The 56,917-nt window shown below is 49.7% G+C and carries 58 protein-coding genes and 2 riboswitches (2 of these 60 only partly in view); of the genes, 20 read left to right on the top strand and 38 right to left on the bottom strand.

All coding sequences use genetic code 11. The features are described from left to right. From DFP97_RS00485 to DFP97_RS00470, 4 genes are all read right to left on the bottom strand, one after another. Window positions 1-1,694: the 5' portion of an alpha-galactosidase gene (locus DFP97_RS00485; RefSeq protein ID WP_114378027.1), read on the bottom strand. It extends 364 nt beyond the left edge of the window; 1,694 of the gene's 2,058 nt are visible here — the first part of the coding sequence; its start codon is at window positions 1,692-1,694; its stop codon lies off the left edge, out of view. Between the two features lie 79 nt (window positions 1,695-1,773). Continuing rightward, window positions 1,774-3,396 carry an ABC transporter substrate-binding protein gene (locus DFP97_RS00480; RefSeq protein WP_114378026.1) on the bottom strand — a complete coding sequence of 541 codons (1,623 nt, stop codon included), beginning with the start codon at window positions 3,394-3,396 and terminating at the stop codon, window positions 1,774-1,776. Window positions 3,397-3,503: 107 nt separating this feature from the next. Next, a complete protein-coding gene (locus DFP97_RS00475; protein ID WP_114378025.1) occupies window positions 3,504-4,391 on the bottom strand; it encodes a carbohydrate ABC transporter permease in 888 nt (295 codons plus the stop codon). A gap of 24 nt (window positions 4,392-4,415) precedes the next feature. Then, on the bottom strand, window positions 4,416-5,402 hold the full coding sequence (locus tag DFP97_RS00470; RefSeq protein WP_114378024.1) for an ABC transporter permease: 987 nt from the start codon (window positions 5,400-5,402) through the stop codon (window positions 4,416-4,418). 209 nt (window positions 5,403-5,611) lie between these two features. Here DFP97_RS00470 and DFP97_RS00465 point away from each other — a divergent pair, with 209 nt between their 5' ends. Both DFP97_RS00465 and DFP97_RS00460 read left to right on the top strand, forming a co-directional pair. Continuing rightward, complete coding sequence (locus tag DFP97_RS00465; protein ID WP_114378023.1) at window positions 5,612-7,240, top strand: response regulator transcription factor; 1,629 nt, start codon at window positions 5,612-5,614, stop codon at window positions 7,238-7,240. A 21-nt stretch (window positions 7,241-7,261) separates the two neighbouring features. Continuing rightward, entirely contained in the window at window positions 7,262-9,007 is a 1,746-nt protein-coding gene (locus DFP97_RS00460; RefSeq protein ID WP_114378022.1) for a sensor histidine kinase, read from the top strand. Window positions 9,008-9,144: 137 nt separating this feature from the next. Here DFP97_RS00460 and DFP97_RS00455 read toward each other — a convergent pair whose 3' ends face one another. From DFP97_RS00455 to DFP97_RS00425, 7 genes are all read right to left on the bottom strand, one after another. Then, window positions 9,145-12,207 (bottom strand): CBM35 domain-containing protein, encoded by a 3,063-nt coding sequence (locus DFP97_RS00455; protein WP_114378021.1) that lies wholly within the window; start codon window positions 12,205-12,207, stop codon window positions 9,145-9,147. A gap of 336 nt (window positions 12,208-12,543) precedes the next feature. Beyond that, window positions 12,544-13,365, bottom strand: a complete 822-nt coding sequence (locus DFP97_RS00450) for an AraC family transcriptional regulator (RefSeq protein ID WP_114378020.1) — start codon at window positions 13,363-13,365, stop codon at window positions 12,544-12,546. A 90-nt stretch (window positions 13,366-13,455) separates the two neighbouring features. Then, a complete protein-coding gene (locus DFP97_RS00445; protein WP_114378019.1) occupies window positions 13,456-13,935 on the bottom strand; it encodes a heme-degrading domain-containing protein in 480 nt (159 codons plus the stop codon). 31 nt (window positions 13,936-13,966) lie between these two features. Further along, window positions 13,967-14,620, bottom strand: a complete 654-nt coding sequence (locus DFP97_RS00440; protein WP_114378018.1) for an SGNH/GDSL hydrolase family protein — start codon at window positions 14,618-14,620, stop codon at window positions 13,967-13,969. A gap of 92 nt (window positions 14,621-14,712) precedes the next feature. Beyond that, the gene (locus DFP97_RS00435) at window positions 14,713-15,129 is read right to left on the bottom strand and encodes a VOC family protein (RefSeq protein WP_114378017.1); all 417 of its coding nucleotides are present in this window, start codon (window positions 15,127-15,129) and stop codon (window positions 14,713-14,715) included. 21 nt (window positions 15,130-15,150) lie between these two features. Beyond that, a complete protein-coding gene (locus DFP97_RS00430) occupies window positions 15,151-15,657 on the bottom strand; it encodes a GyrI-like domain-containing protein (protein WP_114378016.1) in 507 nt (168 codons plus the stop codon). A gap of 150 nt (window positions 15,658-15,807) precedes the next feature. Beyond that, the gene (locus tag DFP97_RS00425) at window positions 15,808-17,694 is read right to left on the bottom strand and encodes an LTA synthase family protein (protein WP_342773235.1); all 1,887 of its coding nucleotides are present in this window, start codon (window positions 17,692-17,694) and stop codon (window positions 15,808-15,810) included. Between the two features lie 187 nt (window positions 17,695-17,881). On the opposite strand from DFP97_RS00425, the gene DFP97_RS00420 reads away from it, so the two are divergent. Then, window positions 17,882-18,646 (top strand): exodeoxyribonuclease III, encoded by a 765-nt coding sequence (locus tag DFP97_RS00420; protein WP_114378015.1) that lies wholly within the window; start codon window positions 17,882-17,884, stop codon window positions 18,644-18,646. A 62-nt stretch (window positions 18,647-18,708) separates the two neighbouring features. Here DFP97_RS00420 and murI read toward each other — a convergent pair whose 3' ends face one another. From murI to DFP97_RS00405, 3 genes are all read right to left on the bottom strand, one after another. After that, a complete protein-coding gene (murI, locus tag DFP97_RS00415; protein WP_114378014.1) occupies window positions 18,709-19,509 on the bottom strand; it encodes a glutamate racemase in 801 nt (266 codons plus the stop codon). 325 nt (window positions 19,510-19,834) lie between these two features. Then, window positions 19,835-21,421 carry a phytoene desaturase family protein gene (locus tag DFP97_RS00410; protein ID WP_220271111.1) on the bottom strand — a complete coding sequence of 529 codons (1,587 nt, stop codon included), beginning with the start codon at window positions 21,419-21,421 and terminating at the stop codon, window positions 19,835-19,837. 94 nt (window positions 21,422-21,515) lie between these two features. Beyond that, the gene (locus DFP97_RS00405) at window positions 21,516-22,853 is read right to left on the bottom strand and encodes an ATP-binding protein (RefSeq protein ID WP_114378012.1); all 1,338 of its coding nucleotides are present in this window, start codon (window positions 22,851-22,853) and stop codon (window positions 21,516-21,518) included. A 172-nt stretch (window positions 22,854-23,025) separates the two neighbouring features. On the opposite strand from DFP97_RS00405, the gene DFP97_RS00400 reads away from it, so the two are divergent. The 4 genes from DFP97_RS00400 to DFP97_RS00385 all read left to right on the top strand — a co-directional run bounded on the left by DFP97_RS00400 (window position 23,026) and on the right by DFP97_RS00385 (window position 25,918). Further along, complete coding sequence (locus tag DFP97_RS00400; RefSeq protein ID WP_114378011.1) at window positions 23,026-23,823, top strand: ABC transporter permease; 798 nt, start codon at window positions 23,026-23,028, stop codon at window positions 23,821-23,823. A gap of 10 nt (window positions 23,824-23,833) precedes the next feature. Next, a complete protein-coding gene (locus DFP97_RS00395) occupies window positions 23,834-24,652 on the top strand; it encodes an ABC transporter permease (protein ID WP_245975837.1) in 819 nt (272 codons plus the stop codon). A gap of 21 nt (window positions 24,653-24,673) precedes the next feature. After that, entirely contained in the window at window positions 24,674-25,654 is a 981-nt protein-coding gene (locus DFP97_RS00390; protein ID WP_114378009.1) for an ABC transporter ATP-binding protein, read from the top strand. 72 nt (window positions 25,655-25,726) lie between these two features. Next, window positions 25,727-25,918: a hypothetical protein gene (locus tag DFP97_RS00385; protein WP_114378008.1), complete on the top strand. Its 192-nt coding sequence runs from the start codon at window positions 25,727-25,729 to the stop codon at window positions 25,916-25,918. A gap of 154 nt (window positions 25,919-26,072) precedes the next feature. Here DFP97_RS00385 and gcvH read toward each other — a convergent pair whose 3' ends face one another. Then, complete coding sequence (gene gcvH, locus DFP97_RS00380) at window positions 26,073-26,462, bottom strand: glycine cleavage system protein GcvH (RefSeq protein WP_114378007.1); 390 nt, start codon at window positions 26,460-26,462, stop codon at window positions 26,073-26,075. Window positions 26,463-26,755: 293 nt separating this feature from the next. Further along, window positions 26,756-26,852, top strand: a riboswitch (glycine riboswitch). A 3-nt stretch (window positions 26,853-26,855) separates the two neighbouring features. Then, window positions 26,856-26,967: riboswitch (glycine riboswitch) on the top strand. 105 nt (window positions 26,968-27,072) lie between these two features. On the opposite strand from gcvH, the gene gcvT reads away from it, so the two are divergent. The 3 genes from gcvT to gcvPB are packed head-to-tail and all read left to right on the top strand — an operon-like array spanning window position 27,073 to window position 30,982. Further along, window positions 27,073-28,182, top strand: a complete 1,110-nt coding sequence (gene gcvT / locus DFP97_RS00375; RefSeq protein ID WP_114378006.1) for a glycine cleavage system aminomethyltransferase GcvT — start codon at window positions 27,073-27,075, stop codon at window positions 28,180-28,182. Next, the gene (gene gcvPA, locus DFP97_RS00370; protein WP_114378005.1) at window positions 28,179-29,528 is read left to right on the top strand and encodes an aminomethyl-transferring glycine dehydrogenase subunit GcvPA; all 1,350 of its coding nucleotides are present in this window, start codon (window positions 28,179-28,181) and stop codon (window positions 29,526-29,528) included. The genes gcvT and gcvPA overlap by 4 nt, the downstream gene beginning before the upstream one ends. Continuing rightward, window positions 29,525-30,982, top strand: a complete 1,458-nt coding sequence (gene gcvPB, locus DFP97_RS00365; protein ID WP_114378004.1) for an aminomethyl-transferring glycine dehydrogenase subunit GcvPB — start codon at window positions 29,525-29,527, stop codon at window positions 30,980-30,982. The genes gcvPA and gcvPB overlap by 4 nt, the downstream gene beginning before the upstream one ends. Window positions 30,983-31,138: 156 nt before the next feature. On the opposite strand, the gene DFP97_RS00360 is transcribed toward gcvPB, so the two are convergent. Beyond that, window positions 31,139-31,738 (bottom strand): TetR/AcrR family transcriptional regulator, encoded by a 600-nt coding sequence (locus tag DFP97_RS00360; protein ID WP_114378003.1) that lies wholly within the window; start codon window positions 31,736-31,738, stop codon window positions 31,139-31,141. A gap of 179 nt (window positions 31,739-31,917) precedes the next feature. On the opposite strand from DFP97_RS00360, the gene DFP97_RS00355 reads away from it, so the two are divergent. From DFP97_RS00355 to DFP97_RS31290, 3 genes are all read left to right on the top strand, one after another. After that, entirely contained in the window at window positions 31,918-32,676 is a 759-nt protein-coding gene (locus DFP97_RS00355) for an MBL fold metallo-hydrolase (protein ID WP_114378002.1), read from the top strand. Between the two features lie 251 nt (window positions 32,677-32,927). Next, a complete protein-coding gene (locus tag DFP97_RS31295) occupies window positions 32,928-33,440 on the top strand; it encodes a hypothetical protein (RefSeq protein ID WP_245975774.1) in 513 nt (170 codons plus the stop codon). A 215-nt stretch (window positions 33,441-33,655) separates the two neighbouring features. Next, complete coding sequence (locus tag DFP97_RS31290) at window positions 33,656-34,111, top strand: hypothetical protein (RefSeq protein ID WP_245975773.1); 456 nt, start codon at window positions 33,656-33,658, stop codon at window positions 34,109-34,111. A gap of 80 nt (window positions 34,112-34,191) precedes the next feature. Here the strand turns inward: DFP97_RS31290 and DFP97_RS00345 are convergent, their stop codons facing one another. The 15 genes from DFP97_RS00345 to DFP97_RS00275 all read right to left on the bottom strand — a co-directional run bounded on the left by DFP97_RS00345 (window position 34,192) and on the right by DFP97_RS00275 (window position 47,158). Next, window positions 34,192-35,076 (bottom strand): PHP domain-containing protein, encoded by an 885-nt coding sequence (locus tag DFP97_RS00345; RefSeq protein WP_245975771.1) that lies wholly within the window; start codon window positions 35,074-35,076, stop codon window positions 34,192-34,194. 29 nt (window positions 35,077-35,105) lie between these two features. Next, a complete protein-coding gene (locus DFP97_RS00340; RefSeq protein ID WP_114378000.1) occupies window positions 35,106-36,041 on the bottom strand; it encodes a sugar phosphate isomerase/epimerase family protein in 936 nt (311 codons plus the stop codon). Between the two features lie 19 nt (window positions 36,042-36,060). Then, the gene (gene phnM, locus DFP97_RS00335; RefSeq protein WP_114377999.1) at window positions 36,061-37,275 is read right to left on the bottom strand and encodes a phosphonate metabolism protein PhnM; all 1,215 of its coding nucleotides are present in this window, start codon (window positions 37,273-37,275) and stop codon (window positions 36,061-36,063) included. 153 nt (window positions 37,276-37,428) lie between these two features. After that, window positions 37,429-38,154 carry a phosphonate C-P lyase system protein PhnL gene (locus DFP97_RS00330; protein ID WP_245975769.1) on the bottom strand — a complete coding sequence of 242 codons (726 nt, stop codon included), beginning with the start codon at window positions 38,152-38,154 and terminating at the stop codon, window positions 37,429-37,431. 27 nt (window positions 38,155-38,181) lie between these two features. Further along, window positions 38,182-39,066, bottom strand: coding sequence for an ATP-binding cassette domain-containing protein (locus DFP97_RS00325; protein WP_114378306.1), 885 nt, complete (start codon window positions 39,064-39,066; stop codon window positions 38,182-38,184). A 9-nt stretch (window positions 39,067-39,075) separates the two neighbouring features. Continuing rightward, entirely contained in the window at window positions 39,076-39,960 is an 885-nt protein-coding gene (locus DFP97_RS00320; RefSeq protein ID WP_114377997.1) for an alpha-D-ribose 1-methylphosphonate 5-phosphate C-P-lyase PhnJ, read from the bottom strand. Beyond that, window positions 39,899-41,080: a carbon-phosphorus lyase complex subunit PhnI gene (locus tag DFP97_RS00315; RefSeq protein ID WP_114377996.1), complete on the bottom strand. Its 1,182-nt coding sequence runs from the start codon at window positions 41,078-41,080 to the stop codon at window positions 39,899-39,901. Before DFP97_RS00315 ends, DFP97_RS00320 begins: the two co-directional genes overlap by 62 nt. Before the next feature lies 1 nt (window position 41,081). Next, window positions 41,082-41,708: a phosphonate C-P lyase system protein PhnH gene (gene phnH / locus DFP97_RS00310; RefSeq protein WP_114377995.1), complete on the bottom strand. Its 627-nt coding sequence runs from the start codon at window positions 41,706-41,708 to the stop codon at window positions 41,082-41,084. After that, on the bottom strand, window positions 41,695-42,132 hold the full coding sequence (gene phnG / locus DFP97_RS00305) for a phosphonate C-P lyase system protein PhnG (protein ID WP_114377994.1): 438 nt from the start codon (window positions 42,130-42,132) through the stop codon (window positions 41,695-41,697). The genes phnH and phnG overlap by 14 nt, the downstream gene beginning before the upstream one ends. A gap of 5 nt (window positions 42,133-42,137) precedes the next feature. After that, entirely contained in the window at window positions 42,138-42,980 is an 843-nt protein-coding gene (gene phnE, locus DFP97_RS00300) for a phosphonate ABC transporter, permease protein PhnE (RefSeq protein WP_114377993.1), read from the bottom strand. Then, a complete protein-coding gene (phnE, locus tag DFP97_RS00295) occupies window positions 42,977-43,765 on the bottom strand; it encodes a phosphonate ABC transporter, permease protein PhnE (RefSeq protein WP_114377992.1) in 789 nt (262 codons plus the stop codon). The genes phnE (DFP97_RS00300) and phnE (DFP97_RS00295) overlap by 4 nt, the downstream gene beginning before the upstream one ends. Window positions 43,766-43,789: 24 nt before the next feature. Further along, window positions 43,790-44,533 carry a phosphonate ABC transporter ATP-binding protein gene (phnC, locus tag DFP97_RS00290; RefSeq protein WP_114377991.1) on the bottom strand — a complete coding sequence of 248 codons (744 nt, stop codon included), beginning with the start codon at window positions 44,531-44,533 and terminating at the stop codon, window positions 43,790-43,792. A 19-nt stretch (window positions 44,534-44,552) separates the two neighbouring features. After that, entirely contained in the window at window positions 44,553-45,545 is a 993-nt protein-coding gene (locus DFP97_RS00285; protein ID WP_114377990.1) for a phosphate/phosphite/phosphonate ABC transporter substrate-binding protein, read from the bottom strand. 100 nt (window positions 45,546-45,645) lie between these two features. Then, window positions 45,646-46,386, bottom strand: a complete 741-nt coding sequence (locus DFP97_RS00280; protein WP_114377989.1) for a GntR family transcriptional regulator — start codon at window positions 46,384-46,386, stop codon at window positions 45,646-45,648. Window positions 46,387-46,543: 157 nt separating this feature from the next. Next, complete coding sequence (locus tag DFP97_RS00275) at window positions 46,544-47,158, bottom strand: DapH/DapD/GlmU-related protein (RefSeq protein ID WP_342773243.1); 615 nt, start codon at window positions 47,156-47,158, stop codon at window positions 46,544-46,546. A 274-nt stretch (window positions 47,159-47,432) separates the two neighbouring features. Between DFP97_RS00275 and DFP97_RS00270 the strand changes: the two genes are divergently transcribed. From DFP97_RS00270 to DFP97_RS00255, 4 genes are read left to right on the top strand one after another with little or no spacing between them, the layout of a single operon-like run. After that, on the top strand, window positions 47,433-47,879 hold the full coding sequence (locus tag DFP97_RS00270; protein ID WP_114377987.1) for a hypothetical protein: 447 nt from the start codon (window positions 47,433-47,435) through the stop codon (window positions 47,877-47,879). 1 nt (window position 47,880) lies between these two features. Next, window positions 47,881-48,114 (top strand): helix-turn-helix transcriptional regulator, encoded by a 234-nt coding sequence (locus DFP97_RS00265; protein WP_114377986.1) that lies wholly within the window; start codon window positions 47,881-47,883, stop codon window positions 48,112-48,114. Window positions 48,115-48,137: 23 nt separating this feature from the next. Then, complete coding sequence (locus tag DFP97_RS00260) at window positions 48,138-49,100, top strand: NAD(P)-dependent alcohol dehydrogenase (RefSeq protein WP_114377985.1); 963 nt, start codon at window positions 48,138-48,140, stop codon at window positions 49,098-49,100. A gap of 59 nt (window positions 49,101-49,159) precedes the next feature. Further along, the gene (locus tag DFP97_RS00255) at window positions 49,160-49,903 is read left to right on the top strand and encodes a DUF975 family protein (RefSeq protein WP_114377984.1); all 744 of its coding nucleotides are present in this window, start codon (window positions 49,160-49,162) and stop codon (window positions 49,901-49,903) included. 121 nt (window positions 49,904-50,024) lie between these two features. On the opposite strand, the gene DFP97_RS00250 is transcribed toward DFP97_RS00255, so the two are convergent. The 3 genes from DFP97_RS00250 to DFP97_RS00240 are packed head-to-tail and all read right to left on the bottom strand — an operon-like array spanning window position 50,025 to window position 51,186. After that, the gene (locus tag DFP97_RS00250) at window positions 50,025-50,396 is read right to left on the bottom strand and encodes a VOC family protein (protein WP_245975768.1); all 372 of its coding nucleotides are present in this window, start codon (window positions 50,394-50,396) and stop codon (window positions 50,025-50,027) included. Then, entirely contained in the window at window positions 50,393-50,719 is a 327-nt protein-coding gene (locus DFP97_RS00245; protein WP_114377983.1) for a luciferase domain-containing protein, read from the bottom strand. The genes DFP97_RS00250 and DFP97_RS00245 overlap by 4 nt, the downstream gene beginning before the upstream one ends. Then, window positions 50,716-51,186 carry a MarR family winged helix-turn-helix transcriptional regulator gene (locus DFP97_RS00240; protein ID WP_245975767.1) on the bottom strand — a complete coding sequence of 157 codons (471 nt, stop codon included), beginning with the start codon at window positions 51,184-51,186 and terminating at the stop codon, window positions 50,716-50,718. The genes DFP97_RS00245 and DFP97_RS00240 overlap by 4 nt, the downstream gene beginning before the upstream one ends. A gap of 312 nt (window positions 51,187-51,498) precedes the next feature. On the opposite strand from DFP97_RS00240, the gene DFP97_RS00235 reads away from it, so the two are divergent. From DFP97_RS00235 to DFP97_RS00225, 3 genes are read left to right on the top strand one after another with little or no spacing between them, the layout of a single operon-like run. After that, entirely contained in the window at window positions 51,499-52,260 is a 762-nt protein-coding gene (locus DFP97_RS00235; protein ID WP_114377982.1) for a prolipoprotein diacylglyceryl transferase, read from the top strand. Between the two features lie 2 nt (window positions 52,261-52,262). Continuing rightward, entirely contained in the window at window positions 52,263-53,702 is a 1,440-nt protein-coding gene (locus DFP97_RS00230) for a radical SAM protein (RefSeq protein WP_114377981.1), read from the top strand. Then, window positions 53,686-53,991 (top strand): hypothetical protein, encoded by a 306-nt coding sequence (locus DFP97_RS00225; protein ID WP_114377980.1) that lies wholly within the window; start codon window positions 53,686-53,688, stop codon window positions 53,989-53,991. The genes DFP97_RS00230 and DFP97_RS00225 overlap by 17 nt, the downstream gene beginning before the upstream one ends. A 196-nt stretch (window positions 53,992-54,187) precedes the next feature. Here DFP97_RS00225 and DFP97_RS00220 read toward each other — a convergent pair whose 3' ends face one another. The 4 genes from DFP97_RS00220 to DFP97_RS00205 form a co-directional block, all read right to left on the bottom strand. Then, window positions 54,188-54,853 carry a PspA/IM30 family protein gene (locus tag DFP97_RS00220; protein WP_114377979.1) on the bottom strand — a complete coding sequence of 222 codons (666 nt, stop codon included), beginning with the start codon at window positions 54,851-54,853 and terminating at the stop codon, window positions 54,188-54,190. Between the two features lie 36 nt (window positions 54,854-54,889). Beyond that, window positions 54,890-55,093 (bottom strand): PspC domain-containing protein, encoded by a 204-nt coding sequence (locus DFP97_RS00215; protein WP_114377978.1) that lies wholly within the window; start codon window positions 55,091-55,093, stop codon window positions 54,890-54,892. A gap of 317 nt (window positions 55,094-55,410) precedes the next feature. After that, window positions 55,411-55,863 carry a HEAT repeat domain-containing protein gene (locus DFP97_RS00210; protein WP_114377977.1) on the bottom strand — a complete coding sequence of 151 codons (453 nt, stop codon included), beginning with the start codon at window positions 55,861-55,863 and terminating at the stop codon, window positions 55,411-55,413. Between the two features lie 119 nt (window positions 55,864-55,982). Then, window positions 55,983-56,917: the 3' portion of an ATP-binding protein gene (locus DFP97_RS00205; protein WP_114377976.1), read on the bottom strand. The gene runs 814 nt beyond the window's last position; only the last 935 of its 1,749 coding nucleotides appear in the window; its start codon lies off the right edge, out of view; its stop codon occupies window positions 55,983-55,985.

Genomic DNA, 56,917 nt, shown 5'->3' with positions numbered 1-56,917 from the left:
AGCAGCAGCGACGTCCCGGCGATGACTCCCGCGTTCAAGCGGCTGCGTCCCTCATGCTCCGAAGTCGCGCGCTGGTTATCGCTCTTATACAGCACGATATGGTCTGGATCGTTGAAGCGGTACAGGTTGTCGCTAATCCACCAGCCATAAGTTATAGCGTTCAGCATATATTCCGTATCATCGATCGTGCCGAACGCGTCACAGGAGACGCGTCTGCTATGCGCATAACCGTGCGGGAACAGCGGAGCGATCGACAGGTTAATAAGAAACTCGCGCCCGATCCGCTCCGGGCTCACCGCCTCCGCGATAGCGGCCATGCCGAAGTTGTACGCTTGGATGCCGGTCCGCACGGATGGATCGTGATGCACGCCTTCCATCGCGCCATGCGCGAGGAAGTCCATTTTCAAATATTCGAAGCCCGCGGCGACAACCTCATCCAGCTTGCGCATAATACGAGCAATCGCTTCGGGATGCGACGGGTCGATCGGGAATGCGCCGTCCAGCTTCGGCAGCGGATTACCCCCCGCATCCTTCAGCAGGATTTCCCGGTACAACACGGCGCGGTCCGTTCCTTCAACAGGCGTATCGGGGTTGCTCCCCCAAAACGCGAACGGTGTGTAATACGTTCCCGGCTTCTGGCCGTTACCTTTCACCCGGCGCACGGCGTCGGCAAGCTGCTCAGCCGTCAAGTTATCCGAGAATGCGTCGAAGTTGACATACAGACTGCCGTTATCGTCGGCAAAGCCCTCGCCTTGAAGAGCCGAAGCGAAGAAATCCGACGTATGCGTATAGACGTCGTAATCAAGCTTCGCCATCACAGCCGACCAGCTGTTCCAGCCGATCGGCACGCCGCCGGACCATTCAAGTGCAGGCTTCACGGTCGCGTTCGCCCTGCCGTAAGCTTCCATGCCGTCGCGGTAATCGAGATACGCGCCGACGAATATCGTCGGTGACACGATGCTCGCTCCGCGCAAAGAACCATGAGGTACGGTATCCCGCGTCTGCAAGTCCGCGGCGCCGGCTTGCACCCGCACCCTCGCAACCGTCGAAGTGAACGTACCTTCGACGTCGATCGCCGTCTTCCACGTGTCATGCGTGACGGAACCGAGCACGAAGCCGCGGCGCGAGCCGGAACGGTAGACGGCCGTTACCTCGTAGCTGCGGACGCTGTTCTGATTGGCATGCGAAGCGAAGCGCACCCACTTGTCGTTGTCGTACGGGATGAACAGCGCCCGTACTTCGGCTTCCCCAGCCTCGTCGCCGAAGTCGAGCACGCCGCCGTCATTCAAATAAGCGGCAAGCGGCGTCAGCTCGTTCGTCTCCCACTCCTGCTCGCCCACTGCCTCCAGCTCGACAAGCGCGTACGGCAGCCCTTCGTACAGCCGAACATGCTGGCGGAGCAGCGGCTTACCCGGCTCGCTATGCTCGAAGCTGAAGCGAACACCTTCGCCAAAGCCGTCTGCAATCGGCTTCACCGATTCCACAGGCACCTTATGGTTGCCATACTGTGACGACCGCAAGTTCTCCCAGCCTACTCGCGCCTCGGCATAAAAGCCGTTCATAGACTGCCCGTTCTTCCAAGCTAGCGATACGGTACCGTCCGCCACATTCGTCGTCACTTTCACGAGACCGTTATCCGCTGCGTAAACGTTTCCATCCTGTTCCAGCTTGATTTGCCCTATTACCGTTGTCATCCGATATCCTCTCCCCGAAACCGAATTAGCGTGATGAAAGGAAAAGGCCAGCAACGCTGGCCCCCTCCCCTCTAACCTCTTACTGCCACAATTCCGAGCGAGCCGCGAAGTTCGCCGTGTACACCTCTTCTACTTTCTCGTCGCCGGCCGCTTTCATGTCGGACAGCATTTTGTCGAAGATCGCACCTGCTTCCTCGGCCGAAGAAGCCATGATCGCTTTCGTAAGCGCCTGCTTCGTAATGTCGTTGATCTTCTGCTCGCTCAGCGCTTCCGGCGTGCCGCCTTGCGGGCTTAAGCCGTCGTAAACCGCCGTGTCGAATACCGAATCCGACAAGTTTTTGATCGCCATCTGGTCGATCGGGGAACGCTCGTAACGGCCAGGGAGATCATATGGCGTGCCGTCCGCACCAGGGCCGTTTTTAATGAACCAAGTCCACTTGCGGATGCCCGTTTTCTTCGTGTAAGCCCCCCAGTCGTCCTTGAAGCTTTGGAGCACTTCCGGACGCGGCGTATGCTTGCCGTCCTTCATATCCCAGTGCGTGCCCTCAATGCCCCACATGAGCAAGTATTGCCCTTCTTCGCTGGCCAGGAAGTTGATGAACTGCATCGTGCGTTCCGGATTTTTGTTCTTCTTCGTAATAGCGATCGCATCCCAGCCCAGGGAGCTGCGTCCGCCGTACGTCGTCTTCGACGGATCGAGGCCGTCTGCGACGACTTTGTAAGAGAACAGCTGCGATTCCTCGCCGATGTCCTTTTTGATAATCGTGTTGGAATTTCCGAGATCCCAGTACGCGCCCGTCGAGGAGAAAATCGTGCCTGTCGCAATCTTCTGCTCCCACACTTGACGTTTGTTGATCGCCCACTCCTTATCCATCAAGCCCGAGCGGTACAGATCGTTCATATATAGAATCATGTCGCGGTATTTCGGGTTTTTCACATCGTATTGCAGCTTGCCGTCGGTCTCGTAATAGTTAGTCAAGCCGAACATGCCCTTGAATGTGCCCATCGTACCGCCGAAGTTCTCGCCGTCCATCGTGAGGGCGATCGTTTCTTTGCCGTCGATTTGCGGGTATTTCGCTTTAAAGTCGCTCAGCAGCTTTTTGTACTCGGTCGCCGTGAACGGCACGCCGCCTTCCGCTTTGTCCGGAGCAAGCTCCTTCAAGATATCCTTGCGCATATTGAAGCCGAACACCGGCTCGTGCTCAAGGCCGTACCAGTTCGACAGGTAGTAGTTGTTGCCGTCCTTGTAACGCGTCTTGTTCAGCACGTCGCCGTACATCATCGTCACGTCATGCCCGTAATCCTCAATGAGTTTATTAAGAGGAATGATAGCGCCAGCCTCGATATACTTCGCCACCAGATCGCTGGAGCGGTCGAACATGATCATGTCCGGAAGGTCCTCGCTCGCCAGCATCAGGTTCAGCTTCTCCGTCGGATTGCCGGTCGGCTGCTGAATCTCGATCGTGACGCCGGTCCGCTTCGTAATCTCCTTCGCGATCTCATTGTCGAATTTGTCGCCCGTGTTTTTATCGAAAAACGTAATCGTAATCGGCTCCGTGCCCGGCTCGGTGGTGCCTTCCGCACCGTTGTCCGGCTGATTGCCATTGCTCGGTTTATTGGATGAGTTCGAAGCGCAAGCGGACAATAAGGATACCAACATTACAGCCGTCAGCATCGAGAGCAGCCATTTTTTTGCGTTCATGCAAAATCCCCCTTATTCGTTGTCGTCATTTTATCAGAAAAACGTTCCGTACTCCTAATACAATCGGCGCAACACCTCCCAAACGGAATTCGCGAGCGGGCAAGTCATCAGCTCTTAACCGCGCCCAGCGTCATGCCTTTCACAAAATATTTTTGCAGGAACGGATACACCATAATGATAGGCAGCGTAGCGACCATCGTGGCCGCCATCCGGATCGTATCCGGTGACACGGCCAGCCGCTTGGCGGAGTTGGCGATTTGCTGCGCGTCCCCGACCATCGACCCCGTCTGGTATTGGTTCAGGATTTTAACGAGTACGGCCTGCAGCGTCTTCAGCTCCGGATTGTAAGTGAAAACGTACGAATCGAACCACGAATTCCAATGGCTGATCGCGGTGAACAGGCCGATCGTGGCCAGCACCGGCGTCGTAAGCGGAAGAATAATGTGGAAAAAAATTTGCAAATAGTTCGCGCCGTCGATTTTCGCCGATTCGTCCAGCTCCTGCGGCAGTCCCTGCATGAACGTCCGAACGATGATCATATAGAAGACGTTCATCAGTCCCGGCACGATGAACACCATGAAGTTGTCGATTAGGCCGTAGTTTTTGAGCACCATATAATAAGGAATCAAGCCTCCGCCAAAATACATCGTGAACACGAAGTACAGCGTCCAGAACCGGTTCGCGACTAGTTCCTTCTTGCTCAGGGCGAACGACAGCATGCTGATCGTCAGCACGGCCAGCGGCGTACCCACTGCCGTCCGCAGCACCGTCACCTTGATCGCCATCCAAATCTCACTGTCGGTCAGAATCTGGGAGTAGCTCGCTAGACTGAATTCCCGCGGCCACAGGTACAAGTTGCCCCGCAGCGTATCCTCCGCGCTGTTCAGCGAAATAATGAAAATATTCCAGAATGGATAGAAGGTCACGACGAACACCGCAATGATAAACGCATAAACGGCGCTCATAAAGAGAAAATCTTTTTTGTCATTCACCATGGCGCGTTCTCCTCTTCGTTTTTGCTAGAACAGAGACTGTTCATTCATTTTTTTGGCCATCTGATTCACGCTGACGACCAGTATGAAAGCGACGACGGATTTGAACAGCCCGACGGCCGCCCCGTAGGAGAACATGCCGTTCTGCAGGCCATACTTGTACGTGTACGTATCGATGACTTCGGAATATTGCAGCACCGTGTTGTTTTGGAGCAAATATTGCTGATCGAAGCCGGCATTCAGAATGCCGCCAACCGCGAGGATGGCCAAAATAATAATCGTCGGCCGAATCGACGGCAGCGTAATATGCAGCATCTGCTTCAGACGGCTCGCTCCGTCCACCTTGGCGACCTCATATAGTTCAGGGTTGATCGCCGAGATCGCGGCCAAGTACATAATCGCGTTGAAACCCATGTCCTTCCACGTATTCGAGATGGCGATGATCCACCAGAACAGCGGTCCCTTCTGCATGAACTGGATCGGCTCGTCGACGATTCCGAGTCCCGTCAGCAGGTTGTTGATGACGCCGCCGGAGGACAGCATCGTGACGATGATGTTCGCCGCGATGACCCACGAGATGAAGTGCGGCATGTAGGAGACGGTCTGGAACGTCCGTTTGAACCATCCGTTGCGCAATTCGTTGATCATGAGCGCCAGGATGATCGGCATCGGGAATCCGAACAGCAGCGACAGGAAGCTCTGGGCGAGCGTATTGCGCATAATCCGGACGAAGTCGCCGTTCGTGAAGAAATATTCGAACCATTGCAGCCCGACGAAGTCTGTCGTGAAGAACTGGCTGAAGAACGAGCCGCCGCCCGGCTGGTAATTAATGAACGCCATATACAGCCCGAACATCGGCACATAAGAGAACATCAACGTTAAAATGATCGCCGGCAGCATGAGCACGTACAGCAATCGCTGCTCCTTCAATCTGCCCAGCAGTCCACCCCCTCGGGGCGTTCGGACGGCAGGCGCGCTGCGCGGATTAGGTTGCGCTTTCGATAGCATGTTCATCGTGTTGCCTCCCGTTAATTGTTTGCGCTTTCTTAGCTTCGTGTCCTCATTATAGGTCCGGCTCTATGGGGGTTCTATATAAGGATTTAACAATTCGTGCTCCAAAAGCACACACTTCGCCTCTCTCCGTTGTTGAATAACGGCATTGCCGTTAAACTGGAGATAGACTCTTACTTAGGAAACTATTTTCACGAAAAGGCGGTGGCAACATGTACAGCGTGCTGCTGGTCGACGACGAAGCGATCGAGCTCGAAACGATGGTGCAATACGTGCCTTGGGAGCAAGCCGGCATCCGGGTAGCCGGAACGGCGCGCAACGGGAAGGAAGCGGTCGGTAAGCTGACCGAGCTCAAGCCCGACATCATCATAACCGATGTGCGCATGCCGATAATGGACGGCCTCGAATTCGGCCGCCGGGCGAAGCAGATCGACAAGAGCGTCAAGCTTATTTATTTAAGCGGCCATAACGAGTTTCAATATATTAAGTCGGCGCTGAATATCGAAGCAGCCGGCTACGTGCTCAAGCCGATCGACATGGAGGAGCTGCTCGCGCTGCTGGAGAAGGTAAAGCGGAAGTGCGACGAGGAGCAGCTTGCCGGCCAAGGCGGCGGCTGGCTGCTGGAGAAGCTGCTGCTGCGCATCGTACGGGAGCCGCTGGCCGAGCGGCGGTTGGAATGGATTCGCCAATGGGAGAGCCGCGCGGACGGCTTCACCGCGCATCAGCCGTTCGGCGCCGCTTACATCACGTTCGAGCAACCGGCTTTCCCGCACGGCATGAAAGCGGCGGTCGAAGCGCTGCGAGAGGCCGGTGACGGCGTTGCCGGCACGGAATTCGAAGGGTATACGGGAGCCGAGCTCGCTTACGACGCGGCGGAGACGGCGCGCGCCGTACTGAAGCCGCGGCTGGATGCCTCGATCGTTTTGGAGACAGGTGTGAATACGCTATTCGTCATGTTTCAAGGCAAGCCCCAGCAATGGGAAACGGCGTACTGGGAGCTGCTTCGCGAAGAGCTATCACAGGCAACTGGCGGCCATGCGGAATTAACGATCGGCTTGTCCGGCCCTTACAAAGGGTTCCAACTGCTGAAGGAAGCGTATGAAGCCTCGAGACGGTGCAACGACGAGAAGCTCTACCGGCAGGCAGGTACCGTAATCAGCCCCGGTACGGCGGCATCAGCCACGCAGTCCGATATGAATGCGGAGCTGGCATTCGCCTCTCTCATCGCCGCGATCCAGTCGGCCAACGCGGAGCGAACGGGTCAGGCACTTGACGACTGGTTCACCGGGATGCGGCAGGAGCGGACGGAGCGCAATTATGCGGTCCGCGCCAGCATCCAGCTGCTGACCGCATTGGAGCAGCATTTTACCGCGCTTATGGCCGGTTCCGCGCGCGATCATTTGCTTGCGGATCACTGGAAAGAGCTGTCGTCGCTGCCGACGATCGCCCACTTCCATGCGTATACGCTCCGCTTCTGCGGGGAACTGCTGAAGGCGGCAAGCGAGCGCGATCTCGACCGCAATCAGTCGGTGGCCGATCAGATTACGAAGCTTATCGCCGACCGCTATCATTTGCCGATTACGGTGGAGGACATTGCGAAGGAGGTTTATTTGTCGCCGAACTATGTTCGTTCTATTTTCAAGGAAAAGACTGGCGAGACGATTCTCGACTACCTGACCCGCATCCGCATGGGGCATGCCTCCAAGCTGCTCAAGGACCGATCGCTGAAGGTGCGTGAGATCGCCCATAAGGTCGGCTACGAGAACGTGTCCTACTTCTGCTCCGTGTTCCAGAGACACAAGGGCAGCACCCCCAACGAATATCGCAAAATGCATCTATAGGCTGGAGTGGAGTGAATACGTATGAGAAAACTGTCCGGCTGGCTGTTGAAGCCTTTGTATAATTGGCGGCTGCGCGAGAAGCTGTTCGTCATGTTCCTGCTCGGAGGCATTTTGCCGCTGCTTTTCTTCGTTCTGTATTCCTATATGACCATACGCAGCGAGCTGTCCGAACAGATGGTGGCGAATACCGCTTCCACCGTCGCGCAGATCAATACGAACCTCGAGAACAAGCTCGACACCTATACGAAGCTGTCCGCGACGGTATATCTGGACAGTACGCTGCGCGCGTATTTGACGAACGATTATTCGAAGGACCCGTCTTTATTCGTCGATGCCTACAAATACATCAACAACTCGTTCGTGAACATGCTGACGACGAACCCGGACATCGATTCGATGACGGTCTATATCAGCAACGAAACGCTGCCCGCGGACGATCTTTTTATCAAAAGAATGGATGAAAGGTTTCGCGAATCGCTTGCCTACAAGTCGCTTAGTGGCAGCTTCGGCAACGTCCGCTTCGTGACGTCGCCCTCCGAGCCGGACGCGCCACCGATATTCACGCTCTCGCGTATGCTAAATATCAACAGCATGAACAACGCTTACGGCGTGTTGACGATCAATATTTTGGAATCGGATATTTTCCGGCTCATGGAGAAGGAGTCGTCGGACAAGACGGTGCTGATCATTAACGAGCAAGGAATCGTCATGTCCGCCAAGGATAAGAGCTTACTGAATCAGCCGATCGGCTTGCCGGATGTGTTCCCCGCGGATAGCGAAGGGAGATTCGACAGCATGTACAACGGGGAGAAAATGCTCGTCGTTTACAACACGACCAAATACGGGTGGAAAAGCGTATCGCTCGTCCCTTACAGCAGCTTCCTGTCCAAAGCGAACTTGGCCACCAAACGGATCTTCATCTACGCCATGGGCAGTCTAGCCGTCATGGCGCTGCTTATCTACGTGACAGCACGTTTGTTCACGAAACGGGTGGAGACGCTCGTCGGCATGATGAGGCGCATCGAGAAGGAGGAGTTCGAGCTCGCCGACGTCAGACCGCTCGGCCGCGACGAGATAGGACAGATCGGCAACGCCCTGCGCAAGATGGGCCAGCGGCTCAGCTCGCTCATCTCCGACGTGTACAAGAAGGAGATCGACAAGAGGGAAGCGGAGCTGAACGTGCTGCAGGCGCAGATCAACCCGCATTTCTTGTACAATTCGCTCGCCTCCATCTCGTCGCTGGCGATCCGCAACGCGGACCCGCGCATGAACAAGATGGTGACCGATCTGGCGAAGTTTTACCGCATCTCGCTGAATAAGGGCAAGAACACGCTGTCCATTCACGAAGAGCTGCAGTTAACCCGTTACTACGTATCGATTCAGCAAGTGCGGTTCGGCAATCTGCTGCGCGTTCAGTTCGACATTGACGACGCGGTGCTGCCATGTCCGATCATTAAGCTCACCCTTCAGCCCTTCGTCGAAAATTGTATCAACCACGCGATCTGGGATCACGAGCTTGGCGTCAACATCGTGATCCGCGCCTGCCGCGACGGCAGCGACATCGTGCTTAAGGTGATCGACGACGGCATGGGCATGCGCCTCCGTGGCGACAGCGAGCTGCCGCAGAGCGGCGACAAGCTGTCGGGCTACGGCATCCGCAACGTCGACAACCGGATCAAGCTGCTGTACGGCGACACCTACGGCGTCTCCATCTTCAGCCGGCTCGGCATCGGCACGACCGTGTCGATCCGTATTCCAGGGAGATGAACTTTCAGTTTTCATCGGGAGGCTCGGCGCTTTAGCGAGCGATAAGATGCATTATGCGACTTATTGCAACTCGTTCCATTTACCAGACAAAAAGGACCTCAACCCTACAGCTTCGGCGGGATGGGGTCCTTATTCTTTTAACGCTCAACCGTTACTTTATACAGCTTCGACTGCGCGCCTTCCAGGCTCACTTCGAGGGTGCCCTTCGCTTCCAGCTTCGCTCCCGTCCAAGCATCGGTTAACTGCACCTTGGTAGTCGGGTTGACGCCAAGCGCTCGCGCCAAATCTATCGACTTCACCGTAGCCTCGTTATCATAGTTGAAGATCGCGACGTAGTAATCGTCCTTATCTTTCAACATGAATACGTCGGCGGCCGCCGTCCCGGTATTTCCTTCGACCGGCTGGAACGCCTTGCCGATCGTCGCGATCTCGTTCACGCTCTTATTCGTAAGCAGCGACTTCATGAGCTGCTGAGCAGCAGCATCATTGACGTCGTCCGAGCTCATGAACACCGTGCCCGAGATGGCGGCCGCGTTCACTCTCGTCTGCGACGCGTTATAGGATCCGCCCTTCGCAAGCGTCATGTAATCCGGGTCGGTGTAACGATAAATCGTGCCGTTCTGCCACCAGCCGTAAGTCAGGTTGTTAAGCTGGTATTCGGTGCGACCGAGCGAGCCGTCGATATCGCAGGAGATTCGTCTCGCATGGGCGTATTGGCTCGGGAACAGCGGCGCGATCGACGCGCTGATGAACATGCGGCCTCCCAGTACATTGTTAATATGCGCCATGCCTTGGTTGTACGCCTGAATGCCCGTCTGCGCCTTCGGATCGTAATGCTGGCCTTCGAACGAGCCGTGGCTCAGGAAGTCGATCTTGATGTATTCGAAGCCGTAATCGATGAATTTCTTGAAAATATATTCAACCCGCTGCTTCGACCCCAGATGCGTCGGATCGATCGCATAGGCGCCGTCCACCTTCGGCAGCGGATTGCCGTCGGCGCCCCGCAGGATGATGTCGCCATACGTATACTTGCCGTCCGTCCCTTCTACCGGCTGCGACATGTTTTCGCCCCAATAGACGAACGGCCCGTAGTAGATGCCGGCTTTCTGTCCGTTATTGCGGATGATCTTGACCGCGTCGCGAAGCTGCTGATCCGTTAAGTTGTCCCAATACGAATCCATGTTGATGTACACCGTTCCCTTGTTCGAGAACGTCTTCTGCAGATTTTCCTTAAAAAAGTTCGATACGCTGACGACCTTGTCGTAGCTAAGCGAGCTTTCGTACGCGCCCCAGCTGTTCCAGCCGACTGGCACGCCGGAAGGTACGCCCCGCTTGAACTTCAGCGGCGGAGCGACGGCGGCATTCGCCTCGCCGTAGCTTGTAAGCCCGCTGCGGTAATCGTCGTAATAACCGACCGCGATCTGCGGCGACGCAATCGTCGTGCCCGACACCTTGCCATGCGGCAGCGTGTCATGGGTGGACGTCTGCGACGTGAAGCCGCCGTACACCTTCAGCTTGTTGAGGCGGTCGTTCGAGCCGCTCCAATAAATGCCCGTCTTCCACGTATCATGCGTCACCGATCCGATGACGAGTCCGCCTCGGCTGACGTTGTCGTAGATCGCGGTCATCTCCGAGCTGACGTAGTTGTTATTGTTCAACGCCGTATTGATCGTCCGCGCTTGGTAACGCGACCACATATCGTTGTCGAACGGTGTGATCAGCACGCGATTGTCTCCGTAGCTGCCGATGTCCACGCCGCCGGCGGCGTTCACGACGAGCGGAGCGATATCGCTTGCGCTGACCGACGTACCGCTTACAACCTGCTGCGACACGAGGAAATACGGCTGATCCTCGTACAGCTGATAAATTTGTTTCATCGTCGGAAGCCCTTCGCTGCGGTTCTCGATCGTGACCCGGATACCCTGGCCGTGTCCGTCCTTGACCTTCGCCACTTCGCTCAGTTTGAAGAGATGCTCGCCATACTTGCGGCTATCGAGCAATTGTTCGTCAAGCTGGGCCGTCGCGTAAGCGCCCATGACCATCGTCTTGCCGTCCCATGCGTATACGGCCAGCCCCGACTCCGTATTGTACGTAATGCTGTACGACTTCGTCGAGAACACGGCTCCCTTCTCATGAGCGCTCACATTAATCGAGCCGTGCTTCGCAGAGCCGATTACGCCGCCGATGAGACCGATATCGTCGATCGGACCTGGGTCCTCGCCGGGACCGCCCTCCTTCGCGAGCTCGATCTTGTCGATGTCCGGCGACCAGCCTCCGTCATCGTCGAAGGTGATCGTGTTCATGCCGGCCTGAAGCTCCACTTCGACGGAAAATACGCCAAGCGTGTCCCAGTCAGCCGTCTTCGGGAATGCATAGTTTTCAGACGGTCCGTCATTAACCGCGATCGAGACGGGACGCGGATCTCCCGAAATATACGAGACGCTAAGCGTATAGACGCCCGCTTCCTCGGCCGCAACGTCTCTGAAATGAAGCGTCGAGCCGCCCCACAGATTGCCGACCTTCAGTCCGCCCGAGCAGCCAGTCTCCGGCTGGCAGCCGGATACGGAAGCATTGCCCGTCCGCACGTTAACAGAGGCTTCCGCTTCGTAGCCCGACGGTTCTCCCGGCTCGCCCGCTCCTTGGACGAGAACGATCCGGTCGATGTCCGGTGAATAACCGCTTTCGTCATCGAACGAAATCGTGTTCGCTCCCGCCTGCAGCTCAATCTCAATGGCATACGTTCCTAACGTCTCCCAATTTGCCGTTCGCGGCAGATCGTAATGATCACCTGCACTACCGTTCACGCTAACGGCGAACGATCTCGGATCGCCCGAAATGTAGTGCACCGTCATCGTGTAAACGCCGGATTCCTCCACGTCGATCCCGTTCATCGTCAACGACGAGCCGGCCCATAGCCCTCCGACAATCGAGCCTCCCGAGCATTGCGTTGCCTCCGCGCATGTTTTGCGCTCGGCATTCCCGGACAATGCATTGCCCTCCGCCTCGGCCTCGAACGAATAACCTTCGGCTGCAACTGCCGCTGACTCCGCTTCCACCGTCTCCTCCGAGACCGTGCCGGCGGCTTCCACCTGGCCGTCGCCGCCTCTCCATGGAGACAGATAGATGCTCTGCGTCACCAAAAAGGCTGCCAGCAATACAAGCCAGCCTCGAGCGAAACGCAACTTACTCCTCTTTGCCATACGTAATTTCCTCCTGTTCGCCGCACGAATTTATTAAGCGCTTTCAATTGCACTTTCAATGTAAACCAGCGGACAAGCCCGAACAATCCCAATATTTAACGATCGATATTCCAAACCGCCGTATTTGAAGATATTGCTTATATTTTCCAAAACGCAGGTGACCAGCCAGCCTCAAAGAAGAGGAGCAAGATCTGCCTCGAAGCAATGCGGTAATTGCACTTTTACCGGAACGGAACAGCACCAGCTTCTTTCAAAATAAAAAGCACCTTAAGGTGCTTTATCATTCATAAGGACTAAGTCCAACTTTATTTCATTCGTTAAAGTGAAAAGCTTTCATTAAGAATTACCATTAGAAATATCCCTGTATTCGCTCGGCGATAAAGCTGTGTACTCCTTAAACAAGCGTGAAAAGTAAGTTGCATCCATCCCCAGAGATTCCGCGACAGCTGATACGCTTAGAGATGTGAACGACAGAAGCTGTCTCGCTTTGTCCATACGCTTGCGGTTCACGTATTGAATGGGCGAAAGTCCTGTCGCATTTTTGAACATGCGTATAAAGTAATTAGGATGAAAGTGAACCAGCTGAGCCAGCGTATTCACCGTAATATTTTCAGCTAGATGTTCCTCGATATAAGTAAACAAGACATTCATCTTCTCAAACGAGCTTGTTGCAGGAGTGTTTATTTGAACCTGTCCGGCTTGCTCCAAGTACATCGCCAAAATTTCTAGAAAGGTAGCCTGTACATGCAGCTCAGCGGTCCATTCATCGCTCTCGTGATAATGAATAAGCTGATCGAATTTATCCTTTAACGCAGGATGATCAGATACCGTTGTAATAGTAGGCGTTTCAAGCACATGAAAAAGGTTGAAATTATCCAGCTTCGCCGTGAAGTGGCACCAGTATTTGCCGAATGTATTCGAATTAAGCGTACCATACGACTGGACAACGTCAGCAGGCAGCAAGCATAGGTCGCCGGGCTTCGGATAATACTTGCGATTCCCGACCTTAATGTACCCTTCACCCTCCTGGATATAATAAAGCTTATTTACGTCTGGCGTATAATCATCGTCAATCCAAGTAATAGGCACCTTCGTATATTTTGCTATTGTGACGTGCAATTGCAAACCGGTCAGATATGATTTCCAAAATGATTTCATGCTAGCGTCCACCGATACTCACGCCCTCCACGTTAGAGCAAAAGCCGAGACACCAATGCGGTTGGCTCCCGGCCTTTGCTTTACATTGTACTATTTTGTTTCGGGTGACAAAAAGCGCCGAAGCACCTTAATAAGCAGATCATGATCTTCCTGATCCGGCAATCCGGATACCGTGACCGTTCCAACCTGCCCTTCCCCTTGGACAAAAAGCGGGAAGGCCCCTCCAGCTCCTACATAGTCCGCGATAGGAAGACCATATTTCTCCTCCATCGTTTGTCCTTCGCTGCGAAGACGGCATGCAACATGCCAGGAGCTGGAGCCAAAATAGTTCGTTACGTTATTTTTACGCCGGATCCAATTCTCGTTTTCGACCGAAGTTCCTTCCATGGCATGGAGAAACAACCGTTGACCCGCTCTCGTAATATCTACCGTAATACTCTTCCCGTTTTTCCGAGCCTCTTCCACGATCAGGAGACCCAATTTCAACGCTGTCTCGTTTGAAAAAGAAGTAAATTTAAGCTCTTGCTCTTCCTGTTCCATTTGCAGCAGCTGCTGCTCCATACTTGTCATTGGGTTGAATCCATCCCCTCTTACGATTAAATTACGAAATTGCTAACTTACTGTTTAATACGACCGATAGCCATTGTCTAGCGATTAGTTCATGACCGGCTGCGGTTGGATGAACGCCATCCCACAGCCAATAAGAGGCATCCGCACGCTGACATGCTTCGTCGAACACCTTTTGAAGAGGAACGAATACGGCACCGAACTGCTCCGCAAGCTCGCGAACCGTTTGCTGGTATGCTGTCATAAGCTCCGACCAAGCATCCCAATTCCGCGAAGGCGCACCGGTGTTAAGAATAAAAGGCTCACATAACACGAGTCCCGCATTCGGCAGCACTTCTTTCGTTTCCTCCAAAACATGGCGGTAAGCGCGCTCGAATCGGTCCGTTACGCCGCTGGGCTCTCCGCTCATCGTTCTCCATGCGTCATTCACACCGATTAAAATACTAATAAGATTCGGATTCAGGCTGATGGCATCCTCATTCCATCGTGCATACAAATCAGAAACCCGGTTCCCGCTAATACCGCGGTTATAGAATACCGGCTGCTGCTCAGCCCATTCGCATCCCAGCCTTGCTCCGACAATATAAGCATAACTATGTCCTAGTATATGGTTTGGATCATCATTTCTCCCTCTTGCTCCATCGGTAATAGAATCGCCTTGAAACAGAATAACCCGTTTGCCCGTCATATGTATCTCCTTTTCTTCACACGATTTTTCACGCTATATTCCATTACCCTATTATAAAGGCTGTATGGTCAAAGCTGTAGAAAAGAATGACATTATTCAAAATGTTCTTCCGCCAGAGTTTGTTCAATTAACGGGGTGACCTCAATGAGCGTGATCGGATGACCGTCCGGGTCGTAGACGTCGAACATGTAATGATGGTTCCATGGCGAGATCCACTCCTCCAATTCTGTCACCTTAAACCCCTTTAACCCAAGTTGCTTATGCATTTCTTTGACGTCTGTCGCATTGAGGCTAAAGGCGGGATGCTCGAGAACCTGCACTTCATCAGATTCAATTAACGTCATTAACGGCCAGCCGTCATGCTCCGGGCTAGGAAAAAATGTCGCTCCGCGCCCTGGGTCCCACTCTTCGATTCCACGTAATCTTAAGCCAAGAGCTGAATAAAACGAAATGGATTGTTCTAAATGGGTTACACGAATAAAAATGCCTCCAAGCAATTTGACCGGCATCTTCTTTCCTCCTCGAGTTTATTATTTTATAAAAATCGGTCCCAGAACACCCAGTGCAATATGGTCTCCCGGTTTACAATCGTTATCAAAGCGGTACTTTTCAAGCACCATGCCGTTCTCTTTGGCCGCAATTTGATTCGCTTCCCGGAATTGGGCAAGCATGGCATAAGGGTCCGGATCCCATGGATGAGGGCCTTCGTAGTAAACGGCAGCATACGTGGATTCGGGGATCGTGAAGCCCATCATGCCTTCCGGGATATCCGACAGCTCGCTGACCTCCAGACAATAGAAGTAGGTAAACATAACTTCGCAGTTGTACCAAGGCACCCAGTACGTATCCGGATCGACAGCATGCTGAATTTCGCCTTTCCGCTCTATGAATAGCTGTTTGGTTCTCCCGATTTTGCTGAAATCCTCATCTTTAAAAGAGACATTGACGGGAAACCCGACCATTTTCATTTCACTCAATTTGATAATCTCAACTTCCCCTGCCTTACCGGATGTCATTACGGATTCGCTCACGATCATCCAACCTCTCCACTAAAAAATTAGACTAACATTGCATTTGACCCATATTTTACCTATGAGTAATTCGCTTACCGAATGCGGAATCCTGCATTTCTTAGCAACAAAAAGAGCGCTCCTTATCCTAACGGACAAGAGGCGCTCTATGTTCTTCTATTGAGCCCGCTTCGGAAGCAAACGGACATATTCATCCGAGAGCTTCATCAGCTCCAAAATATAATCATAATCGTTTCGATACATACTGAAGTCGGTTACCGGTTCCATCGTTCTAATATCAACGGCGGTACCGTCCTCGAAGCCTTTGCCGGGCACGAATAAAATGTCATTGTTGAAAAAGGAGCCGGTCGGGAGATAATACCGCATTCCCACCACATTTCGGTCAATATTAAGCAGATCCTGACCAAATGCGGTATAGCCTCTTTCCTCAAGGGAGATGCCTAGCAAGTTGGAGACGGTTGGCATAATATCGACCTGACCGCCCACCTGATCTACTTCCTTTCCCTCTAATCCCGGCACATGAATAATGAATGGAATGTTAAACCGGCTAAGCTTGTCATGATAGTTAATCCCGAGCTGCGAGCTTACCCATTCGGGATCATTGTCCTGAGACTGGAGGCCGAAGTGATCACCGTATAAAACCAGCAATGTATCCTCCCACATACCGCTCGCTTTGAGTTCATCGATGAATTTCCCAAGCGCGTAGTCGGTATAATTCATCGCCATTAAATAGTCGCCCAGCTGCGTTCCCTGCAAGGAATCCGGCATCGCAATCTGCTGGTAATTTTCCGGTACCTTGAAAGGATGATGGCTTGAGGTCGTAATGAATTGCGCATAGAACGGCTTCTCCTGCTGCCGCAGTGCCTGAAGCTTCTCTAGGCCCACCCGGTACATTTCCTCATCAGAAGCGCCAAAAGAGTTGAAATTGTCGTTGTTATAAAAAGGCTTGTCATAGTATTTGCTAAATCCCAACGCCGGATACATCCGGTTGCGATCCCAGAACGTCACATCGTTAATATGGAACGTGTTAGATTCATAATTGTCCTGCTGCAGCAATCTAGGCAGACTAGGTACGGTTTTGTTCCCGTAACCGGTAGACATAGCAATGACGCCGGTCGGATAGATGGATGTATTAGACATGAATTCAGCATCCGACGTGTTGCCCTGCCCGATTTGTTGGAAGAAGTGCGGGAAGTAGAAGCTCTCTCCTACAAGATCATTAAGCACTGGAGTAATCTCCTTCCCATCAACAGCTAAATGGATCGGGAAGTTTTGGAATGCCTCGAGTTGGACGACGATGACATTCTTGCCCTTTGCAGCGCCAAAGTAATTAGGAGTGCCTGCAGCTACGGCCTCGCCGTCCTGATAAGAATAAGTGTACTGGAGATCTGCAGCAGCAGCAGCCGTCTCCTCTATATTTCCGTTTTTCATCGCGCTCTTTTCCTTACGAGCCTTCATTGCTGCCGCCACTTGATAATCCAGAAAGCCAAGGCTCTCCGCTTGGACAATTTCGTTTGGAATAGTGCTGCCTATACGGATATAGGTTCCCGATACGGCCACGCATAAAATAGCGGCGATAAGGACGTACAATGGCTTTGCAATCCGCTTGCGCCCAGAGCCTCGAACGCCTCGTAACCATTTAATCACATAAACAATTGCTAATATAAAAATATCGAGTAAGAGCAAATAATACGAAGTTTGTAAAGTTGCCCCCACGCTCTCCTTAATCTGCAGCACCTGATCCAGCCCGTGCAGCGCTGTATAAGTAGGAACCGTTCCGTAGTAGCTAAAATATACCGTAGACGCGAAGAGAAGCACCGACACGACCGCATTCAGCACTCCGAACACAGTCCCCTTCCACTTCGCCGAGGTGATCAGTTCAACCACGCATAGCAAGGTCAATACGGCAGCTGCATCTGTAAGCAGCTTGTCCGCCTGAATGCCTTGAAAGACGAATTGGCGGAAAAGGATCATTTTCAACATGATTAAAATAAATAGGAGAATAACCGGTGACCTGCGGTACCCGCTAGATTGAAGCTCCAAGCATACTCACTCCCTTATTAAGAATTTAGAAAAAGAAAATAGCCATCATCGCATGACGGCTAAGCCAATTATTAATATTAAGTAAACATTATAGCATTTAGAACGAATATTGAATAGCGAACTTAAAACATTTTCTATGTTACACTAAGATTGGAAATTATAGCGATCTGCAAGGAGATTGGCAATTATGAAATTAGTATCCTGGAATGTGAACGGTATAAGAGCGTGTGTAAACAAGGGATTTATCGAATACTTCAAAGAAGTGGATGCGGATATATTCTGTATTCAGGAGTCGAAGCTGCAAGAAGGACAAATTTGCCTGGAAATTGGCGAGCACTATCATCAGTATTGGAATTACGCAATGAAAAAGGGCTATTCCGGTACCGCCGTCTTCACGAAAATAAAGCCGATTTCGGTACGGTACGGTCTGGAGGAAGACCATGAGCCCGAGGGTCGGGTCATAACGCTGGAGTTTGAGGAGTTCTATCTCGTCAATGTCTATACTCCAAATGCTAAGCGCGATCTGACAAGACTGGCGTACAGGCTGGAATGGGAGGATCGTTTTCGCGCTTATCTTCAGCAGTTGGACAGCCTTAAACCTGTTATCATTTGCGGGGATTTGAACGTTGCCCACCAGGAGATTGACTTAAAAAATCCAAAGTCGAATCTGGGCAACTCCGGATTTACACTTGAAGAGCGGGGAAAGATGACGGAGCTGCTGGATGCAGGCTTTATCGATACATTCAGACATTTCTATCCCGACCGGACAGATGCCTATTCCTGGTGGTCGTACATGCCTAAGGTGAGAGAGCGGAACGTAGGATGGAGAATTGATTATTTCCTTGCCTCTTCGAGACTGGATTCCTCGCTAATCGACGCACAAATTGATTGTCATATAACAGGCAGCGACCATTGCCCCGTTATTCTGGAAATTGCCGAAATTAAGGTTTAAACTAAAAACCCGCCTCAGGTCCGACTTCACGGCCTGAGGCGGGTTTTTGCCGCTTCATTCATTTATGAATTATGAATCTCCTCGTTCTGCACGTCCATTCCCCGAATGATGGCAAGAGCAGTCTGCATTTTATCCATATAAGCAGCTTCCCCGCCGGTACACATAAACCGTACGCTCCCGCTGCCTCTTCCTTCTGAGATCCCGTAACGGTTCAGCAGCGCAGACAAACGTTTCACCGTCCCGGCGTTACCGTCGACGATTTGAATGTGCGGCGGCAGCATCTCGCGAAGTATCTCCCTATAAAAAGGATAATGCGTGCAGCCCAGCACGATAATTCCATACTGATTTAAGTCATAACCGGAAAGCTTATCCCGGAAGTATTCTCCCATAACACGTTTGTCGAACTGCAAATTTTCACAATAGCTCACAAGCTCCGGCAAGGGCAGCGAATCCACGATACCCTCTTCGTCTACCCGGGATACGAGCGCATAATACTTAGGCATTTGCAGGGTTAAGGGCGTAGCGAATACCAATACTCTTCTGCCTGTCATACGGTTCATTTCCACTGCCGGTTTGACCGCGGGCTCCATTCCGACTATAGGAAAGGAGTATAGGGTTCTCAGCTCTGCTACGCCAATACTGGTTGCCGTGTTGCATGCCACGACCAGCGCATCGATGCCCTCCTCAGCCATTGTCTTTACCGTCTCAAGGATGAACGATCTCACTTCATCCTTCGATTTGTTTCCATATGGTACATGAAGCGTATCCGCCATATAAAGGTAATCCTCGGCAGGGAGCCGCCGAAGAGCTTCCGCCAATACGGTTAATCCGCCGATCCCCGAGTCAAAAAAACCGATTTTCATATGTCATCGATTCCTATTCGTATGTAATGAAAAGATATACACAGCATATCGCGACATGAGCCTCCAAAGCAATGATAGTCTTTTCCAGCTTTTAAGTCCGGTCAAGCGAATAGAACGTTCCTCCGCTATCCGTAAAAGAGACGCTTCCCGCCAAATCGGAACGAGATCACTTAAATAAGGGATGCAAATCACGATTACGTGATTGCATCCCTATCATAGATAGCATTTTCTAAATTTCTCCTGCATGATCTCAAATTTCTTCGGCAGCAATGGCGTGCTTTCCGCTTTCTCCTGTTCCTCAGCCCGGGCGCAGGATTTGGGTAAATCAATCGTTTGACAACAGCTTTTGAGCTACGATATAGCCCGACCCTCCGTTGATTCCGTGACCCGGCCAGGTTGCTGCGCCCAGCAAATAAAGATTCGGCACCTCCGTCTGATGGCTAGGCTGCGACGGGAGCGGCCGGAACAAATAGCTTTGCGCCAAATCATGCGCTCCGCCGTACGGATCGCCTGGACCTGAGTTCGGATTGTATCGCGCAATCGTATCAGGGGTAATAACCGAGTGGCCGATAACCGCGCTTGGGATATTCGGGATATGCTTGCTTACGATTGCCAGCACACGCTCGGTGAAACGCTCGGTGAGATCCGTTGTCCATGTGCCGTCGCCGACATCGATTTGACCGGCGGCGTCGCCGCGGGGACGGCACGGCACTTCAAGCACTTGTATCCGCATTACGGCCTTGCCTGCCGGCGCACGGGTCGGATCCAGATTAGTGGAGCAGTCCACCGTAAAGGTCGGCTTAACCGGAAGTAAATCCGACATCCCTTGCGCAATCGCCTGCGTGAAGCCGTCCAGCCCATCGGTCAAATGCGGCTGACCGACCTTGGCAAAGCGCGCATCCGGCCAACGCGGCGGCTCGCTAAGCGCGAGGTGGATTTGCACGCAGCCCCGGCCGTACCGGAACTTCTTCGCTTGCGTAGTCAGAGAAGGGCTGACTTCCGCATCCGCCAGAAGTGAGAGATAGAGCTGATCCGGACCTGTCGAGGCGACGACCGCATGTTTGGCATGATATTGTTCGCCATCGGATGTTTGCACACCTACGGCAAGTCCATGCTTCACTACAATTCTCTTGGCTTGCGTATGGGTACGGATGGTTCCGCCCTGGTCCTGCACCAGCTGCGCCAGTGCCTGCGCAAGCTTCTCGCTGCCGCCTTCAGGTATGGGCATTCCGCCGCCCATCAGAGCCATCGCAGTGAGCGGAACCCATACGCCGCTTCCGATTTCGTCAGGCGTACGTCCAAGATGCGTGACCCACGGTCCCAGCATTGCGCGAAGTACAGGAGATTGGAAAGAGCTTACAGCGTTACGGGCGGTTGATAACAAAGATGCGGCGAACGCCGAGTAGCCCGGACGCCCGGTATCGTGAAGAAGCTTATTAATAATAGCTGAAGCTTGAGGGCCTGCGAGGTCCATATTAAATAGTGTAAACACATCCCCGGCATAGGGATTGAATTCTTCGAACATACGGGCCAACGCGGCGCCATCACCTGGAGCCAGCCGCTCGGCTTCCGCGATAAGATCCTCAAACGAGCGCGCGAACACTCCCGTCCGCCCGTCTTCCATCGACACGCCCGTCGGAAGCTCCGTATTTATGTAACGTAGTCCTCGTGCTTCAAGAGCTTCCCCAAGGTCTGCATAGGCGGGACCCGTCAGCAACAGCGGGTGGGCCGCTGAGTACACGTCATGCTTAAAGCCCGGGAGTGTGAGCTCCTCTGTGCGCAGAAAGCCTCCCGGCCGATCGTTTTTCTCCAGCACTAACACGGTGCGGCCCGCACGCGTCAAGTAAGCGGCGGTAATTAAGGCATTGTGGCCGCTCCCAATCATAATGACATCGTAGGTTTTCAATTTCATAATCCTCCCTTTCATCATCGGCAGATCCATTCCATTCTAACCGAGGCTGCAGGAGACGTATGCCGGTTCATGTCGACAGGTTACTTGAAATTTATTATTCAATAGGAAGGATGATATCCACGGTTGTCCCTTGGTTAACTTTACTCTTTATAGACATGCTGCCCCTGTGTCCTTCTATTATTTTATTAGTTACCATTAATCCGAGCCCCGTTCCATACTCTTTAGTGGAATGAAAAGGTTCGCCCAGCTTTGGAATTTGTTCCTCAGGAATACCTATACCTTGATCAATAAACCGAATTAATATTTTATTAGGCTGAATATTCTTAACTTGAATAAGGATTACGCCTCCACTATCCATCGCTTCCAGAGCATTTTTAAGAATATTAATAAAAACCTGCTTCAACTGATTTTCATCACACTTTATTAAGGGAATATCACTTTCAAATTCTGTTGCAATTTGCACATTTATAAGATTTGCCTGCGCGCCGAGCAGCAATACGATATTTTCAAGAATACTCTCCAGATTTTTTTCCTCCTGGGAGCGGACGACCTGGGGATTTGAAACGATCATAAATTCATTTACGATGAAATTGATTCGCTCGATCTCGGCTTGCATAATATCAAAATATTTATTGTGACCCAGATTTTTTGAATTTAATAGTTGCAAAAACCCTTTTAAAGATGTCAATGGATTTCGAATTTCATGAGCAACCCCTGCAGCCAACTGCCCTACCACGGAAAGCTTCTCGGACTTCCTGAGCATTTCGTCTGTTCGCTTGCGCTCGGTTATGTCTTTCATCACATTTTGAATCACAGGCTTACCCAGATATTCATCAATACAGATGCTTGAGGTTTCGACTTCTATAATCTCGCCATCCAATCGGATAATCTTCTGCTCAAAGCCTTCCAAACGATCCTCTATCGATGTCATAGATTGATGCCGTTCTTTTTCCTTCTCATGATAGTCAGGGTGTAAGAAATCAAAGAATGGTTTTCCTATCACTTCCTCAACCTTGGCAGCCCCAACTATTTTTAACGCAGCATCATTCGCATAAATCAAAATACCGTCGCTGTGAATGGTTATTGGTTCAGGCGACAGCTTGATAATTCTTCGGTATCTTGATTCGCTGTCACGAAGCATTTCTTCTATTTGATTCCGCTTAAAGTTATTCCGTTTCATAAGTAAATAAAGCATCCAAGCCATTATAAGAATGAATAAACAGCCTTTGATGGTTTGTAATCTGGTAATTATTTCTGCTTCCTTGAAAAAGATAAACAATATACTATCTGTAAATACAATCCATAGACCTGTAATAAACGTGAAGATTAATACGATTTTTAAAATCTCCAGATTTCCATGGGACTTTTTTTGTCTATTTGAGCCCATATTCTTTCCCTTCTTTTCCGTATGAATTTGCTCGTAAAAGCTCATGGTATTCGATTACGCCTCCTCCAACAAGTGAACATTCCATATGAAAGTGAACAATTCCTCCTTTCTCGGGTAAATGATTTGTAAGCAGCTGTATTTTGTTATTGCAACCCTAATTGCACTCTCTTATACTTGATAAATATTTACAGCAGATAACGTATAAAGGGGGTCATCCATGCTTCAGGCTTATTGGTATATTACTAAAATGAGACTGCTTACAAGCTTGGCTTACCGTTTCGAAGTGTTTGCTTCCGTAGGCACCAATCTGATTCTGATGCTGGCATCCGTATTTCTCTGGAAAGCAGCATATGGCGGCGGCATTCAGCAGGTTAATACGCTTAATCTTCAAGATCTCACCACTTACACTATCCTTTCCATCACGCTGTCTTCCATGTTCGTCTGCGGCGTGCAGGATACGATCTATTACAAAATCAGAGAAGGACAAATCGTAACCGACTTTTACCGCCCCATCCCTCTATTCGCTTGTTATTTGGCTGACGATCTCGGCGGGATGCTAAGCGCTCTGGCCAACAAGGTTCTCCCGCTGCTCCTGTTCGCGTCGCTCTTTTTCGGCATTCCTTGGCCTTCGTCCGCCATCAGTCTGCTGCTGTTCATCCCCAGCTGCCTTTTAAGCTACGGCATTCTATGGCTTCTAAGCGCGCTTGTCGGCTTAATTGCATTCTGGGTCATGGAGCTCGGCAACATGGGTATTGTTAAAGACAGCATCGTGCGCGTATTATCCGGGAGCATCGTTCCGCTCTGGTTTTTCCCGGAAAGCGTTCAGACGGTGTCGAAGTTTCTGCCTTTTCAATACACGTACCAGACGCCGCTTGGCATCTACATAGGCACTGTCGGAACAAAAGAAGCACTCGCAGCCATGGGCATTCAAGCCGTATGGATTGCCTTCTTGTTCATCCTGCTTGCGGCCGGTTGGAAGCGAACCAAGACAAAGACCTTAATCCAAGGAGGCTGATTTGCAAAAGATGGTATCCTCAATCCGGCATTACGTCTCCGTTGCAGCCTGCTTTGCGCGTCTGGCCATTCAGCGGCAGCTTGAATATCCGCTGTTTCTGTTTAGCTGGCTCCTTATGATTCCCATTCAATATTTCTCAGGCATCTGGATGCTGAAAATCATCGTCGACCGCTTTCAGCCGCTTAACGGTTGGGATTTTCCCGAGCTCACTTTTTTATACGGGTTAGGGTTAATCAGCCACGGCATTTTTGTCGTCTTCTTCATTAATACGTGGCATATCGACAACATGGTCATTAATGGGGCATTCGACCGGCTGCTGCTGCGCCCGATGAATGTCTTCTTCCAGCTAGTGGCGAGCTATGTCAATTTTATAGGGCTTATCGATTGCATTCCAGGCATTATTATTTTCATTTATGGCTGCCAGCTGGCCGGTTTCGAATGGACGGCCTTTAATATCGTTAAGCTGCTCCTTGTGCTGTTAGGAGGCGTCTTCATTCGCGCCGCTTTATTTATCAGCCTGGGTACGATTGCCTTCTGGACCAAACGGAATGCTTCAATGGTGAGCTTTGCCCTTGCGATGCTGGAACGCGGAACGATGTATCCGCTCAGTATTTATCCGAATGTCATTCAGGTGCTCTTTACCTTTCTGATTCCAATCGGGTTCATCAGCTTTTATCCGGCTGTTGAATTTCTTGGGAAAAGCAGCGGCGGACTGCAGCTTCCGCTCAGCCTCGCATTATGGACGCCGGCGATCGGAATCGTATGTTTCTTATTGTCGCAGTGGGTTTTTCGAATCGGGATGAAAAGCTACGAGAGCGCAGGCTCATAACAAAGCGGGGTGCAGACGAAAATGGAAGCTGTAATCGAGGTAAACGAATTAGTGAAGGAATATATGGTTGCCAAGAAAGAAAGCGGGCTGCGGGGGGCGCTCAAAAGCCTCCTGTTTCCGGAGAAAACGAAGGTAAAAGGAGTCGACGGCATCAGCTTCTCCATTGCGCCCGGTGAGATCGTCGGTTATATCGGCCCTAACGGCGCTGGAAAAAGCACGACCATTAAAATGCTGACCGGCATTCTACACCCCACCTCCGGCTCTATCAAAGTATGCGGCATCTCTCCCCAAGCGGACCGGAAAGCGGTCGTGCGCAAGCTTGGCGTTGTATTCGGTCAGCGTACGCAGCTTTATTGGGATTTACGGCTGGGCGAATCATTCGAGCTCTTAAGGCGCATATACCAAATCGATAAAACGACGTATGAGGAAAATTTGGCTGTGCTGAGCGATGTGCTCAAGCTGAATGAGTTTATTGATACGCCAGTGCGTCAATTGTCGCTCGGGCAGCGCATGCGCGGCGACTTGGCTGCCGCCATGCTTCATTCTCCCGAGGTGCTTTTCCTGGACGAGCCGACAATCGGACTCGATGCCGACGCAAAGCATGCCATTCGCGATTTTATCAAGGAAATGAATCGTAACCGGGGCGTTACGGTTATTTTGACGACACATGATCTGGATGACGTCGAGCAGTTATGCAGCCGCTTGGTTGTCGTTAATCACGGCAAAGTCGTGGAGGACGGCCCGATCGAATCGCTTATTCACAAATTAACGCCGCACCGTCTGCTTGTCGTGGAGCTGCAGCATCCATGCGATGATCTCTCCCACCCTGCTGCAGAAATCATCAAACGGGACGGGCTTAAAATTTGGTACCAGTTCGAGAAGCAGCGCATGACCGCAGCAGAGCTTATTTCCGATCTGTCGCAGAAGCTGCCTATTCAGGACTTGAGCGTGAAGGAACCGGACATTGAAGATGCGATCCGGGAAGTGTATAAAACGACGTAGGAATATTTTCCACCGAAATCTGGAAAAACAATAAGGCTTACGAATCTAAACCAGGTTGCGGAGGTCAAATCAATGGAAAAGCAGACCGGAAAGGGTCACGTCGAATTCAGCCAGTCAGGCGCAAAATTGACAGCGGAAATGCCGGGAGACGCGGAAATGCGGGAACATCTTAAGGAGTGGCAAGAAAACGACGGGTTTAAAGGCGCTTGCGGCATCGTGAATGATGCGGCAAATGAGGATGAGTCTGGGGAAGAAAAAGCTTAGCGTTATTGAGCGTCTATAGAGTAAGGACCGGGAGTCCTCGAACAAGAGGGCCCCGGTAAACAAACTGGGTTCCACATCAAGTGACTTTAATAGGACTTCAAACCGGATTTAATGTCCGCATTCGCTCTGAATTGGGCGAAACTGCATGCCAACGTTAACCAATCAAAGCACGGTATCCTTCCGCTGTAAGCAGCCTGCCGAGTGCTTCCTCCAAATCGCCTTCAACCGCGACCTCAATGATCCAGCCCTCCCCGTAAGGATCGCCGTTCACAAGCTCCGGCTGTTCTACAAGCACCTCATTCACCTTTGTCACTGTACCTGGTACCGGGCAATAGAGCTCGGATACCGTTTTCACCGATTCGATCGTCCCTATGCTTTCGCCCACCGCGACGACGGTCCCAACCTCCGGAAATTCCACGAACACGATATCACCAAGCTGGCTTTGCGCATAATCTGTAATACCGATCCGCACCACGCTGCCTTCTATCTTCAAAGCCCACTCATGCTCGTCGCTGTACCCCAAATGCTCTCTAATTTCGCTCATGCGGAACGCCTCTTTTCTTTGTATTGGATTAGAATTTAGCAATCATTTATAAAAGGACAGGGAAATGGCTTACGCCTTTTCTCTGTCCTCGATACCTGAGAGATTATGAACGACCGTCTGAAGCCGGCTTTTGTTACCCCTTGGCTGCTTTCCTCAACAGAATAAAACAGCGGACGAGCCATGTCAATATAGCTTACAATAAACATTTTCTAATGAAATAATTGTTGACACGGTGCTGCGAACAGCGCTTATAATATTTACAGGAACAGGTAAAACGAAAACCGAATAAGCGGATGATGGTAGCGGGAGAGATTACCGATTACGGGTAACGCCGAAGGAGTAAGCCGGTTAAACGGTGAATCTCTCAGGCAAAAGGACCTTTACCGGACGCATCTCTGGAGAGAATCCTAGGCATAGGATCACCCAAGGGGAAACTCACACATAAGTAACATTTAATATCACTTACTTTATGTGTGGAGGCAACTCTCAGGTACAAAGGACAGAGCAGAAGGACAACTATGCGGGCTAAGCTTGCTTCGCCCGTATAGTGTTTCCTTTTGCCTGTCCTATTTTATTATCGGCACCTATCCTACGCTAAAGAGGTGAAGAGATGAGTTCATTAAAACGCACCCCGCTCTACCCGCTATATGCGGACTTTCCTTCCATCCGCTGCATCGATTTCGGCGGCTGGGACCTGCCGGTTCAGTTTCACGGTATCGTACGCGAGCATGAAGCTGTACGTAGACAGGCCGGGCTGTTCGACGTTTCCCATATGGGCGAATTTATCGTAACCGGGCAATACGCCGAGAAGTTCCTGCAGCAGATGGTGACCAATGACGTCTCGAGGCTTTCCGTCGGTCAGGCCCAATATACGCTAATGTGCTACGAAAGCGGCGGCACGGTTGACGATCTGCTAGTCTACAAGCTGTCGGCTGATCAATTCATGCTCGTCGTGAACGCATCCAATATCGACAAAGACCTGCAATGGCTGCTGGACCATCTCATCGGCGACGTCGTCATCGAGAACGTTTCGTCCGAAACGGCGCTTCTCGCCCTGCAGGGTCCGGAAGCCGCAGCAATTCTCTCGAAGGTGACGGATTCGCCGATTGATTCGCTGCCCTCTTTCCATTTCATTCATCAGGCAGACGTATGCGGCGCTCCCGCACTTCTCTCCCGAACCGGCTATACCGGTGAGGACGGCTTCGAAATCTATTGCGCGGCGAGCGACGCTCCGGCCATCTGGAAGGAACTGCTTGCCTCAGGCGAACCGAACGGTCTTATTCCGGCAGGACTTGGCGCACGCGATACGCTTCGCTTCGAAGCAAGGCTGCCGCTATACGGCCAAGAGCTGTCGAAGTCCATTTCGCCGCTCGAAGCCGGCCTCGGCTTCTTCGTGAAGCTGGACAAAGGCAGCTTCATCGGACGCGATGCGCTCGTGCTTCAGAAGAACGAAGGCGTGCCGCGCAAGCTTGTCGGGCTTGAGCTGATCGATCGCGGCATTCCACGCTCGCATTATCCCGTCTATGCGGAAGGCTCCCTGATCGGGGAGGTTACAACCGGCACGCAGTCTCCGACGCTGAAGCGCAATCTCGGACTGGCGCTAATAGATGCCGCCTACGCGGGTATCAATACCGAAGTATGGGTTGAAATTCGCGGCAAGCATCTGAAAGCGCAAGTCGTGAAGACGCCATTCTATAAAAAAGGAGCTGCCCAATCATGAAGCATCGTTATTTGCCGGTGACGGAACAGGACCAGGCCGACATGCTCGCCACGGTCGGCGCCGAATCCATAGAGGACTTGTTCGCCGACATTCCCGCTGCCGTCCGCTATCCCGGCGTCCTTCCGATGTCCGGAAGGCTCAATGAGCCGGCGCTCCTGAAGCATATGCGCGGGCTTGCCGACCGCAATGCTGATTTCGACCGTTATGCCAGCTTTCTCGGCGCGGGGCTGTACGATCATCATATTCCCGTTGTTATCAACCATATCCTCTCCCGTTCCGAATTTTATACGGCTTACACCCCTTACCAGCCGGAGATCAGCCAAGGCGAGCTGCAGGCGATTTTCGAATTTCAATCCTATATTTGCGAGCTGACCGGGATGAAGGTGGCCAACGCCAGCATGTATGACGGCGCCACCGCCCTCGCGGAGGCCGCAGCACTTGCCAGCGGCGCGACGAAGAGGAAGCAGGTCGTCGTCTCCCGCGCCGTTCATCCGGAAGCGAGAGACATTGTACTCACCTCCGCGCACGGCCTCGGCCTTGAGGTGATCGAGGTCGGCTTTAAGGACGGCGTCACCGACGCGGAGGCGCTGGCCGCCGCTATCACGGATGATACAGCCGCCGTACTTCTGCAATCGCCGAACTTTTTCGGCTGCATCGAGGACGTGCGGGCGATCGAGCCGCTCGTTCATGCCAAGAAGGCTTTGCTCGTGCTCAGCGTGAATCCGATATCGCTCGGTTTGCTTGAATCGCCTGGCGAGCTTGGCGCTGATATCGTCGTCGGCGACGCCCAGCCGCTTGGCATCCCGGCATCGCTCGGCGGCCCGACCTGCGGGTTCTTCGCCGTAACCGAGCCGCTTATGCGCCGTATTCCCGGCCGAATCGTCGGCCAGACCGTCGATCAGGACGGCAAGCGCGGGTTCGTGCTTACGCTTCAAGCGCGCGAGCAGCATATCCGCCGCGAGAAAGCGACGTCGAATATATGCTCGAACCAGGCGCTGCTGGCACTGTGCGCCTCCGTCTATATGTCAACCCTCGGCAAGGCAGGCATGCAGGAGGCCGCGCTGCTCAACGTCCGTAAATCGCATTACGCGGCAGACCGCATTACCCAAAGCTCCCTGTCACTGGAGTTCGCCTCCCCGTTCTTCAACGAGTTCGTCGTAAAGCTGCCGGACGGCGCCGACTTGAAGAACGTGAACGCGAAGCTGCTTAAGGCCGGCTACATCGGCGGCTACGAACTCGGCATCCCTTATCCCGAACTGAAAGGCCGTATGCTCATCGCTGTCACTGAACGGCGGACGAAAGATGAAATCGACCGATTCATCGGCGAACTGGAGGCGAGCGTATGAAATCGGAAAAAGCGCTAATATTCGAATTAAGCAAGCCAGGGCGCGTCGCCTATTCGCTGCCCGAATGCGACGTCCCGGAGACGGATGCTTCGGCGTTGATTCCAGCGGGTCTTCTGCGCAGCAAGTCTGCGGAGCTGCCCGAGGTATACGAGGTCGACATCATTCGCCACTATACGGAATTGTCGCGCCGCAACTTCGGCATCGACAACGGCTTCTATCCGCTCGGCTCCTGCACCATGAAATACAATCCGAAAATTAACGAGGATGTCGCCCGGTTCGCCGGCTTCGCCAAGATCCACCCTTACCAGCCCGAGGAAAGCATTCAAGGCGCTCTGGAAATGTTGTATACGCTGCAGAACGATATCACTGCGTTGACCGGCATGGACCAGGTGACGCTGCAGCCCGCCGCCGGCGCGCATGGCGAATGGACTGGCCTCATGCTGATCCGCGCCTATCACGAAAGCCGCGGCGAGCAGCGCACGAAGGTTATCGTGCCGGACTCCTCGCACGGAACGAATCCAGCCAGCGCAACGGTTGCCGGCTACGATACGATTACGATCAAGTCCAATGAGCGCGGCATGGTCGATCTTGACGCACTGCGCGCAGTAGTCGGAAGCGACACTGCAGCTCTCATGCTTACGAATCCGAGCACGCTCGGCCTGTTTGAGGAGCAAATCGTCGAAATCGCCGAAATTGTTCACGATGCAGGCGGCTTGCTCTACTACGACGGCGCGAATTCCAATGCCATCATGGGCATTACGCGTCCCGGCGACATGGGCTTTGACGTCGTCCATTTGAACCTGCACAAGACGATGAGCACACCGCATGGCGGCGGCGGCCCTGGCGCCGGTCCCGTAGGCGTGAAAAGCAAGCTCATCCCATTCCTGCCTAAGCCGATCGTCGGCAAGCGCGGGGACGGAACGTTCTATTGGGATTACGACCGGCCGCAATCAATCGGTCGCGTGAAGGCGTACTACGGCAACTTCGGCATCCTGGTCCGCGCCTACACGTACATCCGTACGTATGGTCCGGACGGCCTTCGCCGCGTATCGGAGCTCGCGGTGCTGAACGCCAACTACATGATGCACCGCCTCGCACCCTATTACGAGGTCGCCTATCCGGGACTTTGCAAGCACGAGTTCGTCTTGTCCGGTAAGAAGCTGAAGCAGTACGGCGTCCGCACGCTTGACGTAGCCAAGCGGCTGCTCGATTTCGGCTATCATCCGCCGACCATCTATTTCCCGCTTAACGTCGAGGAATGCATCATGATCGAGCCGACTGAAACAGAGAGCAAAGAAACGCTCGACAGCTTTATCGATACGATGATTCAAATCGCAAAGGAAGCGGAAACTACGCCGGAGCTGGTCATCAACGCGCCTTATACGACGGTCGTTAAGCGTCTCGACGAGGCGACCGCCGCCCGTAAGCCGGTGCTGAACTGCACATGCGGGTAACAAACCCGACTCCGCTGTTTTAAACTAGATTAATATACAAAAAAGAAGCTCGCCCATTTAATTATCTACTTGGGCCGCTTCTTTTTTGTAATATTTAGAGGTTGATAGTGATTCATCTTAAATGACATTTTAACGGGGTTAAACATCACAAGAAGCCTAGGCTCCAACACCCATATTCCCCTTAATATAAGCCCTTACTTGGTCGGTGCAATACCGGATATACTTACTATCATCATACAATTTGCTCAGCATAACCCCGCCTTCGAATAGAGCGATTACCACACTGCACGCAGCTTCCACATCGATATCCCTTCGAAATTCTTGCTGATTGATGCCTTCCTTAATAATATTCTCCAAGGCCGTAATCAGCTCAGTCATTGCAAGCTGGGCCCTTTCCTTTAACAGCGGGTGACCATCGTCGCTCTCAACTGCGGTATTAAGTATGGGGCACCCGCCCTCACATGCATCCTGTTCAATAAGCGTTACGTACACATCACATATCGCCAGCATTTTATCCGTTGGGTCAGAACACTTTGCCAGTGCTTCGGCCAGCAGATTCTTTAATTGCGTAAATGAATAATCAAATGCAGCCAGCGCGATCTCATCCTTATTTTCAAAATGATTATAAATGCCTCCCTTGCGGACATTGCAGCGTTCGATAATCTCGGACAGAGATGTGCCAGTATACCCTTTCGTATTAAACAAACCAGCTGACTGGCGTATAATGTGTTCTTTCGTAACTTGTCCCTTCCCCATATCCAACCCTCATTTCAAAAAAATACCGATTGGTCTTAAAGTAGCACACTCTCTTGTCGAGTACAACACCTAAGAAGAAGCTTCAGACAATTTTTATGGAAAAATATGCTTGATAAAGAAACAAATTTATGCTAATTTAAAACAGACCGGTCGGTATTAAAAAGAAGGAGTTGTTCTTAATGCCAATTTCAATTCAACACATTCGCAATGCTACATCGGTAGTAACCATAAACGGCAAAAAAATACTTGTGGATCCTATGCTAAGTGACGTAGGCGATCTTCCGCCGGTTCCTTTCACTCGATCACTTCGCAGAAATCCGCTAACTCCGCTGCCTGTTCCGCTTCATTTCTTTGAAGACATGGATGCGATACTCTTGACACACCGGCATTTTGACCATTTGGATCAAAGGGCAATCACCGTTCTGAACAAGAGGATACCTGTCTTTTGCCAACCTGAGGATCAGGCTTTCTTACAAACCGCCGGTTTCTTCAATGTACACGTCATTCATGATTCGTTAGTATGGTCTGGAATTCAGTTAAAACGGATTAAAGGACAACATGCCAAAGGTGTCGTTGCCAAGCTGCTTGGCCCGGTATCCGGATTCATTGTAAGTACGTCAGCGGACGGTTCAATTTACATTGTCGGTGACTGTATTTACACCCCAGCTATCGAAGAGGTATTCCGAGCGACTCTTCCGGATATTGCGATCTTGAATACGCCGCGCGCACAGATGCTGTTAGGAACTGTTATTACGATGTCTGCCGAAGATATCGTTCGCATTGCGCAGTTGTCGCCAGCCACGAAGATCGTTGCCGTTCATATGGATGCGATTAGCCATTGTACATTCAAACGTCAGCATCTCAGAGCATTTCTAAAGGAGCGAAGCCTGGAGCATAGCACTATTGTTCCTGATGATGGAGAAGTTATTTCTTTTTAGCTCATTTTGATTACCTTTTAATAAAAAAAACCGAGCGCGTTATTTGGGCAAATAACCCAGAAACGCTCGGTTTTTATAGTCAAGTTAACAATAAGTTTTATATATGATCCCCCACCTTCAAACGATTGTCTGATCGTTCCCCCAGCCCATCCTTCCTTTTTATAAGATATTTTCTAAAACTTAGAGGTTAATAACGAATCATCTCGAATGACATTAATAACTAATATGGTTAAGGAAGCGAGTGTTATTTCGTGGAAAATAAAGCTGTCATACTCGGCTCGAATTTTTATACCGGTTTAAGCATCATACGTGGCCTCGGCTCCAATGGCATCTACACTGTCGCAATGGATCATTCCAAAGAAAATACATATGGCGCTAAATCCAAATATTTAAGCGAACAATTAATTGTTCCTCATTATAGGAAACAGAAAGAAGAACTTTTGCGTTATTTAATCGATTATGCCAAAAAACAGGAAGCGAAGCCTGTCCTATTCCCAAGCGTGGACCCTTATGTAGAATTCATTGATTTTTATCTCGATGAACTTAAAAATTACTACCACATCAATATGACCGATCAGGGATTTTGGAGCAGCATCATGGATAAAGAATATCTTCACTCTCTAGCGACACAGCACGGTGTATTAGTACCAGAATCTCTGAGTCCAACTGAGAAGGGCTTCGAAGAACGGGTGGTTACCGAAATCAGATTTCCGTGCATCGTGAAACCAACTGATTCCCCCACTTTTGTATCCATTCAGAGCTAAAATTTTTACATGCAATAACTTGGAGGAAATGAGGGCAGCTATCGAGAAATCGTCACAAGCCAAACTTGAGGTCATCGCAAAGAATTATTCCAGGCTTCGATGATCATGTTTACACGTTTGATGCTTACTTGGACCAAAACTCCAAGGTTACCCACTGGGTTACCTGCCAAAAACAGCGGCAGTTCCCGATTAACTTTGGCGCATCATCATTTACAATGCAAAAATATGTAGAGGAGCTTTACCGTATCGGAGCCCCCTTTTTAGAATCCATCGGTTATAAGGGTTTCGCTGAAATCGAGTTCAAGAAGGATGCGGTATCCGGAGAATACTATTTGCTAGAAGTGAATGCAAGAACGACTACCCTGGATCCCCTTCTCAGAGAATGCGGAGTAAACTTCCCGCTGCTCGCCTATAACGAGCTCACTGGGAAGCCTATTGGAAGTTATGCGGTTAGGAGTAATATGGGCATAGCTTTCTGCTTTTTGTTTGAGGATCTCATCTCATGCCGGGATTATGTCAGAACCAAGCAGCTAAGCATCCTGCAAATCGTAAAATCCCATTTCGTTAAAAAAGCTCCGGCAATTTGGAGTATAGATGACCCTGCCCCTGCCTTCTTTTTCTTAGCCATGATTTTTAAGAAAATAATAAGGAAGCTAACGAGGCGTAGATGAGAAAAAACATTTTTCCCCATAGTGAAGTCAACGTCAAATCATCCCCACTATGAAGAAAGATGGGGATGATTCCCACTGCATTAAACAGCGCTCAGCTTCAACTTTCTTTCTATTAATGCATGCAAATTGATCATCCCTGCATCCATACTGCCCAGAGGGTAGTCAGCGTTCCCGTACCCTCCGTGAAAATCGGAACCGCCCGTCATGATCAGGTTATATTTTGACGCATACTCTTTTGCCTTCTGTTCTTCCGCGGCCCGGTTGTGGGAGGGATGAAACACCTCAATCCCCTCCAAACCGGCGAGGGTCCAGTCGGCAATGGCATCATAATTGTCCAGCTGCCCGGGATGCGCCAACACCGGAATGCCTCCCGCCTTACGAATCGCCGCTATAGCGGAAACGGCGTCCGCATACTGCAACGGGATATAAGCAATCCCCGGCTCGCCGCCCTCACCGCTGCGTGAAAACAGTTGCTTGTGCAAGTCGCCAAGGATTTCGCTGCAATAACCGCGGTCCATTAGAGCATGCATAATATGCTGTTTATAAACGGCCGATCCGCCTGCTGCATAGGCTTGTACTTGATCCCAGGTAATCTCATAACCGGCCTCATTTAATCTCATGACCATTTGGCGGGAAGCTTCATGCCGCTGCTTCACGATTGGATCACAAACCTCTGCGATCGCAGGGTGATTCGGTTTAATATAATAGCCGAGAATATGTGCTCTTCTGTTTCGCACATAATCATAAGCGGATATCTCAATCCCTTGAATAACCTCAATCCCATGACTCTGACCAAGGGTAAAAGCTTCCTCCAGCCCTATTGTCGTATCATGATCCGTAATCGCAAGATGACTGATTCCCGCAGCTTCCGCTGCTGCTATGACCTCCCTGACGGACATCGTATTGTCCGAGGCCTTCGTGTGACAATGCAAATCCACTTTACCTTGTTTAACCACCTGAATCACGCACCTGCCTCTGGTAATACTTTGTAACATCAACCTGCATAATATTGTTTATCTTGAGCATCTGACTTCAGAAACAAGAGATTATGTTTTTGAGCCAGATCGGCCCAATGAGATTCGTACTGCTCCCTGACCTCGTGAATGAGATATCCGTTAATAGCTGTATTTTCCATCAGTTTTGCGATTTCCGCTATTGGAATGCCTCCCTTGCCGATCGGCATATGCATGTCGCCTCGTCCATGCGGAGTAAGCTCATACTGGTTTTTCTCCGTCGAAAAGCAGGGTTTGCCAAAGTTATCATGCATATGAATATGCAGGATATAGGGCATCATCGCTTCCAGTTCCTCCTGCAAATGAAGCCCGTACATCTGAGTGGAAAGATACAGATGCCCGATATCTAATGTAATCCCTACGTGGGAGTGATTAACGGCTGCTACCTGCCGGGCCAGTTCCTTCGGTACAACTGAATAACAATAATGAGGGCAATCCAGATAAGGCCGCATATTTTCCATCCCGATCCGCACATTCAACTGCTTGGCCCGATCCCCGGCGATACGCATTAAGTCGACTTCCTGCTGCATCAATTGCTGCTTCTCGGCAATCGTTAAACTTCTCCAGCTATGAGGATATATAAACTGTTCTTCACTGATAAATCGTCCGACATGGTAGACGAGAACCTCCGATCCGAGCGCTCCCGTTACTTCAAGTGAAGTCATAAACAGTTTGCTTTCAAAGGCAGCATCGCCTTGGCGGAACAAATTAAGATCAAAAGGAGCATGCATGGTAAAATGTAAGGAAGTATCGCTGAACAGCTTCGCGTATGCATGCAGCCTCTTCGTTTCGATCTCACCGTTTGTGATCACGTTCATCCCCTGAATCGGGATTTCTACGGTATCAAAGCCTGCTTCCTGCACAAAATCCAGCTTGGCCTTCAGCCGCTCAAGATTGCTGACGACCTCATATGACATCAGGCTGACTCCTACGCCTCTAAGCTTCAATACGTTCTGCTCCCCTCACTGACGCATCCGTCAAACCTTTCAGATAGTCCATCTGGCATACCACTTGTCCGTGAACAAGAACCTTTTCGATGATCGGGCAATGATTGTGTTCCTTTACGATCAGCAAGTCTGCCTCTTTACCAATTTCGATGGATCCTGTACGATGGTCGATATTTAATGCTTTTGCGGGGTTTAATGAAACCATATTGACCGCTTCCACAAGCCCCAGACCCTGCTTGTGCAGCAGGAAAACCGCGCGGAGCATAGCCGGGGGATAGTAGTCGGAGCAGAGTATGTCAACCACGCCCGCTTTAACCGCCTCCTGTGCCGAAAGGTTATTGCTGTGGGAGCGTCCCAACATCACATTCGGTGCGCCCATGACCACATACAAGCCGCGCCTCTTCGCTTCCACCGCAACCTCCAGATCAACAGGAAATTCACTAATCGTACCTCTCCATTGCTGCATTCTGTCCAGCTTTTCTATCGTATCATCGTCATGAGAAGCCAACGGTATTCCCTTATCGAAGGCCATATCCGCAAGCTTTTGCAATTGATCGCTATTGATCTTGGGACGGTTTTTACGTTCTTCCAAAAGTTCGATGACTTCTTCTTCCGTTTTTTTCTGGCGATCCATAATGAACTTCTTCTGAACCTCAGTATTGCGGTATTGACCTTGACCCGGTGTATGATCCATAAACGATATTTGATCGATTAATCCGTCCTTAATAAACCCCTCGACGAACGGAACCACACTCTCATTCGTCATTTCAATGCGGATATGAACCCGGTGATGAATCAGGCGGTCCTGCTTGCGAAGCTTTCCGATCGCAGTAACGATTTCTTCAACGCTTTGATTTTTGCGAAAATCATTCGTTGAATTTTCTCCCCACATGCTCAGTGAATGATAGATCGTCGTAACCCCTTGGCTTACGAGCTTTCGTTCCAATTCAAAATAGGAGAAGTCCAAAGCGAACCGGCTTGTCGGCCTTGGCTGCATCTCATGCTCGATGGCGTCGCTGTGTGTATCAATCATGCCCGGCAGTACCCAGAGTCCTTGGGCATCATGCCCGGTAGAAGATAGTACGGCCAGCGAAGAAGGTCGTATATCGGCTATCAAACCGTTTTCGATAACGATCGTTCCGTTCTCTACAATTCCTTGCGGCGTAACAATGTTACCGCCATGTATCGTTAAATTTTGTCTCATATTGAATCTCCTTAAAGTTTTATGAAACAAGCGTAAACGGCTGTCGCCGTCCTCTCGTGGCAAAGCTCGTTTCGCGGTGAAATATAGGCTAAGTTCAAACTTATACTTCCTATATTTTAAAACCGCTCGAAAGCCTGGGCTTGCAAAAAAATGCTACATCCCCGCCATTTGTTCCTGCTCTTTGCTTGCTTGGAGCTTACGCAAATCCAATATTTGATCAGCCACTTTGCCCATGACATCCCAATCATGAAACACACCGATCATTGTCGTGCCATCCTGTTTCATCTCTTTCATGAGCGCCAGCACGTTCAGCTTTGTATCGTTATCCAGAGATGCGGTAGGCTCATCCAGAATGAGCAGCCGCGGCCGTACGGCAAAGGCTCTGGCTAAATTCACGCGCTGCTGCTCTCCGCCGCTGAAGGTGGCAGGGTATGCCTGCCATAACTGCTCAGGAATATTCAGTCTTTCGAGCAGCTGCATGGCGCGGTCCCTTGCCTGGTTTAAGGAATATCCGAGCGGCAGCAGTCTGTCTGCGACAACATCCAGTGCGGATATACGGGGGATGGCTTTAAAAAACTGAGATACATAGCCGATTTCACGAATACGCAAATGGGTTATTTGACGCTCGGTCGCTTTAGCCAAATCGATCGTTCCATAGAGAGATGAATCGAACCAAATCTCGCCTGAAGATGGCAAGTACGTGCGATATAGACATTTCAGAATAGAGGATTTACCAATTCCGCTTGGCCCCGCAATTCCCATAAACTCGCCTTTTGCAACCTCGAAGGAGAGATTTTGGAAGGGGCTAACCTTCATTTGATGGGATAGGGACAGTTCAAACCATTTACCTAAACCGATTGCTTTTAGAATGAGGCTCACCGCTTTCTTTATTCGGATTTACGCTTGTTACAATAAAGAATGGACCAGCAGCTGAGTGTAAGGATGCCGCGGATCCTCCAGAATCTGATCCGTTAAACCCTGCTCCACAATTAATCCCTGGCGCAGCACCATCGTACGGTCCGCAAGCATCCGAATCACACCGAGATCATGAGAGACGACGATCATGGCCACCCGCAGCTCCCGTTGAATGTTTCGGATTAAATCCAGCACCTTAGCCTGAACGGAAAGGTCGAGACCGGTCGTCACTTCATCGAGCAGCAGGAGCGGAGGATTATTGGCAAGCGCCTTTGATATTTGCACTCTTTGCTGCATGCCGCCGCTGAAGTTTTTTGGCGGTTCATCCATGCGCGCCAGAGGAATTTCTACTTTTTGCAGCAAATCAGCAGCTCGCTGACGGATACTGCCGACATGATAATGATCGGCTGCGAACAGCTTTTCAGCGATATTGCCGCTACTGGATATCGGCATTCTGAGTCCTAGAAGCGGATTCTGGTAAACCATACCCATAACATGATTGCGGATATATCGTTTTTGTTGGGCGGATTTCTCAAACAGATTGGAGGTTTTATCCTCGTAGCTGGAAATGCTCATTTCACCGACTGTCGTTTCCTCATCAAAGTAAAGGCATTTTACGAGCGTGCTTTTTCCCGATCCGCTCTCGCCGACCACACCCAGTATCTCACCTGGATATAAGTCGAAGCTTAAGTTACGGCATGCCCAAATGCTTCCGCAATATTGGCAGCGGCTGCCCTCCTGCTCATCGGAAGTCGGCTGCTTACAATGGATGCATCCGGCGCCGAATTGTTTGCTAAGTCCACGAACCTTCAGCAGCGGTGTTTCGTTCCACACCCATTCTTTTTCCGCATTATTTATAAGATCTGCGCTGTTCATCGACATGGGCTACCCTATCCTTTCTTGCTGCTGCCTGCAATACGCGGTGTCGGAGCACTGGTGAATCGTAATACCCGCCTCATCGTCCACCACTTCATCTAGAAACGAATCCATGCTTCCGCAATGACGGCAGGATAGGCCGTCAAAGGATTCTACCTCAAACGGATAATCCTCAAACTCTAGCGGCTGAACATTCGTATAGGGCGGAATTGCATAAATTTTCTTCTCCCGGCCAGCGCCGAACAAGGTCAGATGATGACTTTGGTGCAGCTTTTCCGTATCCCAACGCGGGATAGGACTTGGGGCCATAATATAACGTTCATGCACCATGACGGGATAATCCGCGCCGAGCGTGATGCTCCCCCATTTCACGATACTTTCATAAAGCGTTAGCCACATGGCGCTATAATCCATTTCAGCATGCTGGATTCTCGTTCTCTCTTCCCGCCGTTCGACTTTCCGCAGCGGCTCCGGCTGCGGAACCTGCAGAACCAGAATTTGATCAAACTTCAGCTTCTCCTCAGGGATGCGGTGACGTGATTGAATGATAGAAGCTTGGGCTGTTTCCTCTGTTGTAAGAATCCCGCTCGTTTCCTCCACTAATCGGCGAATACTCACCGCATTCACGCTGTCGTCATTTCCTTGATCAATGACTTTAAGCGTATCCTGCCGGCCCAGCAAAGAAAGCGTTAATTGCAATCCTCCTGTTCCCCAGCCTCTTCCGATTGGCATTTCCCGTGAAGCAAAGGCGACCTGATACCCTGGAATAGCTACGGCCTTCAGAGATTTGCGGCGTATCTCCCGCTTCGAGCCCTCATCCAAAAATGCAAAGTTATACTCGGCTGTGTTGAATGTTCTCTTGTGGTTGTTCTGCTTCTGCTCGGTTGTTTGCATCCCGCTCATCCTCCTCCGGTTTCAGCTGTGCCTTCTGAACCTGTACTTTTCTTATTTGATCAAGCGAAGATTGGAATGTTATATAGTGAGGCAGTTTCAAGTGTGAGACGAACCCGCTTGATTCAACTGAATCGATATGCGTCAGTACGAACTCCTCATCCTGCGCCGGTGCCGTTCCTTCCGTCTCCAGACTGCGTTCCAGAATGGCCATGGATATCCCTTTCAGCTCATTTTGACCGAAGCATAGACCATATCCGAGTAAAAATTGAACATTGCCGGACTCCGCATCCTGTTTAAACGAATTAATGGTTTCCACTTCCGTCAGCATCAGTTCACCTATATACAGGCAATCATCTCCCCCCTCTGAGCTGTACGGATACGGGATATAGACCGGCGCGTATCCAACCCGAAGCTCACCGATAGTAGGGTGTACAACACCATATCCCCGCATGCTGCTGTAAGCCAGCGCCGTCATCGCTCCGGTCTCGCCGCGGGTCAGTGCCTGCAGACGGGCTGCCCGGGTGGTGGGGATCGTCATTTTTTGCCTCGTAATATCGAACGGTTCCTGTTCCTCGGACTTTCCTTTGGCCGCTTTAGCCATAAGTCCCTGTTCGCGCAGCAAATCCGCTACTTTCTTAAAGGTGAGGCTGCCGTCTGCAAGTTCCGCCGCATCTGTATACTCCTTGGCAAAAGCAATCATATCCTCGTTACTTTCCTGCCGCAGGGAAAAATTCAGCATCCGGTGCGTATAATCATAGGTCGGCCCCAGCATTTGCCCCCCTGGAATATCACGAAAGGAGGACGAAATTCTGCGGATAACCCGCATATCAACGGGTTGTACAGTTAACGAATAATGGTTTCTCGGAAGGGTCGAACGATAAGCCCGCAATAGGAATGCTGCTTCCGCCGGATCACCCTCAGCCTGCTTAAGCGCAAGCGCCGCGTACTCTGGAGCGTACATTCCGCCTTCGCCCATAACCCGGTCGACCAGGAGCCGCAGCTGCTTTTCAATGGATTCAATATCCAGACTAGGCGTTGTATCCTTTACTCTATAAAAATGGGCCAGGCCGTTTGCTTCCTCAATCGCCTCTTGACCGCCGGTAACCGCAACATATGCCATCTTAAATGCCCACTCCCCTTACCTTTGTTGTCCGCATCAGAGCCGTCATCTGTCCGCCTGGCGTGAACAAAACCATGTCCACACCCATAGGGTATTCCGCATTGACCCGGGCGCGTTCCGTCATCCATTCCTTGGAAATCCCGCTTACCGATAAGGTGCGGGTCTCCATAATGCCGGGACCGCTAAGCGTCCACTGATCTGTTACCGTATTCTCATTATTAAAATGATCCACCATTAGAAATAGTGTTGCTCCTGCTTCGGGTGCGAGCAATGTACCAGTTCTAACGGATGACATTAACTCTCGAATATAGTCTTCATCACCGCTGCCGTCTGCAAAGATATAATCCGCCTTTTCAGAAGGCTGAACCTGACTGAAGGTTTGCTTACGAATGGAATCCTCCAGCTCCCCGCCGCGCTTCATGCTAATGGAAAAGCTAACCTCGCCGTCAAGCAGCGTAAGGGCGAGTCCTGTAACGATCTTATGCGCGGGGTCCGCTAATTCCAGCTTGCCGCATGCCGGCGCTATGCTGCTCACATGACCGGGACGAGACATAGCCTCTAGCAAAGTGCGATAAATAAACTGCGTATCGTGAATACGATCGAATACCTGCTCCTTAGCGCTTGGCATTATACTCCTCCATCGTGTCGAAATTCACCTTCGATTTCATCGCTCGCGAATATTCGCGTCTATGTTTTTCATCTACCTTCTGCTCTTCCATGAGCAGCTCCGTATACCAGGCTTCCGTTTCCGGAAGCTTCGCTTGAAACGCCCCGTCCACTACCGCAAGCTGATAGGCCCGCTCCGCTTCTTCTCCCATTAGAACACCGAAGCCGTAGACACTGTTTATTGAAATGGTGCATTCCGTAACCAGCACTTCGCCCATGTAAAATGGCTGCTGCGATACCGAATCATTCGCTTTTGTCATGACCAGGCTCTTCTCCGGTGCTTTCAAAATCGAAACCTCGTAGCTTTCTTCTATTTGCTCACATAGACGCCGCAGCAGTATGCCGTCGCCTTCAATTAACGCCCGCGTTATTTGACTTTTTTTCATCGGCGCTATCCTCGCCTTCTGATTTTGGTTTTCAACCGATTTGTAAGCAATTCCACACTGAATACCATGAGAAATATAACAAAAGCTACAAAACCAACCGTATTGAATTCATAGGCCCGCATGGCATTCGAAATTTCCCAACCGATGCCGCCGGCTCCGACAGCTCCTAAAATAACAGATTCCCCAATGTCGATTTCCAGCCGGAACACACTCCACGCCATAAACGATGTGAACACATTGGGGAGTACGCCGTGGGCCATGATTTGCAGCCAACCGGCACCTGTTGCCCGCATGGCTTCCAAAGCGCCTTCATCCACTTCTTCGATGGATTGTGAGAAAACTTTGATGAGCATGCCGGTGGCATGCACGCAGATCGCCAAAATTCCGGGAAACGGCCCTAAGCCAACCGCAACAATAAAGATCAGAGCCCATACCAGTGTCGGGACAGCCCGGAGAAAAGACGCAAAACCTTTAACCGCCTTTGCTGTTCGCGGTGAAACATTTTCCGCAGCCAGAAAAGATAATATAAATGCAGCCACGACAGCCAGAACGGTTCCTACAACCGCCACTTGCAGCGTTACAAGTCCCGCCGACAATATTCCCTTCCAATCCGATACGTTTGGGGGAAACATATTGGCAAAAGAACCTATAAACGTGAGCGTGCCCCGGTAAATCCCGTAATAGTCAAAGTCCAGCCGAATCACACAGTAAATAAAAAACGCAATCCCGAATAGAGAGGCTGCCAGCAAGACGGAATCCATTCTAGGCTTCCTTGGAAATTCATCGTGATCCTGCTGCTGCTTTAGATTCGAGAGCTTGCCGGCAGTTTCGGACCAGTTCGTGCTCATATGATTCTCTCCCTTACTTTACTGGTCGTCCATTCCGTCATGAGGACGATAAGGATGACCATTATAATGGCGAGGCTCACTTCCTGATATTGAAACAGCTTTATCCCCTTTTGAATGGCATAACCCAATCCGCCGCCGCCGACCATCCCAATAATAGTAGACGCCCGAATATTAAGCTCCAGCTTATACAGCGACCAACCGATAAATCCCGGCATAAATTGCGGCATGACAGCCTGTCCCAGCACCTGGGAATACGATGCCCCTGTTGCCCGAATCGCCTCAACCTGCCCCATATCGATTTCTTCCAAAATTTCCGCGTAGGCTCTTGTCAACGTCCCAATGGAGGTAATGATCAGCGCAATACAGCCTACCGTAGTGCCGAGACCATAAGCGAATACAAGCAATATCGCCCAGATCAAAGTCGGAATGTTCCGCATAACGGAGCTGAATGCTCTCACAACCACTTGGATCATTTTGCTCGGTGCCGTTGTTGTCGCTGCAAAGAAAGCCAGTACCATTGACATGAAAGCTCCTACGATCATTGCAACAAAGCTAATATAAATCGTATCAAGCGCTGGCCCAATCAAATTCTTCACCTTCGAGAAATCCGGGGGAAGAAAGTCAAAGAAGATAAAGCGAAAGATCTCCGATCCACCTTTAAAGAGCTCGGAAAATGAGAAACCGGTTTCGACAGACGACCATACCGTAAAGGCTGCGATAGCAGCGGCAACGAGCCATGCCTGCAGTTTCTTTTGCCGCTGCAATTCTTTCAATCGATCTTCCATTGCTCTCGATTGCTCCTCACGTGTTTATTTCTGATAGATGTGCTGAATGATTTCTTCTGATAATTCATCCGGCCTCCCGTCAAAAGCGACGGTTCCCTTATGAATGCCGATAATGCGGGTCGCATATTTCTTGGCAACGTCGACTTGATGAAGATTTACGATACAAGTGATACCGTCCTCGCGACAGATCGAATGAAGATGATTCATAATCGATTCCGATGTTAGCGGATCCAGACTCGCGATAGGCTCATCGGCAAGGATCAGCATAGGCTGCTGAGAGAGCGCGCGGGCAATGCCCACTCTTTGCTGCTGACCGCCGCTTAATTCATCCGCTCTCTTATAAATCTGTTGATTTAAACCCAGACGGAGCAGAATTTTTTTGGCCTCTGCTACATCCCTTTTGGAGAACAAGCCGAGCGTTCCTGTGATCGGATTCATGTAGCCAAGACGACCGTTCAACACATTTCTTAACACGGAAACACGTTCTATGAGGTTAAAGCTTTGAAAAATCATTCCAACCTCGCGGCGAAGCTTTCTTACCTGGCTGCTGCTTGCTTTGGTCGTATCCACATTATTAAACAGGACAGCACCCTCCGAAGGCTGCACCAGCTGATTAATACAACGCAGCAAAGTACTTTTTCCCGCTCCGCTTGAACCAATGATCACGACAAACTCTCCCCGGTTTACTTTAAAATCAACACCCTGCAGCGCTGTCGTTCCATCGGTATATGTTTTCTTTAAATTACGAATCTCCAAAAGAGCAGACATGTTTTCCCTCTCCTTCTGACTATTTCAGCAATTCGTCGGGGCTCATATTAAGAGCTTTAGCCGTATCTTTAACAACCTGATAAGCTTTATCTTCTATAGGGAAAAATTTCTGGGTTCCGTTACTGAAAAAGCCCGCTTCCGGCTCCATGGTGTGGTACTCGAACATGAAGGCTTTAATCTTCTCGACCAAATCGCCTGGAAGTCCCGCACGGTAAGTAAAAGGACTGGTTGGAATCGGATCGGACTTCGCAATAATCCGGAAGTCGGTTTCCTTAACAAGCCCGGCATCAATAACTTTCTGCACGCAGCTGCTGCATACGCCTGCCCCGTCCGCAGTGCCTTTGGCAATAGCTAGAATGGATTTGTCATGTCCGCCGGAGAAGGAAAGGTTGGAAAAGTAGGTTTCCACTTCCTCCGTCGTTATTCCTAATTGCTTAATAAAGACGGCTCGCGGAAACAAGTGACCGGAAGTCGATGCCGGGTCGGCGAACAAGAAGGTTTTACCCTTCAAATCCTCCAGCGTTTGTGCGGTTGAATCGGCAGGCACGACAATCCAGCTTTCGTAGTAAGCCTGTTCCAAGCTTTTGGCTTTTACGGCAAATGGAATGGCACCGCTTCGTTCGGCTGCAATAATATAAGAGAAGGGGCCAAATGAGGCGATATCGATTTTTTTCGTACGCATGGCTTCGATAACCGCCGTATAGTCATCTCCTACGAACAGCTCTGTCTTAATGCCCAGCTCAGCGCCTAAATCCTCAACAAACTTCTGGTTTCCGCGCGAAAGCTTGCCTTCTTCCTCACCCGGCAGAACACCGACACGAAGAACCTCCGGCCACTCCTCATCGACCTTAACAGAGGCTTCGGCAGCCGAGCCTTTCGCATTCATTTCTTCCCCCTGTGTAGCATCAGTCGCATTGTTTCCGCAGCCTGTCAGCGCCAGTACCGCAATAATGACCGAAACCAGTGCGTGCTTACCCTTCACAACTCCCATAACCGACAAAAGATTGTTCATGATTTCCTCCTGAATTGTTTTTTTAATATTTGCCGCCTGAGGACGGCACAGAACTGAGCTACCCACAAACGCAGCTAACGTTCATGCGAAGCAATAGCCGTTACACCTGTTCAAACTGAATGGAAACTCTGCATAAATCCCCGCGATATTTCGCTGACGTATACTCGACAAGACGCATGTCTCCGTCCCTCATGACACTTTCAATATGAAGCAGATTAATGTTTGACGGCACTTTTAAATGACCGGCTTCTACCGCTGTCGGATAAATCGCCTGGAAGGTTGACCAGATCCGGTACAGTTGAACATCGTACACACCGTCCAGCATCGTATACAGTGAATCTAGAGAATAAGTATGATCCAGCAGCTCAGGAAAATATTTGACCGGAAGCCAGGTTACGTTCCAGGTCAGTGGAATACTGTTGGCATACCGTAAAATTTCCAAACGGAAAGCCTCTTCCCCGGGTTCCAGCTTTAAACCCTTGACAACCGCTTCAGGCGGTACCAGCTTTTCCTGCTGCAGCAGCTTCGCCGAAGGTGTGCAGCCAAGCATTGCGATGACCTTAGAAAACCTCATCTCGGGTGTAATTGTATATTGAAGATTTAGCGGCTTTTCACAAAGATAATGACCTTTGCCTTGATGTGAACGCATGATACCTTTATAGAGCAGAATGTCTAAAGCTTGTCTGATCGTATACCGATTCTCTCGAAAACGATTGCATAGCTGTGCTTCAGACGGTAGGCGCTCATTAAGCTTGTACTTGCCGTTTACAATCTCAGTTTGTAACACATCAGCGATTTCAAGGTAACGGGGAGTGGTAATATGACGGTCTAACTCCCTCATCGTTTTGTCCCCTCCTTCTTCTGAATCTCAAGCACCTTAAAGTTAACTTGTCGACATCAGAGCAATGTCATCAAATTTTAAAGAAATTATTTAGAATATTTAGAAAAATAAAAAAACATCCTTCTATTAAAAAATAGAAGGATGTTCACGTTATAATTTAGCTTCCATATTTTGAAATAAATTTCTCTACATCATTAAGCTCATCAAATTTATCCTCCAGCATGTCCCGCGGCCAGTCCCACCAAGCGATTTCAAGCAACTTGCGGCTCACTTGTCTTGAAAATCTTTCTTTGATCTGCTTGGCCGGCACACCCGCTGCGATCGTATAAGGCTCCAAATCTTTTGTTACGACCGCACCCGAACCGACGACCGCACCGGTACCTATGGTTACCCCGGGCATAACCGTAACCCCGTGTCCTATCCAGACATCATGCCCAATGGTCACCTTGCGCGATCTTCTCCACTCAAAAAATTCCATATCATCCGTTTCGGCTAGCTGATAGGCTGCTCTCCTATAAGTGGCGTGATGCTGGGTTACCCTCCACATGGGGTGATTGCCGGGATTAATACAGACATGGGAAGCAATCGAGCAAAACTTGCCAATCTCCGCATAGTTGATCTGTACCTCGTCCGTACAATAGCTGTAATCTCCGAATGTCACTTCATTCATGCGGGTTCTAGCTCCTATTTCCGTCCATTCCCCAATATAGCATTTATGCAGAGCCGCTGTTTCGTGAATGGTGGGCTCCGCGGTTAAAAGCTTTTTTTTCATCTCATGATGGATGTAAGTCAGCGCCATAAATATCATCCCCTTATCATTCATACAGATGATTTAAGTATATCTTGTTGATATGTAGACGAAGTAAATGTTTTCTAAATCCTATGTTAAGGATTAATATCTGGTTGACGATCAGCCAAACGACTTTAGGAAATTAATTTGTTAATTGGTGTAAAGTATAATTGACAACGTGTATAGTTTAAGTTACATTATGTATAACAAACTTTACTGGAAAGTAAAGGATAACGTATGGGGGGAGGAGTAAAACATGTCCTATCAGGAAAAAAAGAATATCGTTTCTCTAATTGCCACCATACTGATTTTCGGATTTTATTGTTTGTATATGTTTCAAAGGCACCAAGAAGGGAGCCTGGATTCTACGGAGGCCTTCCGCTTTTGGGGATCCTTCATTTTAATCTTGATCCCGGTGTCGATTATAGCCAAAATCATCATTCAAATTGCATTCAATATCTTCTACAGAATAACGACTAATGAGGAAGAGCCTTCATTCTCCGATGAACTAGACAAATTAATCGAATTAAAAGCCACAAGAAATTCTCATTATGTGTTTATGCTTGGCGTTGTTCTATCGATGGGATCGCTGGTTATGGATATGCCGTATTCCGTGATGTTCATCATCATTATTTTGTCAGGGTTCATGTCAGAGGTTATCGGATATATTTCGCAGCTGTATCTTTATCGGAAAGGAGTCTAAGATGGGCAACGGCAACAGCAACGGTCTTATTAGCAACAACATTCGAAACTTGCGTTTTCACCATGATGAAATGACTCAACAGCAATTGGCTGAAAAAGTAGGTGTGACTAGACAAACCATCGTAGCGATTGAAAAAGGAAAATACTCCCCTTCTCTGGAATTGGCTTTTCGTATTGCTTTCGTCTTCAAATTACCGTTGGAAGAGGTATTCTCTTTTGAGTGGAATAATTTGTAAAAACTAATCTAGGAGGAATCCTTATGAGAGCGATTGTGTACGAAAAATACGGAACACCGGATGTTCTTCAGCTCAAAGAAGTCGAAAAACCTATTCCCAAGGATAATGAAGTACGGATAAGGGTACATGCGGCAATCGTAACGCCGTCGGACTGCGCCTTCCGAAAGGCTGACCCCTTCATGGTCCGATTTATTTATGGTCTCACAAGTCCCAAAAACAAGATATTAGGAGTTGAGTTAGCCGGAGAAATCGAATCGGTGGGCACAGGTGTGACATTGTTCAAAAAAGGCGATCAAGTTTTCGGTATAAGTACAAAAAACTTCGGCGCTCATGCCGAGTACACTTGTCTGCCGGAAAATGATCCAGTGGCCATAAAACCAGCTAATATGGCCTATGAAGAAGCCGTCGGCGTCTGTGACGGGGCGTTAACGGCATTAATTTTCCTTAGAGATACCGCAAAAATTCAGAGAGGACAAAAAGTTCTTATCAATGGCGCTTCCGGATCGGTAGGCTCTTATGCGGTACAGCTTGCCAAGTACTTCGGGGCTGAAGTTACCGGGGTATGCAGTACCGCGAATCTAGAAATGGTGAAATCTCTGGGAGCCGATAAGGTAATCGACTATACCAAAGTGGATTTTAACAAAAGTGGTCAGAGCTATGACGTTATTTTCGATGCGGTGGGCAAAAGTTCATTTTCGAGTTGTAAAAGCTCGCTAACGCCAAGAGGGATTTATCTTTCAACCGTCCCTACGCTATCCACTATTCTTCAAATGTTATGGACATCAAAGAGCGGCAGCAAAAAAGCAAAGTTCGTGGCTGCAGGCCTCATGCAGAACAAAGGAAATCTTATCTTCCTTAAAGAGCTTATCGAAGCGGGGCAGCTCAAATCGGTCATCGATAGACGCTATCCGCTCGAACAGACCGCCGAGGCTCACAGGTATGTTGAAAAAGGGCATAAAAAGGGAAATGTGGTCATCACTTTGTAACATGGTGGAAAAGTCTAAATATGGTGAATAACAAAGTATTCATAGAGAGAGGGATTATAATGTGGGATCGTAAAGAATTGAAACGAAGAGCCAAGGATGTGCTGCGAAAATCGTACTGGAAGGCATTTTTGGTGAGTATTATACTGGCATTTTTCAGTGGAGGGGGCAGCGCTCCCAGCTTTAACCTTAACGGGGGATCATCCGACTCCTCCGGCGCGGATATGGATTGGGGGAGCTTCGCGCCTTTCCTTGCTATCATTATTATCGTTATGATTTTCGTAATTTTGTTCGCACTTGCGTTTCGCATCTTTCTCGGTTTCCCGCTCGAAGTCGGTTCGATGCGTTACTTCAAGCAATCTGCGGAACATGAGGCCAACCTGAACCATTTGGGCTTTGCTTTTAACAAGCACAGGTATCTGGATATCGTAAAAGCGATGCTCTGGAGAGGTTTTCTGAACTTCTTATGGTTTCTGCTCCTCATCATCCCCGGGTTCGTCAAAGCCTACGCATACAGCATGGTGCCGTTCATTTTGGCGGACAATCCCAACATTGGGTATAGGCGAGCGGTGGATTTAAGCAATCAAATGACGCGGAGTCATAAATTTCGTATTTTCGTGCTTGATCTAAGCTTTCTCGGTTGGATCCTTCTCGGCCTTCTGGCACTCTTCATCGGCGTACTGTTTGTGCTGCCCTATATCAATGCTACGAAGGCGGAGCTTTACCTGAAATTGCGCCAACTGGCGCTGGAGGACGGACTGACAACGGAAGAAGAGCTGCGGCTGACTCAGACACCTGTCATTTAATTTGCCGTAACTCAGTTTGCAACAAAGGCTGGTATGCCACTCGGAAGAGGATGGCCTACCGGCCTTTGTTTTGTCTGTATTGAAAGTTGTGCGGTTTATCGTGTAGAGTACGAGCGTACGCTCAGTCTCGATAATAGGAAAGCACCCAGCAAATGCCGTTTCGATCCGTGACAATGGCCAGCAGCCCATTAAAGGGAGCCTCATATACTTCCGTATTAATAAGGCCGCCCATTGCCAGCTCTCCATATACTTTGCGAAACTCCTCTTCCGTCTCGATCTTTAAAAAGACTCTCACATAGTCGCCTTTTAAAGACGGCTTGGCTGCAAGCGTATCGGCGAAAGTAATCTTACTGCTCCCCAGATGCAGTTCCGCGTTGAAGACCTCTTCTCCCTGTTTTCTCAAAATGGTAATCTCGCCGCCAAGAACGCTCTGATAATACTTGAGCTCTTCTTTGCAATTCTCTACCACAACAAACGGATTGGCAATGATCATGGTTTCATCCTCCCTTTCGTCATGCGTTCATATTTGGAATACAAAATTTCAATCGCATGGGCAACGTCTTCCTCGGTTTTCAAATAGATGGACACCCAGCCCGACTCCGGATATATATGGTGGGGCTCGGCTTTTCCGGAAGCTATCCATTCATCACGCTCAGATTTCGGTAAAAGCAGGTCGACGAGGTGATCGCCATGAAGATGTCCGATTTCTTTGCCTTCTATAACAAATTCAATCCCTCCGAATCGATGGGGCTGTACAGTGACGCCTGCCCAAGAAAGCAACTCATCGGTCAAGACTGCCTTTCCATTCGCACTCATGAATTAACATCTCCATTCTGGTCGCTCATATTGCGGAGCACCTTCTTTAGCAGATCCAGCATGAACGCATACTCCTCGTCGGTGATGCCCTTTCGGGTTTTGTTCTTGATACGGTTCAACGCTTCTTGAACCTTTGGGACCACCGATCGGCCTTCTTCCGTCAAATAGAGCAAGTGATAGCGATTGTCTGCGGGATCGGCTTCCCTTCGCACGTATCCCTCAGCCTCAAGCTTAGCGATCGCCTTCGCGGTGGTCGTTTTATCAATGAGCAGATCCTCGCTTAGCGCTTTCTGCGTTATTCTTTCTTGACCTGCGATAGTCATCAGAAAAATGTACTGCCCGCTCCCAATTCGAAAGGGTGCCAGCTCGGCAGCGATCAGAATCTGCATATGGCGATAAATAGCCGAAATGTACTTCCCATGCGATTCTGTAGCGCCCTTGAATGGTTCAGCCAAATCCTCTTTCACCTTCCTCACCCCCTAAATAGGATGTCATTGCAACTAATTTAAGTATATGCTCGATAGGATGTTATTGCAACTATTTTTTCCAAATAAAGGCTGCCACTCGTCCCTATCTTTTGTAACATGATAAATAAGCCTAACTACATCAAAAGGCCGGTAAGCATCCAATCCCCATCCGACCATCGCCTCAACACTTTCGTCATAGACCGGACGGATGAAAAAACATATATTAACAAATTCCCCCTTCTAATCACAAGGATTTTTCCTTAGTCTAAGAGAATTTATAGATATGAAATCCTTAAAACACTGGAGACCGCTATGACCTTCCCTATTTGGATCAATCTTGGCTTTATAAAGCTGCATCCTCATGTGGTATTTGAAGCGCTCGCTTATTTTATCGGCTTTCGAGTGTACCTCTACACCCGCAGTAAGGATAAGTTTCCGATGGAGCAAGGCCTCTGGGTCATTGTAGGGGCCATCTTGGGTGCTGCCATTGGCTCCAAGATGCTGTATTGGCTGGAGGACCCTCTGAAAACGATAGAAAACTGGCGCAGCTACACCTATTTGATGGAGGGCAAAACGATTGTTGGCGGGCTGCTAGGCGGGCTGATCGGTGTAGAATTTATGAAGAAGCGCGTCGGCATTACTCGTTCCTCAGGAGATGATATGGCACTGCCGATTATTACTGGCATGGTGATTGGGCGTATCGGCTGCTTTATGACAGGGCTTGATGACCATACCTATGGCATTCCAACATCTTGGATTACAGGCATTGATTTTGGCGATGGCATTCTCAGACACCCGACACAGCTATATGAAATTGCTTTCTTGCTTCTGCTTGGCGGGCTGCTCTATCGATGGAAAAAAAGAGCCGCATTTCCTGACGGAGCGATTTTCCAACTCTTTATGACAGGATATCTCTTATTTCGCTTTGTCATTGATTTTATCAAGCCTACCCCTCACCCTTATCTCGGGCTCAACAATATCCAGCTAGCTTGTTTGATAGGCTTAATCTATTACTTGTCTTTGCTATACAAATGGCTGGGCAAACCACAAAGCTCACATAAGGGGGAAATATAACAATGACAACCAAAAACAGACCCTACATCTTCTACGAGCTAACGAACAGCGTCTGCTCTAAGTGCCTGCGAAAGGTTGAAGCTAAAGTTATTATCGAGGACGATCAAGTATTTCTGCTCAAATATTGTGGACATCACGGCCGCGAAAAAGTATTAATTGCAAGCGACGCCGCCTATTATAAGAAATGCCGCGAATTTCTAAAGCCTGCTGAGATGCCTCAGCACTGGAATACACCGATCCGCTACGGCTGTCCGTATGATTGCGGTCTATGTCCCGACCATGAGCAGCATAGCTGCCTGACTTTGATCGAGGTCACCGACCGCTGCAATCTGCAATGTCCAATCTGCTATGCGGAGTCCTCACCGCACCGGGAAACGTGGCGCTCGCTGGAGCAGATCGAGAAGATGCTCGATGCCATCGTCCGAAACGAGGGCGAACCTGATATTGTTCAGATTAGTGGAGGAGAACCTACAATCCATCCACAGTTTTTTGAGATACTCGACCTCGCCAAAAGCAAGCCGATCAAGCACATTATGCTCAACACCAATGGCCTCCGCATTGCTCAGGACCGCAGCTTTGCCAAGCGGTTAGCCGAATATATGCCAGGCTTTGAAATTTACTTGCAGTTCGACAGCTTCCAGGAGGAGGCGCTCAGGGAGCTTCGCGGCGTTGATTTGCGCGACGTTCGCCGACGTGCTTTGGAGCATTTAAACGAATTCAATATCTCGACCACGCTGGTCGTTACACTCAAAAAAGGACTGAACGATCATGAGATCGGCGACATTATTCAGTTCGGCCTGAAGCAGCCCGCCGTGCGAGGCGTTACCTTCCAGCCTATTCAAGCTGCCGGGCGCTTAGAGGATTACGATCCGGCAAAGGATCGTCTGACCCTTAGTGAGGTGCGGCAGGGAATAATTGACCAATCGGGCATTTTTCGCCCTGAGGATATTATTCCGGTGCCATGCCACCCCGATTGTTTGGCGATGGGCTACGCATTGAAGCTTGGCGGGGATGTGCTGCCGCTTACCGGATTAATGGACCCTCAAATCTTACTGGAGGGCGGCCGCAACACGATCGTATTCGAGCAGGATCAAACACTTAAGTCAAAAATATTCGAGCTGTTCTCGACCGCTCATTCCCCTGCCTCTTCAGCGCTTTCGCTGAAAAGCCTGCTATGCTGCTTGCCGATGGTCGCCGTGCCTGACAACATTAGCTATGATAATGTTTTCCGTGTCATTATTATGCAGTTTTTGGATCCCTATAATTTTGATGTACGTTCCGTTAAAAAATCTTGCGTTCACATCGTACACCCTGATGGACGAATCATTCCTTTTGATACGTATAATATGTTCTATCGTGGTGACCAGGAGAAGAGGTTGGCCGAGTTGAGAAATGAATATGACATGCGCCCGGGAGGTAAAAGCAATGAGTGGAATGAGTGATGAGGATAACAAGGAGCTAGACGTATCGCCTTCCGGCAAATCGCCTGGCCATACCAAGCAGGTATGGATGGGAATCGGACTGTTGGCACTGCTGCATCTATTACTTTTCATTTTTCCTGTCGCCTTTTTCTTTATCAGCATCGTACAACTTATTTACCTGCTTCCTGCTATCCTTATATTCCGTAAAAAAAGCGGTATCATTCAAGGATTACTGATCGGTGCCGGCATTACTTTTCTGTTGAACGCTGCCTGCTTCGGTCTCGTAATTAGCGGGAATTTTCCTCTATAAATCATCATCGCAATAGCCTGACGGAAGGTTCACTTGATAAACAGTAACCATGCGCGTTTGGACGTAGATACATGACAAAACGGCCACCTTAAAAGATGGCCGTTTTGTGGTTTAATGGCTATTCGAATAAGGAGTCTCCCCTTGTTCATTGCCCAGAAAGCTCTTTTGCTGCATTTCTGTTGGAATAAAACTTTGATTAGCCGCTAGGCTTCTTTTGCAGGAGACGTTTCAGTTCTTCATCCACACGTGCGCTGCGTTGCTCTTGTTGCTGATCGAAGCCCATTCTACCAGCGTTCACGCCGTAAGAACCTTTGGCAAGCTCACGTCCCGCTTCCCATTCCATTACCTTCATTTCGATCCGTTCAAAGCCTCTTGAGGCTGCGCTCCCTTGCAGCGGCTGCACGGATTTATGGCCCGGTGTTCCAGTATGCCGAACACGGGTAATTAGCTCCGTATGCTTTCCTTGAAGCCGGATCTTCTCTTCCTTCAGCGTTTGAACATGCAGCTCAAGGTCAAGCACGGCTTGCTTGGCAAGCTGTTGAAGCCTCGTCGTTTCTTCGGCTTGCTCCTGATACAAGAGCTTAGCTTCAAGCGCCATACGGGCATCCACCTCGCGTTCCGCGGCTAATGCTTGCTCTGCTTTTCCATCATAGTAACCTGCTTGCTCGTTCAGATCATTGAGCTTTGCTTGGAGCATGCGCTCCTGTACTTGCTGTTGTTCCATTGCTTGTTCCGCTTTTACAATTTCCTCGTCTAAATCTCTCAAATAATGATTAAGCATCATAACCGGATTCTCGATCTTGTCCAACATCTCGTTGGCCGCTGCTTTCGTCATGCTAACTACACGCTGCAAAATTCCCATTCTTTCATCTCTCCTTGAGTAGTATTAAGTGGCGGTCTAATAACTGAAATTATTGTTAACAGCCTTTGGGACAAACAACGTAGCGATAAAGTACACCAGAATCACAGCTCCGAAGCTAAAGAATGCCGAAATGATGACCAGCAGTCTAATAATGGTGGAATCAATCCCCAGCCATTGACCGATGCCTCCACATAGACCTGTTAACTTGCTGTCCGTTGTTGAACGAAACAATTTTTTCATATTTAATCGTCCTTTCCTGTTCCTCATCTATGTCTTTATTGTAGAGATTGTCTTCTGTATTCGTAACGGTCCGCGGACTGTTTTACGAGCTAGGCTTTCGGCGGGGATTAACTGCGACATCTGACGGGGAAGTGAATTTGATTTGACTATTACTAAGACCGACCATATTCGTCACCAATTTGAAAATGATTTACTTGTTTCCTGTTGATTAATTCAGCATTGAGAAATCATTCATTCTCTAGCCAATGATTTTTAGCACAAAGGGAGCGCGGATATCCTCCGCGCTCCCTTTCCATGTTTACATATTCAATGAACTGTTACTGCTTCCTAGTTGGCGCTTCCCAAATACCTTGAAGCCAGGAGTCAAACTCTGCGCCTTTATCGCCCTCGTAAGTATCGTAAATATCCAACCGCGTCTTTTGGAGCTTTTCCTTAAACTGTTCGAATGTATGGCCTTCCGGCAGGCTCTTCTTAATCCGCAGCAAAATCTTGTTAAGACCTTTAAATAACTCGCCCTTATTTTTCGCTGGCATTTGCACATTTTCACCCAGCTGCTTCAGCTTGCGGTATGCAGCCTCTCGCACCTGAAACACTTGATCACCGGCCATAACATGCTGCAACAACTTAATGGCAGGAGCTATATCCAATTGACCCAATTCATTCACGGCATTCAATCGATCTCTCCAGCTAGCTGTTCGATTGGCCGCTTTCTTAAGCTCCTCGAAGTTTTCCGGCAGCTCGCTAACGGCTTCATAATTATTGTTATTCAATGTTTAATCTCCTTAATCATCGCCGTATCGACAGGATGATGAATTTCATACTTGTGCGCTCTATTATAACATGAACCTAACTGTGCTTGTTGATTCATTGTTGACCAACCTTCTATTTACTAATCCAACATACTTTGCGTTCTCCAAGACTTCACTGCTCTGCTTATTGAATTTTCTTTATTACAAACTTTCCATTCATCCCAAAAGTCAATTGTATTACTATTCGGCTTATTATTGGGTTCTGCGATTCTTATCCTACTGGGTAGTAAACTGGCATCCCCCACAACAAGTGCCTCTCCAGTGTCAAGTACAGGTAATAACTCTGCAAAACCCCCAAGGTTATCCGGTAACAATCTTTTTATTACATTTTGATCATCAGCATTCGTTAGCCTCAACGCAACGAAATTATTGCACTGACTTAAAATCGTTTTATTTACCTCAGATGGCCTTTGACTAATTACAACTAAACCGACCCCATACTTTCTTCCTTCTTTTGCTATCCTTTCGAAATACCGCTCTGAAATTTCATATTCACTAGAACCAGCGACATGATTTGGAATGTAAAGATGGGCTTCATCGCACAGTAATGCAACAGGATGTCGATCTGATTTTTCAGTCCATTGTTGAATAGAAAAAACTAAACTCGCCACTCTGCCGACAACTAAGGGGAGAATATCCGAAGGCACTTCTGAGAAGTCAATTATCTTAACTCCACCTGTTTTTTCTTGCTGATTGTCTCTACCGCATAGCAATGCTGCAGCTAGTTTCTCCAACCATCCTAGATCATTTACTCGTGAAGGAGGATTCATCATAAACGCAAGTCTACGATCTGATCTTTTGTTCTCAAGTCTTGCAATAAATCTGCTTAATTTACCATGGAACTCTCCTTGTTTATCTCCCCTAGGGCCATCCACCATTTCAGTATTCAATCTGTTCAATTCAACTAATACAGAATCCAAACTAAATGGAATGGGGCTATCGATCGTGAAGTTTGCTATTAATTCTTGTTCATTCGCTTCTTCCAAAAAACTCAGTTTCGATGAAGTTACTGCTC

Source organism: Paenibacillus prosopidis, assembly GCF_003337375.1.
Taxonomy (GTDB): domain Bacteria; phylum Bacillota; class Bacilli; order Paenibacillales; family Paenibacillaceae; genus Pristimantibacillus; species Pristimantibacillus prosopidis.
Note: the sequence above shows the minus strand (reverse complement) of the source record. Positions and strands in the feature narration are given on the sequence as shown.

What these genes read in the sequence shown, in the direction of transcription:
- DFP97_RS00480 (WP_114378026.1), bottom strand. Translation starts at nt 3,396, where the DNA reads ATGAACGCAAAAAAATGGCTGCTCTCGATGCTGACGGCTGTAATGTTG.
- DFP97_RS00475 (WP_114378025.1), bottom strand. Translation starts at nt 4,391, where the DNA reads ATGGTGAATGACAAAAAAGATTTTCTCTTTATGAGCGCCGTTTATGCG.
- DFP97_RS00470 (WP_114378024.1), bottom strand. Translation starts at nt 5,402, where the DNA reads ATGAACATGCTATCGAAAGCGCAACCTAATCCGCGCAGCGCGCCTGCC.
- DFP97_RS00465 (WP_114378023.1), top strand. Translation starts at nt 5,612, where the DNA reads ATGTACAGCGTGCTGCTGGTCGACGACGAAGCGATCGAGCTCGAAACG.
- DFP97_RS00460 (WP_114378022.1), top strand. Translation starts at nt 7,262, where the DNA reads ATGAGAAAACTGTCCGGCTGGCTGTTGAAGCCTTTGTATAATTGGCGG.
- DFP97_RS00455 (WP_114378021.1), bottom strand. Translation starts at nt 12,207, where the DNA reads ATGGCAAAGAGGAGTAAGTTGCGTTTCGCTCGAGGCTGGCTTGTATTG.
- DFP97_RS00450 (WP_114378020.1), bottom strand. Translation starts at nt 13,365, where the DNA reads ATGAAATCATTTTGGAAATCATATCTGACCGGTTTGCAATTGCACGTC.
- DFP97_RS00445 (WP_114378019.1), bottom strand. Translation starts at nt 13,935, where the DNA reads ATGACAAGTATGGAGCAGCAGCTGCTGCAAATGGAACAGGAAGAGCAA.
- DFP97_RS00440 (WP_114378018.1), bottom strand. Translation starts at nt 14,620, where the DNA reads ATGACGGGCAAACGGGTTATTCTGTTTCAAGGCGATTCTATTACCGAT.
- DFP97_RS00435 (WP_114378017.1), bottom strand. Translation starts at nt 15,129, where the DNA reads ATGCCGGTCAAATTGCTTGGAGGCATTTTTATTCGTGTAACCCATTTA.
- DFP97_RS00430 (WP_114378016.1), bottom strand. Translation starts at nt 15,657, where the DNA reads ATGATCGTGAGCGAATCCGTAATGACATCCGGTAAGGCAGGGGAAGTT.
- DFP97_RS00420 (WP_114378015.1), top strand. Translation starts at nt 17,882, where the DNA reads ATGAAATTAGTATCCTGGAATGTGAACGGTATAAGAGCGTGTGTAAAC.
- murI (WP_114378014.1), bottom strand. Translation starts at nt 19,509, where the DNA reads ATGAAAATCGGTTTTTTTGACTCGGGGATCGGCGGATTAACCGTATTG.
- DFP97_RS00410 (WP_220271111.1), bottom strand. Translation starts at nt 21,421, where the DNA reads ATGAAATTGAAAACCTACGATGTCATTATGATTGGGAGCGGCCACAAT.
- DFP97_RS00405 (WP_114378012.1), bottom strand. Translation starts at nt 22,853, where the DNA reads ATGAGCTTTTACGAGCAAATTCATACGGAAAAGAAGGGAAAGAATATG.
- DFP97_RS00400 (WP_114378011.1), top strand. Translation starts at nt 23,026, where the DNA reads ATGCTTCAGGCTTATTGGTATATTACTAAAATGAGACTGCTTACAAGC.
- DFP97_RS00395 (WP_245975837.1), top strand. Translation starts at nt 23,834, where the DNA reads ATGGTATCCTCAATCCGGCATTACGTCTCCGTTGCAGCCTGCTTTGCG.
- DFP97_RS00390 (WP_114378009.1), top strand. Translation starts at nt 24,674, where the DNA reads ATGGAAGCTGTAATCGAGGTAAACGAATTAGTGAAGGAATATATGGTT.
- DFP97_RS00385 (WP_114378008.1), top strand. Translation starts at nt 25,727, where the DNA reads ATGGAAAAGCAGACCGGAAAGGGTCACGTCGAATTCAGCCAGTCAGGC.
- gcvH (WP_114378007.1), bottom strand. Translation starts at nt 26,462, where the DNA reads ATGAGCGAAATTAGAGAGCATTTGGGGTACAGCGACGAGCATGAGTGG.
- gcvT (WP_114378006.1), top strand. Translation starts at nt 27,073, where the DNA reads ATGAGTTCATTAAAACGCACCCCGCTCTACCCGCTATATGCGGACTTT.
- gcvPA (WP_114378005.1), top strand. Translation starts at nt 28,179, where the DNA reads ATGAAGCATCGTTATTTGCCGGTGACGGAACAGGACCAGGCCGACATG.
- gcvPB (WP_114378004.1), top strand. Translation starts at nt 29,525, where the DNA reads ATGAAATCGGAAAAAGCGCTAATATTCGAATTAAGCAAGCCAGGGCGC.
- DFP97_RS00360 (WP_114378003.1), bottom strand. Translation starts at nt 31,738, where the DNA reads ATGGGGAAGGGACAAGTTACGAAAGAACACATTATACGCCAGTCAGCT.
- DFP97_RS00355 (WP_114378002.1), top strand. Translation starts at nt 31,918, where the DNA reads ATGCCAATTTCAATTCAACACATTCGCAATGCTACATCGGTAGTAACC.
- DFP97_RS31290 (WP_245975773.1), top strand. Translation starts at nt 33,656, where the DNA reads ATGCAAAAATATGTAGAGGAGCTTTACCGTATCGGAGCCCCCTTTTTA.
- DFP97_RS00340 (WP_114378000.1), bottom strand. Translation starts at nt 36,041, where the DNA reads ATGTCATATGAGGTCGTCAGCAATCTTGAGCGGCTGAAGGCCAAGCTG.
- phnM (WP_114377999.1), bottom strand. Translation starts at nt 37,275, where the DNA reads ATGAGACAAAATTTAACGATACATGGCGGTAACATTGTTACGCCGCAA.
- DFP97_RS00325 (WP_114378306.1), bottom strand. Translation starts at nt 39,066, where the DNA reads ATGAACAGCGCAGATCTTATAAATAATGCGGAAAAAGAATGGGTGTGG.
- DFP97_RS00320 (WP_114377997.1), bottom strand. Translation starts at nt 39,960, where the DNA reads ATGCAAACAACCGAGCAGAAGCAGAACAACCACAAGAGAACATTCAAC.
- DFP97_RS00315 (WP_114377996.1), bottom strand. Translation starts at nt 41,080, where the DNA reads ATGGCATATGTTGCGGTTACCGGCGGTCAAGAGGCGATTGAGGAAGCA.
- phnH (WP_114377995.1), bottom strand. Translation starts at nt 41,708, where the DNA reads ATGCCAAGCGCTAAGGAGCAGGTATTCGATCGTATTCACGATACGCAG.
- phnG (WP_114377994.1), bottom strand. Translation starts at nt 42,132, where the DNA reads ATGAAAAAAAGTCAAATAACGCGGGCGTTAATTGAAGGCGACGGCATA.
- phnE (WP_114377993.1), bottom strand. Translation starts at nt 42,980, where the DNA reads ATGAGCACGAACTGGTCCGAAACTGCCGGCAAGCTCTCGAATCTAAAG.
- phnE (WP_114377992.1), bottom strand. Translation starts at nt 43,765, where the DNA reads ATGGAAGATCGATTGAAAGAATTGCAGCGGCAAAAGAAACTGCAGGCA.
- phnC (WP_114377991.1), bottom strand. Translation starts at nt 44,533, where the DNA reads ATGTCTGCTCTTTTGGAGATTCGTAATTTAAAGAAAACATATACCGAT.
- DFP97_RS00285 (WP_114377990.1), bottom strand. Translation starts at nt 45,545, where the DNA reads ATGAACAATCTTTTGTCGGTTATGGGAGTTGTGAAGGGTAAGCACGCA.
- DFP97_RS00280 (WP_114377989.1), bottom strand. Translation starts at nt 46,386, where the DNA reads ATGAGGGAGTTAGACCGTCATATTACCACTCCCCGTTACCTTGAAATC.
- DFP97_RS00275 (WP_342773243.1), bottom strand. Translation starts at nt 47,158, where the DNA reads ATGAAAAAAAAGCTTTTAACCGCGGAGCCCACCATTCACGAAACAGCG.
- DFP97_RS00270 (WP_114377987.1), top strand. Translation starts at nt 47,433, where the DNA reads ATGTCCTATCAGGAAAAAAAGAATATCGTTTCTCTAATTGCCACCATA.
- DFP97_RS00265 (WP_114377986.1), top strand. Translation starts at nt 47,881, where the DNA reads ATGGGCAACGGCAACAGCAACGGTCTTATTAGCAACAACATTCGAAAC.
- DFP97_RS00260 (WP_114377985.1), top strand. Translation starts at nt 48,138, where the DNA reads ATGAGAGCGATTGTGTACGAAAAATACGGAACACCGGATGTTCTTCAG.
- DFP97_RS00255 (WP_114377984.1), top strand. Translation starts at nt 49,160, where the DNA reads ATGTGGGATCGTAAAGAATTGAAACGAAGAGCCAAGGATGTGCTGCGA.
- DFP97_RS00250 (WP_245975768.1), bottom strand. Translation starts at nt 50,396, where the DNA reads ATGATCATTGCCAATCCGTTTGTTGTGGTAGAGAATTGCAAAGAAGAG.
- DFP97_RS00245 (WP_114377983.1), bottom strand. Translation starts at nt 50,719, where the DNA reads ATGAGTGCGAATGGAAAGGCAGTCTTGACCGATGAGTTGCTTTCTTGG.
- DFP97_RS00235 (WP_114377982.1), top strand. Translation starts at nt 51,499, where the DNA reads ATGACCTTCCCTATTTGGATCAATCTTGGCTTTATAAAGCTGCATCCT.
- DFP97_RS00230 (WP_114377981.1), top strand. Translation starts at nt 52,263, where the DNA reads ATGACAACCAAAAACAGACCCTACATCTTCTACGAGCTAACGAACAGC.
- DFP97_RS00225 (WP_114377980.1), top strand. Translation starts at nt 53,686, where the DNA reads ATGAGTGGAATGAGTGATGAGGATAACAAGGAGCTAGACGTATCGCCT.
- DFP97_RS00220 (WP_114377979.1), bottom strand. Translation starts at nt 54,853, where the DNA reads ATGGGAATTTTGCAGCGTGTAGTTAGCATGACGAAAGCAGCGGCCAAC.
- DFP97_RS00215 (WP_114377978.1), bottom strand. Translation starts at nt 55,093, where the DNA reads ATGAAAAAATTGTTTCGTTCAACAACGGACAGCAAGTTAACAGGTCTA.